The 57,671-nt window shown below is 61.3% G+C and carries 48 protein-coding genes, 1 tRNA gene and 1 pseudogene (2 of these 50 running past the window's edge); 31 read left to right on the top strand and 19 right to left on the bottom strand.

From position 1 onward, the window contains the following. The 3 genes from ahpF to AEQ63_RS08315 form a co-directional block, all read right to left on the bottom strand. Window positions 1–697 carry the beginning of an alkyl hydroperoxide reductase subunit F gene (ahpF, locus tag AEQ63_RS08305; protein WP_064362747.1) on the bottom strand. 866 nt of this gene lie to the left of the window's left edge, so only the first 697 of its 1,563 coding nucleotides appear in the window; the start codon lies at window positions 695–697; its stop codon lies off the left edge, out of view. Between the two features lie 124 nt (window positions 698–821). Continuing rightward, window positions 822–1,385, bottom strand: a complete 564-nt coding sequence (gene ahpC / locus AEQ63_RS08310; RefSeq protein ID WP_016774916.1) for an alkyl hydroperoxide reductase subunit C — start codon at window positions 1,383–1,385, stop codon at window positions 822–824. 138 nt (window positions 1,386–1,523) lie between these two features. Continuing rightward, window positions 1,524–2,462: a site-specific integrase gene (locus AEQ63_RS08315; protein WP_064362749.1), complete on the bottom strand. Its 939-nt coding sequence runs from the start codon at window positions 2,460–2,462 to the stop codon at window positions 1,524–1,526. 177 nt (window positions 2,463–2,639) lie between these two features. Between AEQ63_RS08315 and AEQ63_RS08320 the strand changes: the two genes are divergently transcribed. After that, window positions 2,640–3,656, top strand: coding sequence for a DNA-binding protein (locus tag AEQ63_RS08320; protein ID WP_064362750.1), 1,017 nt, complete (start codon window positions 2,640–2,642; stop codon window positions 3,654–3,656). Here AEQ63_RS08320 and gorA read toward each other — a convergent pair. Both gorA and galU read right to left on the bottom strand, forming a co-directional pair. Next, complete coding sequence (gene gorA / locus AEQ63_RS08325; protein WP_064362753.1) at window positions 3,653–5,011, bottom strand: glutathione-disulfide reductase; 1,359 nt, start codon at window positions 5,009–5,011, stop codon at window positions 3,653–3,655. The genes AEQ63_RS08320 and gorA overlap by 4 nt on opposite strands. A 129-nt stretch (window positions 5,012–5,140) precedes the next feature. Continuing rightward, window positions 5,141–5,980 (bottom strand): UTP--glucose-1-phosphate uridylyltransferase GalU, encoded by an 840-nt coding sequence (gene galU / locus AEQ63_RS08330; RefSeq protein ID WP_024013124.1) that lies wholly within the window; start codon window positions 5,978–5,980, stop codon window positions 5,141–5,143. A gap of 258 nt (window positions 5,981–6,238) precedes the next feature. Here galU and AEQ63_RS08335 point away from each other — a divergent pair, with 258 nt between their 5' ends. Together AEQ63_RS08335 and AEQ63_RS08340 are read left to right on the top strand one after the other, a co-directional pair. Beyond that, window positions 6,239–6,424 (top strand): hypothetical protein, encoded by a 186-nt coding sequence (locus AEQ63_RS08335; protein ID WP_016774922.1) that lies wholly within the window; start codon window positions 6,239–6,241, stop codon window positions 6,422–6,424. A gap of 140 nt (window positions 6,425–6,564) precedes the next feature. Then, on the top strand, window positions 6,565–6,852 hold the full coding sequence (locus AEQ63_RS08340) for a hypothetical protein (RefSeq protein WP_042606852.1): 288 nt from the start codon (window positions 6,565–6,567) through the stop codon (window positions 6,850–6,852). 3 nt (window positions 6,853–6,855) lie between these two features. Here the strand turns inward: AEQ63_RS08340 and AEQ63_RS08345 are convergent, their stop codons facing one another. Beyond that, window positions 6,856–7,086, bottom strand: a complete 231-nt coding sequence (locus AEQ63_RS08345; protein ID WP_042606851.1) for a hypothetical protein — start codon at window positions 7,084–7,086, stop codon at window positions 6,856–6,858. Window positions 7,087–7,158: 72 nt separating this feature from the next. Continuing rightward, window positions 7,159–7,515 carry a hypothetical protein gene (locus AEQ63_RS08350; protein WP_042606850.1) on the bottom strand — a complete coding sequence of 119 codons (357 nt, stop codon included), beginning with the start codon at window positions 7,513–7,515 and terminating at the stop codon, window positions 7,159–7,161. A 211-nt stretch (window positions 7,516–7,726) separates the two neighbouring features. Here AEQ63_RS08350 and AEQ63_RS08355 point away from each other — a divergent pair, with 211 nt between their 5' ends. The 4 genes from AEQ63_RS08355 (at window position 7,727) to ada (ending at window position 10,050) form a co-directional block, all read left to right on the top strand. Continuing rightward, window positions 7,727–8,029 carry a DUF1883 domain-containing protein gene (locus AEQ63_RS08355; protein WP_007912251.1) on the top strand — a complete coding sequence of 101 codons (303 nt, stop codon included), beginning with the start codon at window positions 7,727–7,729 and terminating at the stop codon, window positions 8,027–8,029. 34 nt (window positions 8,030–8,063) lie between these two features. Next, window positions 8,064–8,228, top strand: coding sequence for a hypothetical protein (locus tag AEQ63_RS28750; protein WP_177330591.1), 165 nt, complete (start codon window positions 8,064–8,066; stop codon window positions 8,226–8,228). Between the two features lie 8 nt (window positions 8,229–8,236). After that, window positions 8,237–8,908, top strand: a complete 672-nt coding sequence (gene alkB, locus AEQ63_RS08360; RefSeq protein ID WP_064362755.1) for a DNA oxidative demethylase AlkB — start codon at window positions 8,237–8,239, stop codon at window positions 8,906–8,908. Between the two features lie 80 nt (window positions 8,909–8,988). Then, window positions 8,989–10,050: a bifunctional DNA-binding transcriptional regulator/O6-methylguanine-DNA methyltransferase Ada gene (ada, locus tag AEQ63_RS08365; protein WP_064362757.1), complete on the top strand. Its 1,062-nt coding sequence runs from the start codon at window positions 8,989–8,991 to the stop codon at window positions 10,048–10,050. Here the strand turns inward: ada and acuI are convergent. Continuing rightward, a complete protein-coding gene (gene acuI, locus AEQ63_RS08370; protein WP_064362758.1) occupies window positions 10,040–11,023 on the bottom strand; it encodes an acrylyl-CoA reductase (NADPH) in 984 nt (327 codons plus the stop codon). The genes ada and acuI overlap by 11 nt on opposite strands. Window positions 11,024–11,210: 187 nt before the next feature. On the opposite strand from acuI, the gene AEQ63_RS08375 reads away from it, so the two are divergent. The 11 genes and pseudogenes from AEQ63_RS08375 to AEQ63_RS08425 all read left to right on the top strand — a co-directional run bounded on the left by AEQ63_RS08375 (window position 11,211) and on the right by AEQ63_RS08425 (window position 21,131). Next, on the top strand, window positions 11,211–13,661 hold the full coding sequence (locus AEQ63_RS08375; protein WP_064362829.1) for a hypothetical protein: 2,451 nt from the start codon (window positions 11,211–11,213) through the stop codon (window positions 13,659–13,661). 104 nt (window positions 13,662–13,765) lie between these two features. Continuing rightward, entirely contained in the window at window positions 13,766–14,830 is a 1,065-nt protein-coding gene (locus AEQ63_RS08380) for an NAD(P)H-dependent flavin oxidoreductase (RefSeq protein ID WP_064362760.1), read from the top strand. Window positions 14,831–14,964: 134 nt separating this feature from the next. Further along, entirely contained in the window at window positions 14,965–15,732 is a 768-nt protein-coding gene (gene modA / locus AEQ63_RS08385; protein WP_064362762.1) for a molybdate ABC transporter substrate-binding protein, read from the top strand. Further along, window positions 15,733–16,413 (top strand): molybdate ABC transporter permease subunit, encoded by a 681-nt coding sequence (gene modB, locus AEQ63_RS08390; protein WP_064362763.1) that lies wholly within the window; start codon window positions 15,733–15,735, stop codon window positions 16,411–16,413. A 3-nt stretch (window positions 16,414–16,416) separates the two neighbouring features. Beyond that, window positions 16,417–17,496 carry a molybdenum ABC transporter ATP-binding protein gene (modC, locus tag AEQ63_RS08395; protein WP_064362765.1) on the top strand — a complete coding sequence of 360 codons (1,080 nt, stop codon included), beginning with the start codon at window positions 16,417–16,419 and terminating at the stop codon, window positions 17,494–17,496. A gap of 72 nt (window positions 17,497–17,568) precedes the next feature. After that, window positions 17,569–18,606 carry a DNA topoisomerase IB gene (locus AEQ63_RS08400; RefSeq protein ID WP_064362767.1) on the top strand — a complete coding sequence of 346 codons (1,038 nt, stop codon included), beginning with the start codon at window positions 17,569–17,571 and terminating at the stop codon, window positions 18,604–18,606. A gap of 237 nt (window positions 18,607–18,843) precedes the next feature. Next, window positions 18,844–19,074: a hypothetical protein gene (locus AEQ63_RS08405; RefSeq protein ID WP_016774936.1), complete on the top strand. Its 231-nt coding sequence runs from the start codon at window positions 18,844–18,846 to the stop codon at window positions 19,072–19,074. Between the two features lie 322 nt (window positions 19,075–19,396). Further along, a pseudogene (locus AEQ63_RS08410) lies at window positions 19,397–19,513 on the top strand (general stress protein); the annotation flags it as partial. Between the two features lie 374 nt (window positions 19,514–19,887). Beyond that, window positions 19,888–20,439 (top strand): ATP-dependent Clp protease proteolytic subunit, encoded by a 552-nt coding sequence (locus AEQ63_RS08415; RefSeq protein WP_042606840.1) that lies wholly within the window; start codon window positions 19,888–19,890, stop codon window positions 20,437–20,439. 186 nt (window positions 20,440–20,625) lie between these two features. Further along, window positions 20,626–20,883 carry a DUF6555 family protein gene (locus tag AEQ63_RS08420; protein ID WP_042606839.1) on the top strand — a complete coding sequence of 86 codons (258 nt, stop codon included), beginning with the start codon at window positions 20,626–20,628 and terminating at the stop codon, window positions 20,881–20,883. Continuing rightward, window positions 20,880–21,131, top strand: a complete 252-nt coding sequence (locus AEQ63_RS08425; RefSeq protein WP_064362769.1) for a hypothetical protein — start codon at window positions 20,880–20,882, stop codon at window positions 21,129–21,131. The genes AEQ63_RS08420 and AEQ63_RS08425 overlap by 4 nt, the downstream gene beginning before the upstream one ends. Window positions 21,132–21,143: 12 nt before the next feature. Here AEQ63_RS08425 and AEQ63_RS08430 read toward each other — a convergent pair whose 3' ends face one another. After that, window positions 21,144–21,557, bottom strand: a complete 414-nt coding sequence (locus tag AEQ63_RS08430) for a cupin domain-containing protein (RefSeq protein ID WP_042606837.1) — start codon at window positions 21,555–21,557, stop codon at window positions 21,144–21,146. A gap of 123 nt (window positions 21,558–21,680) precedes the next feature. Beyond that, entirely contained in the window at window positions 21,681–22,574 is an 894-nt protein-coding gene (locus tag AEQ63_RS08435; RefSeq protein WP_152972341.1) for a transcriptional regulator GcvA, read from the bottom strand. Between the two features lie 109 nt (window positions 22,575–22,683). On the opposite strand from AEQ63_RS08435, the gene gstA reads away from it, so the two are divergent. The 3 genes from gstA to AEQ63_RS08450 all read left to right on the top strand — a co-directional run bounded on the left by gstA (window position 22,684) and on the right by AEQ63_RS08450 (window position 26,078). Beyond that, the gene (gstA, locus tag AEQ63_RS08440; RefSeq protein ID WP_064362775.1) at window positions 22,684–23,295 is read left to right on the top strand and encodes a glutathione transferase GstA; all 612 of its coding nucleotides are present in this window, start codon (window positions 22,684–22,686) and stop codon (window positions 23,293–23,295) included. A 72-nt stretch (window positions 23,296–23,367) separates the two neighbouring features. After that, window positions 23,368–23,748: a RidA family protein gene (locus AEQ63_RS08445; protein ID WP_064362777.1), complete on the top strand. Its 381-nt coding sequence runs from the start codon at window positions 23,368–23,370 to the stop codon at window positions 23,746–23,748. 341 nt (window positions 23,749–24,089) lie between these two features. Next, on the top strand, window positions 24,090–26,078 hold the full coding sequence (locus AEQ63_RS08450; RefSeq protein WP_064362779.1) for a peptidase U32 family protein: 1,989 nt from the start codon (window positions 24,090–24,092) through the stop codon (window positions 26,076–26,078). Between the two features lie 117 nt (window positions 26,079–26,195). On the opposite strand, the gene AEQ63_RS08455 is transcribed toward AEQ63_RS08450, so the two are convergent. Continuing rightward, window positions 26,196–26,270, bottom strand: a tRNA-Gln gene (locus AEQ63_RS08455). Window positions 26,271–26,577: 307 nt separating this feature from the next. Between AEQ63_RS08455 and AEQ63_RS08460 the strand changes: the two genes are divergently transcribed. Next, window positions 26,578–27,612 carry an alpha/beta fold hydrolase gene (locus AEQ63_RS08460; protein ID WP_064362781.1) on the top strand — a complete coding sequence of 345 codons (1,035 nt, stop codon included), beginning with the start codon at window positions 26,578–26,580 and terminating at the stop codon, window positions 27,610–27,612. A 368-nt stretch (window positions 27,613–27,980) separates the two neighbouring features. On the opposite strand, the gene AEQ63_RS08465 is transcribed toward AEQ63_RS08460, so the two are convergent. The 3 genes from AEQ63_RS08465 to AEQ63_RS08475 form a co-directional block, all read right to left on the bottom strand. After that, window positions 27,981–29,006 (bottom strand): GlxA family transcriptional regulator, encoded by a 1,026-nt coding sequence (locus AEQ63_RS08465; RefSeq protein ID WP_042606831.1) that lies wholly within the window; start codon window positions 29,004–29,006, stop codon window positions 27,981–27,983. A 93-nt stretch (window positions 29,007–29,099) separates the two neighbouring features. After that, window positions 29,100–30,260: a radical SAM/SPASM domain-containing protein gene (locus AEQ63_RS08470; RefSeq protein ID WP_064362783.1), complete on the bottom strand. Its 1,161-nt coding sequence runs from the start codon at window positions 30,258–30,260 to the stop codon at window positions 29,100–29,102. 124 nt (window positions 30,261–30,384) lie between these two features. Next, window positions 30,385–31,278, bottom strand: coding sequence for a LysR family transcriptional regulator (locus tag AEQ63_RS08475; protein WP_064362784.1), 894 nt, complete (start codon window positions 31,276–31,278; stop codon window positions 30,385–30,387). 113 nt (window positions 31,279–31,391) lie between these two features. Between AEQ63_RS08475 and AEQ63_RS08480 the strand changes: the two genes are divergently transcribed. The 9 genes from AEQ63_RS08480 to AEQ63_RS27115 all read left to right on the top strand — a co-directional run bounded on the left by AEQ63_RS08480 (window position 31,392) and on the right by AEQ63_RS27115 (window position 38,069). Then, window positions 31,392–31,790, top strand: coding sequence for a RidA family protein (locus tag AEQ63_RS08480; RefSeq protein WP_064362786.1), 399 nt, complete (start codon window positions 31,392–31,394; stop codon window positions 31,788–31,790). 157 nt (window positions 31,791–31,947) lie between these two features. Beyond that, on the top strand, window positions 31,948–32,811 hold the full coding sequence (locus AEQ63_RS08485) for a putative selenate ABC transporter substrate-binding protein (RefSeq protein WP_064362788.1): 864 nt from the start codon (window positions 31,948–31,950) through the stop codon (window positions 32,809–32,811). After that, window positions 32,808–33,605 (top strand): phosphonate ABC transporter ATP-binding protein, encoded by a 798-nt coding sequence (locus AEQ63_RS08490; RefSeq protein WP_064362789.1) that lies wholly within the window; start codon window positions 32,808–32,810, stop codon window positions 33,603–33,605. The genes AEQ63_RS08485 and AEQ63_RS08490 overlap by 4 nt, the downstream gene beginning before the upstream one ends. Next, entirely contained in the window at window positions 33,599–34,426 is an 828-nt protein-coding gene (locus tag AEQ63_RS08495; RefSeq protein ID WP_064362790.1) for a PhnE/PtxC family ABC transporter permease, read from the top strand. The genes AEQ63_RS08490 and AEQ63_RS08495 overlap by 7 nt, the downstream gene beginning before the upstream one ends. Further along, a complete protein-coding gene (phnE, locus tag AEQ63_RS08500) occupies window positions 34,423–35,190 on the top strand; it encodes a phosphonate ABC transporter, permease protein PhnE (protein ID WP_064362793.1) in 768 nt (255 codons plus the stop codon). The genes AEQ63_RS08495 and phnE overlap by 4 nt, the downstream gene beginning before the upstream one ends. A gap of 178 nt (window positions 35,191–35,368) precedes the next feature. Then, window positions 35,369–37,048: an MFS transporter gene (locus tag AEQ63_RS08505; RefSeq protein ID WP_064362794.1), complete on the top strand. Its 1,680-nt coding sequence runs from the start codon at window positions 35,369–35,371 to the stop codon at window positions 37,046–37,048. A gap of 108 nt (window positions 37,049–37,156) precedes the next feature. Next, window positions 37,157–37,375 (top strand): hypothetical protein, encoded by a 219-nt coding sequence (locus AEQ63_RS08510; protein WP_042606898.1) that lies wholly within the window; start codon window positions 37,157–37,159, stop codon window positions 37,373–37,375. 231 nt (window positions 37,376–37,606) lie between these two features. Beyond that, window positions 37,607–37,801, top strand: coding sequence for a type II toxin-antitoxin system RelB family antitoxin (relB, locus tag AEQ63_RS08515; protein WP_042606822.1), 195 nt, complete (start codon window positions 37,607–37,609; stop codon window positions 37,799–37,801). A gap of 37 nt (window positions 37,802–37,838) precedes the next feature. After that, window positions 37,839–38,069, top strand: coding sequence for a type II toxin-antitoxin system RelE/ParE family toxin (locus AEQ63_RS27115; protein ID WP_236705248.1), 231 nt, complete (start codon window positions 37,839–37,841; stop codon window positions 38,067–38,069). Between the two features lie 47 nt (window positions 38,070–38,116). Here the strand turns inward: AEQ63_RS27115 and AEQ63_RS08520 are convergent, their stop codons facing one another. The 5 genes from AEQ63_RS08520 to gspD all read right to left on the bottom strand — a co-directional run. Beyond that, a complete protein-coding gene (locus tag AEQ63_RS08520) occupies window positions 38,117–50,602 on the bottom strand; it encodes a filamentous haemagglutinin family protein (protein ID WP_064362796.1) in 12,486 nt (4,161 codons plus the stop codon). Between the two features lie 192 nt (window positions 50,603–50,794). Then, window positions 50,795–51,901, bottom strand: coding sequence for a substrate-binding domain-containing protein (locus AEQ63_RS08525; protein WP_064362798.1), 1,107 nt, complete (start codon window positions 51,899–51,901; stop codon window positions 50,795–50,797). Window positions 51,902–52,339: 438 nt separating this feature from the next. Next, complete coding sequence (gene gspF / locus AEQ63_RS08530; RefSeq protein WP_064362800.1) at window positions 52,340–53,551, bottom strand: type II secretion system inner membrane protein GspF; 1,212 nt, start codon at window positions 53,549–53,551, stop codon at window positions 52,340–52,342. Beyond that, window positions 53,551–54,957 carry a type II secretion system ATPase GspE gene (gene gspE / locus AEQ63_RS08535; protein ID WP_064362802.1) on the bottom strand — a complete coding sequence of 469 codons (1,407 nt, stop codon included), beginning with the start codon at window positions 54,955–54,957 and terminating at the stop codon, window positions 53,551–53,553. The genes gspF and gspE overlap by 1 nt, the downstream gene beginning before the upstream one ends. 478 nt (window positions 54,958–55,435) lie before the next feature. Beyond that, window positions 55,436–57,671 carry the 3' portion of a type II secretion system secretin GspD gene (gspD, locus tag AEQ63_RS08540; protein WP_064362804.1) on the bottom strand. The gene runs 134 nt beyond the window's last position, so 2,236 of the gene's 2,370 nt are visible here — the last part of the coding sequence; its start codon lies beyond the right edge, outside the window; the stop codon is at window positions 55,436–55,438.

The following is a 57,671-nucleotide window of genomic DNA, read 5'->3' on the forward strand; positions in this document are numbered from 1 at the left end:
TGCGTGCGGCATAGATCGCGGCCGAAGCGCCGGCCGGGCCCCCGCCGACGACCAGTACATCAAAGGCTTCCTTGGCGCTGATCTTCTCGGCCTGACGCACGATGGCGCCGGTGTCGAGTTTGGCGAGGATTTCTTCCAGACCCATGCGGCCCTGGCCGAAGTTTTCGCCGTTCAGGTAGATGCTCGGCACAGCCATGATCTTGCGATCGTTGACTTCGTCCTGGAACAACGCGCCGTCGATGGCGACGTGGCGGATGTTCGGGTTGAGCACGGCCATCAGGTTCAACGCCTGGACGACGTCCGGGCAATTCTGGCAAGACAGCGAGAAATACGTCTCGAAGCTGAACTCGCCTTTGAGCGAGCGGATCTGCTCGATCACTTCAACGCTGGCCTTCGACGGGTGGCCGCCGACTTGCAGCAGGGCCAACACCAGGGAAGTGAATTCGTGGCCCATCGGGATACCGGCAAAACGCAGGCTGATGTCGGCTCCGGGGCGGTTGATCGAGAACGATGGCTTGCGCGCGTCGTCACCGCTGTCGATCAAGGTAATCTGGCTCGAAAGACTGGCAACGTCTTTCAGCAGGTCAAGCATTTCACGGGATTTCGCACCGTCGTCGAGGGATGCAACGATCTCGATCGGTTGGGTGACCCGTTCCAGGTACGATTTCAACTGGGCTTTAAGATTGGCGTCCAACATACGGGCGATTTCCTTTGTTTGAGGCGAAAAAAAGCCCGAGCGAATCTCGCCCGGGCATTTTTATTGGGCGGTGCAGCTAACTTAAGAAGGTGCGGCGTACCGCCCTGTGTTGCATGTCACAGACTCAGATCTTGCCAACCAGGTCCAGGGACGGAGCCAGAGTGGCCTCGCCTTCTTTCCACTTGGCCGGGCAAACTTCGCCTGGGTGTGCAGCGACGTACTGAGCAGCCTTGATCTTGCGCAGCAGCTCGGAAGCGTCACGGCCAACGCCGCCATCGTTCAATTCAACGATTTTGATCTGGCCTTCAGGGTTGATCACGAAGGTGCCACGGTCAGCCAGGCCAGCTTCTTCGATCAGCACGTCGAAGTTGCGGGAGATGACGTGAGTCGGGTCGCCGATCATGGTGTATTCGATTTTGCCGATGGCTGGCGAAGTGTTGTGCCAGGCAGCGTGAGCAAAGTGGGTGTCGGTCGAAACACTGTAGATTTCCACTCCCAGCTTCTTGAACTCAGCGTAGTTGTCGGCCAGGTCTTCCAGCTCGGTCGGGCACACGAAGGTGAAGTCGGCTGGGTAGAAGAACACTACGGACCACTTGCCTTTCAAGTCAGCATCCGAGACTTGAACGAAGTCGCCGTTTTTGAACGCGGTAGCTTTGAACGGTTTTACTTGGCTGTTGATGATAGGCATCGATGACTCTCCGTCAGGGGTTATGAAGTTGATGGGTGAATCCTACCCCACTCACTCGACGGAAGGCTCATTGGCAAACCTGATACTGCTGATTTGTTTTCGCTATTAGCTGACTATATTAATAGAAGAAAACGATCTCTATGGTTGATCCGGCTTATCCATAATCCGAGCCATTCCCTGGAATGGGCTGACCTCAACATAGCGCATGGCAGATTTCATGTCCTTCCAGCCGACGTAACTCATCAGCGATTTCAGATCCCAACCGCTTTGATGCGCCCAGGTTGCAAAGCCGCGCCGCAACGAGTGACTGGTATAACCGGCGGCGGCAATCCCGGCGCGCTGCAAGGCCTGGCGCAGCAGAGGAATGATGCTGTTGGCGTGCAGGCCCTCTTCGCTCAGATTGCCCCAGCGATCAATACTGCGGAATACCGCGCCGCGCACCAGTGCTGCCTCTGTGATCCAGTCGATATAAGCCTGCACCGGGCACAGCTTCAACAACGCCGGGGCTTGACAGGTCTGTCCGAGATTTTCCCGATCACCCTTACTGCGCGGCAGATACAACGTGATTCCCTTGCCGGCACTCGCCTGCACATGCTCGACCTGCAAGCGGCACAACTCGTCGCTGCGAAAGCCCCGCCAGAAACCCAACAGAATCAGCGCACGATCACGATGGGCCTTGAGCAATGTCGGGCGGTCCTGCTCTTGCCGGGCGGTCTGCGCTTCGTGCTCCAGCCAATCGATCACTCGCTGCAGATCCTGTAGTTGCAACGGCTCGGCCTGTTTTTCCTGCGCTGGATGCAAGGCGCGAATCCCCTTGAACACCTTGCGCACCACTGGCGCCTTGGTCGGGTCGGCAAACCCTTGGCTGTTGTGCCACTGCGCCAGCGCCGACAGACGCAGTTTCAGCGTATTGATCGACAACACGCCGGCGTGCTCCACCAGATAACGCGCAACGCTGTCGGCGGTGGCCGGCAGGAAACCGCCCCACGACACCTCGAAATGCTCGATGGCCATGCGATAGCTGCGGCGGGTGTTGTCACGGGTGGCGGCTTGCAGATAGCGATCAATGTCAGTCATGGGCAGTTTTCTCGCTGGCGTACTGGATCAGGCATGCAGATGCGCATTTTGCCGCCTGACACTGGGTAATACCAGTATATCCCGCCTGTTTTATTTCAATTATTTACCTACATTTTTAGCGTGGTACACTGCGTACTTTAGTGGCATGTACCACAGTACGTAACCGTAGGAGTTCACATGGCCCGTGGCGGCATTACCAAAGCACTGGTGCAAATCGCTCGCACAGCGATCCTGGCTCGCGGCGAACACCCGAGCATCGATGCAGTACGCATCGAAATGGGCAACACCGGCTCGAAAACCACGATCCATCGCTACCTGAAAGAATTGGACGATGGCGCCCAGCCGACAGAAGCCTCGGCAGAACCGATAGATGATGAGTTGACCACCCTCGTCTCGCGCCTTGCCCAACGCCTGAAAGAACAGGCGCAGGAGCCCATCGAGCAAGCCCGCGAGCAGTTCGAAGAGCAACGCGAAGCACTGGAAGCCGAGCTGAAACAGGCTCGCCAGGCGCTGGAAAAACTCGAACACGACCACGATATTCAGGGCGCCGCGCTGCAACGCGAATCCGAAGCGCTGACCAGCACCCGCTCGATGCTGCAAACCGAACAAACGCGCAACGCCGGCCTAAATCAGGCATTGGCCGACTTTGAATTGCGCTTGCAGGACAAGGACGAGCAGATTCGCTCACTGGAAGAAAAGCATCTGCACGCCCGCGATGCGCTGGAGCATTACCGCAATGCGACCAAGGAACAGCGCGAGCAGGAACAGGCCCGCCATGAAGGGCAAATCCAGCAGATCCAGGCCGAACTGCGCCAGGCTCAGCAGAGCGCGCTGGTGCGTCAGAATGAGATCACTCAGCTGCACCGCGACAACGAACGCCTGCTCACCGAGAACCGTGGCACACAGCGCGAGCTGAACCTGCTGCAGGACCAGCTCAAGCAGAGCAATCAGCGTCAGGATCAATTGCTCGAGCAGGCCACGCGCATGGACAGCGAGCGCACCCTGCTCCAGGAACGTCTACGCGTGGCGACACTGGAAAGCCAGGCGCTCAAACAGAGCGTCGACGAGCAGACGCAGCTCAATCAGTCACTGGAAAAGGAATTGCTCAAGGCTCAGGCAAGCCTGGAAGACAGCCAGCGTCTGGCGGCTGCCGTTGCAGCAGCGCCAGATTCGGCCAAAGCGAAGGATGTTTAAGCGCTGACCGGTGTGCGCATGGTGACGAACTCTTCGGCGGCCGTCGGGTGCACCCCGATGGTGTCGTCGAAGTCGCGCTTGGTCGCGCCGGCCTTCAAGGCAATCGCCAGGCCCTGCACGATCTCGCCAGCGTCCGGGCCGACCATATGGCAGCCAAGCACCTTGTCAGTCCTGGCGTCGACCACCAGTTTCATCAGGGTTTTCTCCTGACAGTCAGTCAGGGTCAGCTTCATCGGCCGGAAGCGGCTTTCGAAAATCACCACCTCATGGCCGCATTCGCGCGCTTCCTCTTCGCTCAGACCGACCGTGCCGATGTTCGGCAGGCTGAACACCGCCGTCGGGATCATCTTGTAATCCACCGGGCGATATTGCTCTGGCTTGAACAAGCGTCGAGCCACGGCCATGCCTTCAGCCAGTGCGACCGGGGTCAATTGCACGCGACCGATGACATCGCCCAGCGCGAGAATTGACGGCTCGGTGGTTTGATACTCGTCGTCGACTTTGATGAAGCCCTTGTCGTCGAGCTGCACATCGGTGTTTTCCAGGCCAAGATTGTCCAGCATCGGACGCCGACCGGTGGCGTAGAACACGCAATCGGCTTCGAGTACGCGACCATCCTTGAGCGTTGCTTTCAAGCTACCGTCGGCCTGCTTGTCAATGCGTGCGATGTCGGCATTGAATTGCAGATCGAGACCGCGCTTGGTCAACTCTTCCTGCAGATGCTTGCGTACCGAGCCGTCGAAACCACGCAGGAACAGATCGCCGCGATACAACAGCGTCGTGTTGGCACCGAGGCCGTGGAAGATTCCGGCGAACTCGACGGCGATATAACCGCCACCCACCACCAGCACACGCTTGGGCAGCTCTTTGAGGAAGAACGCCTCGTTCGAACCGATCGCGTGGTCATGCCCCGGGATCTCAGGGATCTGCGGCCAGCCGCCGGTGGCGATCAGAATGTTTTTCGCGGTGAAGTGCTCACCATTGACCTCGACCTCGTGCGGCCCGACGATTTTGGCGTGCGCTTCGTGCAGGGTCACGCCACTGTTGACCAGAAGATTGCGGTAAATGCCGTTGAGGCGATTGATCTCGCGATCCTTGTTGGCGATCAGCGTGGCCCAGTCGAAGTTCGCTTCGCCCAGGCTCCAGCCAAAACCGGACGCCTGCTCGAAGTCCTCGGCAAAGTGCGCGCCGTAAACCAGCAGCTTTTTCGGCACGCAGCCGACGTTGACGCAGGTCCCGCCCAGATAACGACTCTCGGCCACCGCCACTTTCGCCCCGAAACCGGCAGCAAACCGCGCAGCCCGCACACCGCCGGAACCGGCACCAATCACATAAAGGTCAAAATCGTAGGCCATTTCTATCTCCTCGGCAGGCCATCAGCATACCCGCAGTCATCCATTGGGCAAGCACTGCCGTTTATATAAGGACGGAAAATGAAAAAGCCACCCGAAGGTGGCTTTATCTTGCAGACGGGGCAAAAGCTTTTAGTAGGCCTTGCCAGTCTTGTAGAAGTTTTCGAAGCAGAAGTTGGTCGCGTCGATGTAGCCTTCAGCGCCACCGCAGTCGAAACGCTTGCCCTTGAACTTGTAGGCCATGACGCAGCCGTTCTGGGCCTGCTTCATCAGGGCGTCGGTGATCTGGATTTCACCGCCCTTGCCTGGCTCGGTCTGTTCGATCAGGTCGAAGATGTCCGGGGTCAGGATGTAACGACCGATGATCGCCAGGTTCGACGGCGCGTCTTCCGGCTTCGGCTTCTCGACCATGCTGTGCACGCGATAGATGTCGTCGCGGATCATTTCGCCAGCAATCACACCGTACTTGTTGGTTTCTTGCGGATCGACTTCCTGGATGGCGACGATCGAGCAGCGGAACTGCTTGTACAGCTTGACCATCTGGGTCAGCACGCCGTCGCCGTCAATGTTTACGCACAGGTCGTCCGCCAGGACCACGGCGAAGGGTTCGTCACCGATCAGCGGGCGGCCAGTCAGGATCGCGTGGCCCAGACCCTTCATTTCGGTCTGACGGGTGTAGGAGAACGAGCACTCGTCCAGCAGCTTGCGGATGCCGACCAGGTATTTTTCCTTGTCGGTGCCCTTGATCTGGTTTTCCAGCTCGTAGCTGATGTCGAAGTGGTCTTCCAGAGCACGCTTGCCACGACCGGTAACGATGGAGATTTCAGTCAGGCCCGCGTCCAGTGCTTCTTCAACGCCGTACTGGATCAGTGGCTTGTTTACCACCGGCAGCATTTCTTTAGGCATGGCTTTGGTCGCTGGGAGGAAGCGAGTGCCGTAACCGGCTGCTGGAAACAAGCATTTCTTGATCATATAAGTCCTTGAAAAGGCTGTGTGTACGAGTTTCGAGGCAGTCTAATCAGGCGGCGTGCGCCTTACAATGCCCCGCGCTGGCTAACCGATGCCAACATAGAGAAATATTCGCGCGGATAGTTCCGTCGAGGTTTTTCAGCGGCGAATTCAGCGTAGCCCAGGATCGTGAGCATCGGGGTCACCATACGCTTATCAGCTCCCAATGCGAGCATTTGCCGCTATCATGGCGCCTTTGAACCAGCGAATGAGACAGACTAGATGGCCGCGGTAAAAATCATCAACGGGTATGTGATCGACAAGAAAGACGGCAAGTGGACGCTGACCACCACCAATGGCGAACACATCGCCGGGCCTTTCGACAGTGAACAGATGGCGACGGATGTGGCCTCGGTATTCACCGATACGCCTGCATCATCCAAGCGTCGTGGCAAAGATCAGGACTGATCCCGTTGCCGCACGCCCCAGGCCCTGCCAGCACGCAGGGCTTTTTTGTGCCTTGTTGGCAAACAAGTGGCCAATCGCTATAACCTTTTCATCGCGGCGCTGTCAGAGCCTCCAGTCCCCCACTTGAAGACCACGCAACCATGAACCTGAACAAACTGCAGCCGCTCTTCGCGGCATTGGTACTGAGCGGCTGTGCCACCTCGCAGCCGACCTATCTGAACAATGGCGAACAGGGCCTGAGCATCGATTGCTCCGGCGAAGCCAACTCCTGGGCAATGTGCTACGAGAAAGCCGACGCTTCTTGCGCAGGCACCGGCTATCGCATCGTCGGCACCGACGGCACACCGGCGCCAAAGGAAGATGATAAAACCCTCGGCGTCGACGTCGGCAATTACAAGACCCGCAACGTCGTGGTCGTGTGCAAATAGTCGCTACATGTGGATTTCGGCGAACTTGATCCCGAGGCCACGGACGACCTCGATCAACTCGTCGAGCCGACTGAAAGACTCGACTTCATCATTGTCGTCCACCAGGAAGTAGCTGCGCCCTGCACTCTTCTTGAAAAACACGATCCATTCACCGGGATTCGCCGGGTTCTGGATGATATGGGTGGCAGAGACAAGGCCCTCTGCATGGCGCTCGCGCACGTGCTCTCGCTTCATCGCAACTCCAAAAATGACAATGCCGTCACAGCAGGACTGTGACGGCATCGGATGCTGATGTTCAGTAGTCTATCAGCCGGAAATACAGGCGTTCGCGGCTTTCTGCACATCGTGGGGGCGAACCGGCACATTCGACATTCGCTCATGCAGTTTGATGCTGCTGCCGCCAGCACGATCTTCGATATCAAATACCGCTGCCGGGCCTGAAGACAGTTTGCCCGGGACGATCACCCGAACCCCATCCTTCTGCGGCTGGACCTGCAGCGCGCCACGGCTGTCAGCAAGCTTGTCGGTCAGGCACTGCGCGTACTCCTGAGGCTTTTTGCCGGAGATCACGCTCATGGTTGGCAGCGTTTCATTGATTTCGGAAACATTTGCACAACCGGCCATCGCCAGAATCAACGGCACACACGCCACACCCCACTTCATATAAATCCTCCGTTAAAGACCGTCCGACAGCATGAATGCCGCTTTTCTCCGGGGCCTTGCGCATTTAACCCGCATGCCATTGCGAATATCTGTTCAAAATTTGTCAAAGCATCGCCCGACGGCCAGATAATAACCCGTGCGGGCTGATAAACTGCGTCCATCGACAAGCTATCGTTTTGATTTAGTAGAAAAAGCCCTTCTGGAGGCGCCCATGAAATTCATTCACCAGCGCGAGCACCTCAACGAAGACGACATCGTCGTCATTCAATGCTCGCAGATGTGCAACATCCGTTTGATGAACGACGCCAACTTCCGCAGCTTCAAAAACGGCGGCCGTCATACCTATCACGGCGGCGCGTTCGACACCTTCCCGGCGCGCATCACCGCGCCGAGCACCGGCTTCTGGAACATCACCATCGACACCGTCAATCGCCGCGCAATCAGCGTGACGCGCAAGCCGACGCTGACCCATTCGATCAAGATCATCCGTCGCTCCAGCACCAAACTGAGCTGAGACGCGCAGCCTATTCTGAAAGGAAACCACCACCGTGGCGCAAACAACCAAATATGTGATCAAGTACAAACTGGACGGCGAGCAGCGTTTCGACTTCGCAGAACTCGAAAACGGCACTGACGAGGAAGCGAAAGCGGCGCTGAAAAAAATGCACGCTGATGAAGAGCTCAGTGACATCAAGGTCAGCAAAGCGCTGTAACCGACACCATGCAACCGACCACCTTTGACCTGTTCGCCGACAACGAACCCGTACAGCAACCCCGCGCCGAGCAGATCGGCGAGCAATCGTGGGTGCTGCGCGGGTTCGCCTTGCCTCGGGTCGAGCAACTGCTGACGGCGCTCAAGGTCATTCTTGCTGCCGCGCCGCTCCGCCACATGGTGACGCCGGGTGGGTTCAGCATGTCGGTCGGCACCAGCAGTTGCGGGCAACTGGGCTGGATCACCGATCGCAGCGGTTACCGCTATTCCAGCGTCGATCCACTCAGCGGCTTGCCATGGCCGTCGATGCCGGCGGTGTTTGCCGATCTGGCGCACGAGGCGGCAGCGCAAGCCGGCTTCAAGGATTTCCATGCCGATTCCTGCCTGATCAACCAATATGTGCCCGGCGCCAAGATGTCATTGCATCAGGACAAAGACGAAAAGGGCTTTGCTGCGCCCATCGTTTCATTGTCGCTGGGTCTGCCGGCGATGTTTCTGTTTGGCGGCTTCGAGCGCGGCGATAAAAGCCAGCGCATCCCGCTGCTGCATGGCGACATGGTGGTCTGGGGCGGCGTGGATCGCCTGCGCTATCACGGCGTGCTGCCGATCAAACCCGGCCATCACCCACGCTTGGGCGAACGACGTATCAACATCACCTTCCGCGTCGCCGGGGATCAGTAAAAGTTTGACCGCAAGGCGCGGAGTGTTGCGAGCTACGATGCTGGTTAACCTGAGCCAAACAGGTCAACGGATTACTCGTCATGGAAACGCTTTCGAACACCATCAACATTGAAGACGATCCACGCTGGGCCGCCGTGGTTGCCCGCGACCCGAGTGCTGACGGGCAATTTGTCTACGCGGTAAAGACCACCGGCGTCTATTGCCGTCCGAGCAGCCTTGCGCGCTTGCCCAAACCGCAGAACGTCGAGTTTTTCGATACCCCTGAACTGGCCGAAGCTGCCGGGTATCGTCCAAGCAAACGCGCCAGCAAGGTCCAGAATGACGCGCAGCAAGCAGCGATCATTGCTGCGGCCTGTCGGCAGATCGAGGCGTCCGAGACGTTGCCGGCGCTCGACAACCTAGCGGCCAGCGCCGGGCTCAGCCCTTTTCATTTCCATCGAATATTCAGAGCTGCGACAGGCCTGACGCCCAAGGCTTACGCCACGGCGCAACGCTCGCGCAAGCTGCGTGCACGACTGGCGGACGGCGGTTCGGTGACCGATGCGCTGTATGACGCGGGCTTCAATTCCAACAGCCGTTTCTACGCAGCAGCCGATCAACTGCTGGGCATGAAGCCGACTGACTACCGCGGCGCCGGACAGAACAACGACATTCGCTTTGCCGTCGGCCAATGTTCGCTTGGGGCGATTCTGGTGGCGCAGAGTGAACGGGGGATTTGCGCGATTCTGCTGGGCGACGATCCACATCAGTTGGTCTGCGACCTGCAGGATCAATTTCGCAACGCCAACCTGATCGGTGCCGACCGTGATTTCGAACAGTTGATCGCCAGCGTCGTCGGCTTTGTCGAAGCACCGGCGACGGGCCTGACCTTGCCGCTGGATATACGCGGCACCGCGTTTCAGGAGCGCGTCTGGCAGGCGCTGCGCGAGATCCCCGCAGGCAGCACCGCCAGTTACGCCGAGATCGCGCAACGCATCGGCGCACCGACTTCGATGCGCGCGGTGGCTCAGGCGTGCGGCGCCAACCGCTTGGCGGTGGCGATTCCCTGCCACCGCGTGGTGCGCAGCGACGGCAATCTTTCCGGCTACCGCTGGGGCGTCGAGCGCAAGCGTCAGTTACTGGCGCGTGAACTCAACGATTGACGTCGACCACCACCCTGCCCCGCAGTTGCCCGGCAAGCAGTCTGGGTGCGGCCTCAAGGGCTTCGCGCAAACTGATTTCGTGACTGATCAGCTTCAGCAAGGAGAAATCCAGATCCCTGGCCAGTCGGTCCCAGGCCTCGATACGGCGCGCCTTGGGCTGAGTCACGCTGTTGATCCCCGCCAGCGTCACACCGCGCAGAATGAACGGCGCTACCGAGGCCGGAAAATCCATGCCCTGGGCCAGTCCGCACGCCGCGACCACACCTTCCGAGCGTGTGCTGGCGCAAGCATTCGCCAGCGTGTGACTACCGACCGAATCGACCACCGCCGCCCAGCGCTCCTTGGCCAACGGCTTGCCCGGCTCGGACAAGGTGGCCCGATCGATGATTTCAGCAGCGCCCAGTTGCTGCAGATATTCATGCTCGGACACCCGCCCTGTAGATGCCACCACTCGGTATCCCAACGTGCTGAGCAAGGCGATGGCAAAGCTGCCGACCCCGCCATTGGCGCCAGTGACCAGCACTTCGCCTTGATCCGGTTTAACCCCATGACGCTCCAGCGCCAGAATGCACAGCATCGCCGTATAACCTGCCGTGCCAACGGCCATCGCTTGCGCCGGCGTAAAGGCCTTGGGCAGCGGAATAAGCCAGTCGCCATTGAGGCGGGCTTTCTGCGCCAGTCCGCCCCAGTGGTTTTCACCGACGCCCCAACCGTTGAGCAGCACCTGATCGCCGGCCTTGAAATCCGGGTGCGAACTGGACTCGACCGTTCCTGCCAGATCGATCCCCGGCACCATGGGAAACTTGCGCACCACCGGACTGCTGCCGGTGATGGCCAGCCCATCCTTGAAATTCAGGGTGCTGTACGCCACGTTCACGCTGACGTTGCCTTCGGGTAACTGTTGCTCATCGATTTGCTGCAGGTTGGCGCGATGACCGTTGTCGTCTTTGTCGATCAGAATGGCGTTGAACATGACGGCCTCTCGAAGATGATTTGAAAGAAAGCATGCCTTGAAATAGCACATCGCAACACATTGCCACACTCGACTTTGCGCTAACCGCTCAATCAGCCGGGTGAATCCATGGCGGGCGGCTATGCTCTTTCGACGGTTGTGTTTTTCCGGTTTCGCCTTGCAAACCGGCCTGTCGATGGAGCTGACGATGCTTTTCCTGCGCGCTTTACCCACGTTGCTGATGTTGTGTCTGCTGACGCTTGGCAATGCCTGGGCAGCCGCCCCGGCAGCAAAGCCGGATGCGGCGCCAAGCGAGCCGACCTGGCCGCAAGTGATCAGCAGCGGCAAGAGCAAGCTGACGGTGTATCAGCCGCAGCTCGACAACTGGGACGGCTACACGCTCAATGCCCGCGCGGCCGTCGAAGCCACGGCCGCCGACGGCAAATCCACCTATGGCATCGTCGAGTTCAGCGCTCACACTCTCGTAGACAAGGCCACTCGCTGGGTCGCGCTCGATCAGTACCAGATCCTCAAAGCCGAGTTTCCCGCCGATGCCAAACAGGCCGACACATGGCTCGCCATCCTGAAAAAAGATGCCGAGAGCCGCAAGAAAACCATCTCTCTCGATCAACTGGAAGCGGCAGTCGGCGTGCTGAACGCCGAACGGAAAGCCGACGGCGCACCACTGGAAAACACTCCGCCGACCATCGTCAGCTCCGACAGCCCGGCAATCCTCGTGTATATCGACGGTGAGTCGGCTTATCGGCCAGTGGAAGGTACCGAGCTGCAACGGGTGATCAACACGCGCCCATTGCTGCTCAAGGATGCGCAAGGCAAACACTACCTGCATGTATTCGACGGCTGGATGGTTGCAGATAAATTGAACGGCGATTACACGCGCCTTGCTGCGCCGCCGGCCAATCTGGAAAAAGCCAGACAGGCGGCGATCAACAGTCGCCAGGTGGACCTGCTCACCGGGCAAAGCGATCCGAAGGACAAGGTCCCCAGCCTTGCCAAGCCGCCACAGCCGAAAATCTTCATCGCCACTACGCCAACGGAACTGCTGGTCACCGACGGCGCCGCGCAATGGCAACCGATTCAGGGCACCAGCCTGTTGTACGTGAGCAACACCACCGGGCACATCTTCAAGGAAATCGGGGATCAGAATAGTTACGTGCTGATTTCCGGGCGCTGGTTTCGCGCCAGCGACATGAACGGACCATGGACCTTTGTCCCGGCAGACAAACTGCCCACCGACTTTGCCAATATTCCTGACGACAGCGCGAAAGAGAACGTCAAGGCTTCGGTCGCCGGTACGCCACAGGCTCAGGAGGCTGCGATTGCCGCCACCATCCCGCAGACCTCGGCGATCAGGAAAAGCGCGGTGAAGATGACCACACCGCAATTTGACGGCGAGCCGCAGCTCAAAGCGATCAGCAATACGCCACTGCAATACGTGATCAACAGCGCCACGCCGATCATTCGTGTCGACAACGACAGTTGGTGGGCCGTGGAGAATGGCATCTGGTTCAGCGCCACCTCGGTGGACGGCCCCTGGAGCGTGGCTACTTCAGTCCCAGCGGTGATTTATTCGATCCCGCCCGGTTCACCGATGCATTACCTCACCTACGTGAAGGTCTACGAGTCCAGTGGCGATACCGTGGTCGTCGGCTACACCCCAGGTTATCAAGGCTCGACGCTGGACCCGGCGACCGGCGTCGTGGTGTATGGCACCGGTTATCCGTACACGCCGTGGGTCGGCAGTGTCTGGTACGGGCCGCCGGTGACCTATGGTTTTGGCGTCGCGATCCGCTACACGCCGTGGACCGGCTGGACCTTCGGCTTCGGTTTCGGCTGGAGCTGGGGCGGCAGCACGAACGCAATGGGCTGGGGTTGGGGCGCGTATCCGTGGTGGGGAAATTACGGCTGGGGTTACGCATGGGGTCCGCGTCTGTACCCGGCGCCGCTGGCCTGGGGCGGCGCGGCCTACGGTTATCGCGGCGGTGCCGTGGCATGGGGCCCGGGTGGCTGGGCCGGGACCACCGGCAATCTTTATCATCAGTGGGGCGACCGCGCGACCGTCAGCCGTTATGGCGCCGGCTACAACGCCTGGACCGGCAATCGCTGGGCCGGTGAGGTCGGTGCCTCGTACAACTCGCGCACCGGTATTGCCGCCGCTGGCCAGCGTGGCGCGGTGCACAACGCCTATACCGGCAATTACGCCGGCGGACGCAGCGGCATAGCGGCCGGACCGAACGGCGGCGCGATCGTTGGCGAACGGGTGACGGCCGGCAACGTCCGCACCGGAACTAAAGTCAGCGCCAATCGCGGCGCGGTCTACAACCCCAATACTGGCAACACCACGCAATACGGCGGCATTCACGGCCGCAACGGCGGCGCCGCCCGGGTCGGTGACAACGTTTATGCCGGGCGCGACGGCAACGTTTACAAGAAAACCGACAAAGGCTGGCAGTCCGTGGCCGGCGGCGGTGCCAACCGAACCCAACCCGCGAACAACAATGCGCAGCTACAAAACCTCAATCGCGAATCCGCCGCGCGCAATCTCGGCAACCAGCGCACGCACAACTACAACCGGTCCTCGCAAATGATGAACCGTTCGTTTGGCGGCGCTGGAGGTGGCGGACTGCATCGACGCTGAAAAACTGCACGTGATGTTCAGAATTTCAGACTGGCCCCGCAGCCGGTTTTGCTGCTAAAACCGGTTGCCGTCCCTGCCCGTTTCATCGTTCGGAGAATTGCTATATGAGTCAGTGGCCAGACACCCGCATCCTTGATCTTCTCGGTATCGAACTGCCGATCATCCAGGGCCCGATGGCCGGCGCGACCAACTCTTCGATGGTGATTGCCGTGTGCAACGCTGGCGGCCTCGGTTCAATGCCGGCGGCGATGCTGAGCATCGAGCAACTGCGCGAAGAACTGAAAACCATCCGCCAGCACACCAGCAAGCCGTTCAACGTCAATTTCTTCTGCCATCAACCACCGACGCCCGATGACCAGCGAGCCCGTGACTGGAAAAACCTCCTCGAACCCTACTACCGCGAACTGGGCGCCGATTTCGAGGCCCCGACGCCGGTGTCCAACCGTGCACCTTTCGATGAAGCCGCGTGCGCTGTGCTCGAAGAATTCCGGCCCGAGGTGGTGAGTTTTCATTTCGGTCTGCCGGAGAAAAACCTGCTCGATCGGGTCAAGGCCACCGGGGCGAAAATCCTCTCGTCTGCCACCACGGTCGAAGAAGCAATCTGGCTGGAGCAGCACGGCTGCGACGCGATCATCGCCATGGGTTATGAGGCGGGTGGGCATCGGGGGATGTTCCTCAGCGAGGATCTGAGCACGCAGGTCGGCACTTTCGCGCTGGTGCCGCAGGTGGTCGACGCGGTGAAAGTGCCGGTGGTAGCGGCTGGCGCAATCAGCGATGCCCGGGGCGTTGCAGCAGCGTTCATGCTCGGCGCCTCGGCAGTGCAAGTCGGCACGGCGTACCTGTTTACCCCGGAAGCGAAAGTCAGCGCCTCGCATCACAAGGCTCTGCGGACTGCAAAAGACAGCGAGACCGCCATCACCAATATTTTCACCGGGCGTCCGGCACGGGGCATTGTCAATCGGGCGATGCGCGAACTCGGCCCGATGTCCGCGCAGGCGCCAGCCTTTCCGTTGGCCGGCGGTGCACTCATGCCACTGCGAGCCAAGGATGACGCGGACTTCGCCAATCTTTGGGCCGGTCAGGCGCTCACGCTGGGCAAGGACATCGGCAGCGCTGAATTGACCCGGCAACTCGCCGAAGGCGGATTGGCGAAACTCCACCGTCAATGAATTCATGCGGCGAGCGGATTTAATCCCTCGCCACCTGGCGGCGTCTCGCTATATATTTCTTTATATAGCGATAGCGCCCGTGTATCGGCGTTATCACAAACAGAGCACTAACCGCCGATCACGGAGCTTTCTACATGACCCTGGCTGCCACACGCGTTGCCCCTGCCTGCCTCGCTTCACTCCTCGCACTCTTCAGCATCGGCGCCGCGCAGGCTGACGAAGTGCAAGTGGCAGTTGCCGCCAATTTCACCGCGCCCATCCAGGCCATTGCTGCCGACTTCGAAAAAGACACTGGCCACAAACTGGTTGCTGCTTATGGCGCGACCGGGCAGTTCTACACCCAGATCAAGAACGGCGCGCCCTTCCAGGTGTTCCTCGCCGCTGACGACACGACTCCGGCAAAACTTGAACAGGAAGGCGAAACCGTCAAAGGTTCACGCTTCACCTACGCCATCGGCACGCTGGCGCTGTGGTCGGCGAAGGAAGGTTATGTGGACTCGAAAGGCGAGGTGCTGAAAACCAGCCAATACCAGCACCTGTCCATCGCCAATCCGAAAGCCGCGCCTTACGGCCTGGCCGCCACACAGGTGCTGGAGAAACTCCAACTGACCGACGCTACCAAAGCAAAAATCGTCGAAGGTCAGAACATCACTCAGGCTTATCAGTTCGTCTCCACCGGCAACGCCGAACTGGGCTTTGTCGCCCTGTCGCAAATCTACAAGGACGGCAAAGTCAGCAGCGGTTCGGCGTGGATAGTCCCGGCCGCCCTGCATGATCCGATCAAACAGGACGCGGTGATCTTGAACAAAGGCAAGGACAGCGTCGCCGCCAAGGCCCTGGTGGATTATCTCAAGGGCCCGAAAGCCGCTGCGGTGATCAAGTCCTACGGATATCAACTGTAAATGTCATTGACCAGTGCCGATTTCGCCGCCATCTGGCTGACCCTGAAACTGGCGTCGCTGACCACCGTGATCCTGCTGGTAATTGGCACGCCGATCGCCTTATGGCTGTCGCGCACGTCGTCATGGTTGCGTGGCCCGATTGGCGCCATCGTCGCCCTGCCGCTGGTGCTGCCGCCGACGGTGATCGGCTTTTATCTGTTGCTGGCGCTGGGGCCACACGGTTTTCTCGGTCAATTGACCCAATGGCTGGGGCTGGGCACGCTGACGTTCAGTTTCACCGGGCTGGTGATCGGCTCGGTGATCTACTCCCTGCCGTTCGTGGTGCAGCCGTTGCAGAATGCCTTTTCGGCGATCGGCACTCGCCCGCTGGAAGTGGCCGCAACGTTGCGCGCCAATCCTTGGGACACGTTCTTCAGCGTGATCCTGCCACTGGCGCGTCCCGGCTTCATCACCGCAGCGATTCTCGGCTTCGCCCACACCGTCGGTGAATTCGGTGTGGTGCTGATGATCGGCGGCAACATTCCCGACAAGACCCGCGTGGTCTCGGTGCAGATCTACGACCACGTTGAAGCGCTGGAATATGCTCAGGCGCACTGGCTGTCCGGGGCGATGCTGGTGTTCTCGTTCCTGGTGTTGCTGGCGCTGTATTCCAGCCGCAAGACCCGCGCAGGCTGGAGCTGATCGATGATTGACGTACGTCTGAAACGCGCTTATTCCGGCTTCGAGCTGGATGTCGATCTGCAGGTGCCGGGCCGCGGCGTCACCGCGCTGTTTGGTGATTCCGGCTCCGGCAAGACCACCTGCCTGCGCTGCATTGCCGGGCTGGAACGCGCAGAACAGGGCTTCGTGCAGATCAACGGCGAGGTCTGGCAGGACAGCGCCAAGGGCATTTTCGTAGCGCCGCATAAACGGGCGCTCGGCTACGTGTTTCAGGAAGCCAGCCTGTTTCCGCACCTGTCGGTACTGGCCAATCTGGAGTTTGGCCGCAAACGCATCGCCAGGTCGCAACGCCGGGTCGACATGAACCAGGCCACCGAACTGCTCGGCATCGGCCATTTGCTCGAGCGTCATCCGCAGCATCTGTCCGGTGGCGAGCGGCAACGCGTCGGCATCGCCCGCGCTCTGCTGACCAGCCCGAAACTGCTGCTGATGGACGAACCACTGGCGGCTCTCGACAGCCGGCGCAAAAGCGAAATCCTGCCGTACCTGCAACGCCTGCATGACGAACTGGATATTCCGCTGCTGTACGTCAGCCATGCGCAGGATGAAGTCGCGCGGCTGGCCGATCATCTGGTGTTGCTCAGCGATGGCAAAGCCCTCGCCAGCGGCCCGATCGGCGAAACCCTCGCGCGTCTGGACCTGCCCTTGGCGATGGGCGATGACGCCGGGGTCATCATCGAAGGCCAGGTCAGCGCCTACGATGCCACCTATCAATTGCTCAGCCTGCAATTGCCGGCCACGGAAATGAACATTCGCGTCACCCATGCGCCGATGGCCGTGGGCCAGGCCTTGCGCTGCAAAGTGCACGCCCGCGACATCAGTCTAGCGCTGCAGAACGATGCCGCCAGCAGCATTCTTAATCGTCTGCCGGTGACGGTGGTCAGTGAACAGGCGGCTGACAACAGTGCCCATGTGCTGATCCGACTGGACGCTGGAGGCACGCCGTTGCTGGCGCGGATCACGCGGTTTTCCAAGGATCAATTGAACGTGCATACGGGCCAGCGGCTATGGGCGCAGATCAAGGCGGTGGCGGTGCTCGCGTAAATCATTCGGCACGACGGCCAGCGCCTGCGGTCAATCCTGTTACAGACTGCCGTATGACCGAAGGAAACCGCCATGCCCGATACCGTGCTGACAGATGCCCTGCCCGCCGATCTGCATTACGTCGATGACACTCAGCCTGGTATCACCCGGAAAAAACTGCGCGGCAAGTTCGTCTATTTCGAACCGTCGGGGCAGCGCATCACCGACCCGGACGAAATCAAACGCATCAACGCCCTCGCGGTGCCGCCGGCGTATACCGATGTGTGGATCTGCGCCGATCCCTGCGGGCATTTGCAAGCCACCGGCCGCGATGCGCGCGGGCGCAAGCAGTACCGTTACCACGCACGCTGGCGCGAAGTACGCGACGCCGACAAATACTCGCGTCTGCGCGACTTCGGCCTGGCCCTGCCCAAACTGCGGCGCCAGCTTGAGGCGCTGCTCGATGCGCCGGGCTTCAGCCGTGACAAGGTCATGGCAACAGTGATCACCTTGCTCGACGCCACGCTGATCCGCGTCGGCAATACCCAATATGCGCGGGACAATCGCTCCTATGGCCTGACCACGTTGCGCAGCCGCCACGTCGAGGTCAACGGCAGCGCGATCCTATTCCAGTTCCGAGGCAAGAGCGGCATCGAGCACCAGATCACGGTCAAGGACCGTCGCCTGGCGCGAATCATCAAGCGCTGTCTGGAAATTCCCGGGCAGAACCTTTTTCAGTACCTCGATGAACACGGCGAACGGCATACCGTTACCTCGTCCGACGTCAACGCCTATCTGCAGAAACTGACCGGCGCTGCGTTCACCGCCAAGGATTACCGCACCTGGGCGGGCAGCGCCCTGGCCTTGTCGGTGTTGCGCGAGTTGCAGCATGAGTCGGAAACCGAAGCCAAGCGCCATGTGGTTGAAGCCGTGAAGAACGTCGCCAAACAGTTGGGCAACACCCCCGCGGTGTGCCGCAAGTGCTACATCCACCCCGCCGTGGTCGAGCATTTCATGCTCGGCGCCCTTGCCGAACTGCCCCGCCCACGGGTACGCAAAGGCTTGCGCGCCGAGGAAGTGGCTTTGGCGATGTTTCTCGAACGCATGTGCGAAGTAACCGAGGCGTCCTGAGTCGCACGTACCCCCTTGTAGGAGTGAGCCTGCTCGCGATAGCGGTCTGTCAGCTGATGAAGATGTCGACTGACACACCGCTATCGCGAGCAGGCTCACTCCTACAAGAGCTTCGCCGTCGAGCTGAGCCGGGTATTTTTTGCACGATCGCGCAGGTCTTCTATAGTTGATCTGAAGGTTTGCGACACGCGGGATTTTGTGTTGCAACTCAGCCGTTTCAGCGAACGGAGGTGTTCCATGTCCGAGAAAGAGTCCATCACCACCCTCCTCACCCTGCTCGACGCCCGCCAGGCGCGCCTCGCAGCCGCCTGCAAAGAGATTGCCGACTGGGTTGATCATCAAGGCGGGCATCCGACGGCCCTGCGCATCCGCGATCGACTGCACGATATTGAAAAGGATGCGCCGCTGATCCGCGACACGCTGTCGACACTGAAGCCGATCGACCGGCCGTTGCCGCGGTTCAGGTAGTTTCTGTTCAAGCAACTTCAATCAACTGCTTAACCAACTGCGCGGCATCGGTGTAATTACAATTCTTTATTATTTATTGCGATTGAGCATAGCTGCTTTAGTTATATCTCGATAAATGACTAGATCAAGTTCATGGAGCGAAATGCCGCTCATCGGATCAGTTAAAAATAATCAAAACACCGTGAACCGATACGTAATCGAAGTAAGTGTCCATCGCGACAACGGACATCACTAGCGAAACGTTAAGATATATCGGAGAGCTATCATGACCACCGGAAATAAAAATACAGGCAAGGCCGGCAACGATCGTGACAAGACGCAAGAGTCCGGGAAAAAAGGCGGGCAGTCTGGCGGTAACTTCGCCAACGATCGTGAAAAAGCATCCGAGGCTGGTCGCAAAGGCGGACAATCCAGCCACAGTGGAGGTCGCAAGTCGTAAATGAGCGGTACAAGGGCAGCTTTGCTGCCCTTTGTAATATTCGATGGAGCGCAATGATGACGACTGCCACTGATAGTGTTCCAGGCGAGTTACACCGACACGAAGGCGCTGAAGGCGTTCCAGAGGCAACGCGCAGTTCCTCCGAGAAACTACCGGCCCCGTCGGTGTCACCGTGCATTGAAAGAAAACCTGGCCACCCGCAGCACGGCGATCGTGCCCAACATGCGTGTTACGAGCGCAGGCAGTTGATCGTTAACGCTGAAAACTCTCGAGAAACGGAAACGGCGCCAACCTATGAACGCTGCTCCTGACTGAGCTTACGAGTCCTGCGCAAGGAGCCCGTTCGCAGCAGCCGGCCCGTCGAGGAAATCGCCATGCCTGTCCACGTCATCAACTTTACCGGTCCGATCAATGCATCAACCTGTGGTCAACTGATTGACAAAGCCTCGTTGGCGGTAAAGGAAGATGCTCCCAGATTGATTCTGAACATCGCCACCATGGGTGGCGAATGCAGTTACGGCTTCACGATGTACAACTTTCTGATAGCGCTGCCCGTCCCGGTACACACCCATAACCTGGGCACGGTCGAGTCGATGGGCAATATCGTTTTCCTTGCTGGCCAACGCCGAACCGCCTGTACTCATAGCAAGTTTCTGTTTCACCCTTTTCATTGGCACCTGCAGGGAGCGGTCGATCATTCACGCATGTCGGAATATGCCATGAGCCTGGATTATGACTTGCACCTGTACGCGCAAATTGTCGCCGAGCGCACAAGTAACGGAAAAAACGCGCTGGAGACGGAGAAGTATCTGACGGCAGCGCCGCGCATCATCAATCCTGAAGAAGCCTTGCATGCAGGTCTGATTACGGCAGTTGAAGACACCGAGGTTCATGCGGACTTCGTCTGTTCGTGTATTTATTCATAAGTTTGCAACTTACTAACGCGCCGTGGCAGTCGCTTTTGCCTTGCCCTGCAAGACGAATTTGTACTCCGCACACTCGCCATACAAACTCCAATCCCAACTAACAACCGATCGTCCCGGCAGCGTGCATTTTCTCTGAATTATTCATTTCGTCAGATATCCCTGTTCATAAGCATGGGGAGGAAATGTATGAGCGGAGCAGATCTGTACGTGATCGATTACCTGCTGCACGGAAAGCCCAGGTCATTCGTCATTCGCACAAAAAACATGAACAATGCCGAAGCCTGGCAGTGGGCAAGTTGTGACGCGGGTATCGCGCCCATTCCCCGCCCCGGTCGGCCGCCGTTGAAACGTTTTTCCAAACCGATGGCGGAACGCTTTGGCGTGACCGAAGTGCAATGGCGAGAATCGGTGCCTCTGGTCTGGGAGGAGGATCATGTGAAATGACCGAACACACATTGAAATTCGATTTCGGCCGCTCCTGGGACGACGAGATGGCCGACAATGCCGCGATGTTCCGTGAGGCCGATCTGCTGGAAGAAGCGGCCTACAGAATCATCGAGCATGACACCGATAGCCCTGAGGCCTGGGCTCGCTTCAGCGAAGCAAAGACCTTGGCCGACGCCCAGCGAACGGCGGCCTATCAGGACTGGATGCGCATCAAGCGCGCGATGAGCAAGCCGCGCTCGAAATAGCGGACTTGCTCATCATGGTTTGAGGATCAGCAAAGGTTCGCCTTTCGGGACGACGTAAGTGGCCAGTTCTACGCCTTTCTCATTGCCAATATTCTTCGCTACATGCGCGACACCTGCCGGAATGAACAACGAATCGCCTGCCTTGAGAGTCACCGGCGCCTGTCCTTCGAGCTGATATTCAAAGGTGCCACTGATGACGTAGGCGACCTCGACCCCGGGGTGCGCATGCCGAGGCGCGCTGACGCCGGCATCGAAATCGATTCGCGCCTGAATCACTTCGCGATTGTCAGCGCCGAGATCCTGGCGAACCAGATCGGTGCGGCTCAAACCTTTCTGCCAGCTCGTCGCCGGCGCATCCGCCGCATGAGCGAAACCGGTAAGGGAGGCGAAGACAACGGCAGAAGCCAGAAACAGTGGACGGTACATGGTGGTGCCCTCTCAAACGTAGTGTTGGTGTGAGGGCTACTTTGGGCTCGGCATGTAAGGCGGATGTGTCTCGAAAGCCCGGTTTGGTGTTGTCGTGTGTATCCGCTGAGGGTTGATACACGCTTATACAAACGTGTCGCGGGCCACTGCCACAAGCCACTGTCTGAACGCGCTGATCTTTGTCGAGTCAGCGGTTTCATGGGGTGTGACCAGATAGAAGCCGAGGTCATCCTGCAGGCGCAGCTCGAACGGTGCGACCAGTCGCCCCGCACGCAGATCGTCGTTCACGTAAGTCGAACGCCCGATGCACACGCCCTGCCCGTCAATTGCCGCCTGCACCGCCATCATCGCCAGATCGAAGGTCAGCTTCGCGCCATCGGCCAAGTGCGCAGGCTGGCCTGCGGCGCTGAGCCATGCCTGCCAGTCTTTAGCGGTGACACCACTGACTTGTACAAGGGTGTGGCTGGCCAGATCTTGCGGTGTGTGCAATGTCGTCGCCACTGCTGGACGGCACACAGGAAATACCTTATCCGCCATGAGAAAGTCCGCGCGCAGACCTTTCCATTCGCCCCGCCCGTAGCGAATCGCCGCATCGATACCTCCTCGGCGGAAATCCACCAGGTCGGTTGTGGCGCTGATGCGCACATCGATGTCCGGGAACGCCTGCTGGAATGCCGGCAGGCGCGGCAATAGCCATTTCGACGCGACCGAGACCAGCGTGCTGATGGTCAGCACGCTGGTCCCCCGCGATTCGAGCAACTGTTGCGTCGAATGGCGCAACGCTTGAAAGGCCGAACGCACGCCCGGCAGGTAGGCGTGGCCGTCTTCGCTGAGCGCCAGGCCATCCTTGAGACGCAGGAACAATGCGACGCCCAACTCGGCTTCGAGGCGTCTGATCTGGTGACTGATTGCTGTCTGCGTGACATTCAACTCAGTGGCGGCCAAGGTAAAACTCATATGCCGCGCGGCCGCTTCGAATGCACGCAAACCATTGAGGGAAGGAAGTCTGGAGGTCATAAGATCAGAAGAGCGCATGAGAATTTGTCATACGCTAGCACCGCAAATGACCTTTGCGGAAGTTTTGCCCGCAGGGGATCGTGGCGCCTCAACTTTCCGGGGACATGCCATGAAACTGTACTTTGCGCCGATGACCTGTTCGCTCTCACCGCACATCGTTCTGCGAGAACTTGGCTTGCCGTTCGAGCTGATCCGCGTCAACAACCAGACCAAGCGCACGGCTGACGGCCGTGACTTTCGCGATATCAACCCGAAAGGCTACGTGGCCGCGCTGCAACTGGATAACGGCGAAGTGCTGACCGAAGGCCCGGCGATCCTGCAATTTCTCGCCGACGAGGTCCCGGGAAACACCTTGGCGCCCGCGGTCGGTACATGGGAGCGCATACGACTGCAGGAGCATCTGAATTTCATCGGCTCGGAGATCCACGGCGCCAGCGCACCATTGTTCAGCGCCGAAATCCCGGAAGCCGTCAAAGCGATTTTTCGGCAGAAACTGTTCAAGCGGCTGGATTACCTTGAGCGCATTCTGGCGGATCGGAACTATCTGATGGCTAGCTTTGGCGTTGCCGATGCCTACCTGTTCACGGTGCTGACCTGGTTTCCGACGTTCAACATCGCTATCGCCGAATGGCCAGCGCTGGCCAGCTACATGAAACGCATCGGCGCGCGACCCAGTGTGCTTGCGGCCATCGCGGCGGAAGCGGCCACGCAGCCAGTCTGAACACGCGCGGGCCATCGCCGGAGGGAATCTGTAAACTGGCGCGACTTTCATTCACTCGAACAAGAGATGCCCATGGCCAATCAAGACATCATCTTCACGCCCGATCCGGACACCGATTCGATTTCGTCCGACGTCGCCACCTTCGGCGGGATCATGGTCTCGACGCAGATCCCCACCCGCGCCGATGGCAGTCTGGAACTGGGCGGCATCACCGAGCAAAGCGAGTGCACGCTGCAAGCGCTGAAAGTCGCACTGGAACGTGCCGGCAGTTCAATGGACCGCGTAATGCACCTGACCATCTACCTCACCGACATGGCTGATCGCGCGGCGTTCAACGAAGTCTATAAACGCTTTTTCGCCAAGCCATGGCCAGTGCGGGCAGCGGTTGGCGTTGCGTCGCTGGCGGTTGAAGGGATGCGTGTGGAAGTGACGGCGATGGCGGCCAAGGGCTGATTGAAATTGCACAGCGTCATTTCAATTATTCTGGAATGACACAACCCCCTGTAGGAGTGAGCCTGCTCGCGATAGCGGTGTGTCAGACAAGATGATTTGACTGACCCGACGCTATCGCGAGCAGGCTCACTCCTACAATGGTTTGTGTGTAGCCGCGGTTCCGAGTACACCGCGAAACCCTGTGGGAGCGGGCTTGCCCGCGAAGAGGCCGGAACATTCAACACAACAGTCAACCGAACTGACCCGATCGCCAGCCACCATCGGGCAGCACACACGTGCCCGCCGCGCGTTTCACGGGTAGAATGCGCCCCTTGCCCGTGACCGCCTGACTAAAAAAAACTATGTCCTTGCCCAAGCATCACCTGGAATTGCTCAGCCCTGCTCGCGATGTCGCCATTGCCCGCGAGGCCATCCTGCATGGCGCCGACGCCGTGTACATCGGCGGCCCGAGCTTCGGTGCGCGCCACAATGCGTGCAACGAAGTCAGCGAAATCGCCGAACTGGTGGAATTCGCCCGCCGTTACCACGCGCGCATCTTCACCACCATCAACACCATCCTGCACGACAATGAACTGGAGCCGGCCCGCAAGCTGATCCATCAGTTGTACGACGCCGGTGTCGATGCGCTGATCGTCCAGGACCTGGGCGTGATGGAGCTGGACATTCCGCCGATCGAGCTGCACGCCTCGACCCAGACCGACATCCGCACCCTGGAGCGAGCGAAGTTCCTCGATCAGGCCGGTTTCTCGCAATTGGTGCTGGCCCGCGAGCTGAACCTGCAAGAAATCCGCGCCATCGCCAATGAAACCGATGCGGCCATCGAGTTTTTCATCCACGGCGCGCTGTGCGTGGCCTTCTCCGGCCAGTGCAATATCTCCCACGCGCAAACCGGCCGCAGCGCCAACCGTGGCGACTGCTCCCAGGCGTGCCGCTTGCCGTACACCCTCAAAGACGAAAAGGGTGGCGTTATCGCTTACGAAAAGCACCTGCTGTCGATGAAAGACAACAACCAGAGCGCCAACATCCGCGCGCTGGTCGAGGCCGGCGTGCGTTCGTTCAAGATCGAAGGTCGCTACAAGGACATGGGCTATGTGAAGAACATCACTGCCTATTACCGCCAGCGTCTGGACGACGTGCTGGAAGACCGCCCGGACCTGGCCCGCGCCTCCAGCGGCCGCACCGTGCATTTCTTCCTGCCCGATCCGGAAAAGACCTTCCACCGTGGCAGCACCGATTATTTCGTCACCGATCGCAAGATCGACATCGGCGCCTTCGATTCGCCGACCTTCACCGGCCTGCCGGTCGGTACCGTGGAAAAAGTCGGCAAGCGTGACATGCAGGTTGTCACTCACGAGCCGCTGTCCAACGGCGACGGCCTGAACGTGCTGGTCAAACGCGAAGTGGTCGGTTTCCGCGCCAACATCGCCGAAGCAAAAGGTGAGTTCGAAGAAGACGGCGAGAAGCGCTATCGCTACCGCGTCGAGCCGAACGAAATGCCTGAAGGTCTGTTCAAGCTGCGTCCAAGCCACCCGTTGAATCGCAACCTCGATCACAACTGGCAGCAGGCGTTGCAGAAAACCTCTTCGGAACGTCGCGTGGCCCTGAGCTGGTTCGCCCGTCTGCGCGAAGAACAGCTGGAAGTGACCGCGACCAGCGAAGAAGGCATCAACGCCAGCGTCACACTTAACGGTCCGTTCGGTGTGGCCAACAAGCCGGAACAGGCGCTGGAGCAATTGCGCGACCTGCTCGGCCAGCTCGGCACCACCCAGTACCACGCCACCGACATCAAACTGGATGCGCCACAGGCGTTCTTCATCCCGAATTCGCAGCTCAAGTCGCTGCGCCGCGAAGTCATTGAAGCCCTTACTGCGGCGCGTGTCGCTGCGCATCCGCGTGGCGGCCGTAAAGCCGAAACCACGCCACCGCCGGTGTACCCGGATTCGCACCTGACTTTCCTCGCCAACGTCTACAACCAGAAGGCCCGCGACTTCTACCACCGTCACGGCGTCAAGCTGATCGACGCGGCGTACGAAGCCCACGAAGAGCCGGGCGAAGTGCCGGTGATGATCACCAAGCACTGCCTGCGCTTCTCCTTCAACCTGTGCCCGAAACAGGCCAAAGGCGTGACCGGCGTGCGCACCAAGGTCGCGCCGATGCAGTTGATTCACGGCGATGAAGTATTGACGCTGAAATTCGATTGCAAGCCGTGCGAGATGCACATCATCGGCAAGATGAAAGGCCACATCCTCAATCTGCCACAGCCGGGCAGCGTGGTTGGCCACATCAGCCCTGAAGACCTGATGAAAACCATCCCGCGCGCTCCACACTGAGTGGGCGGCGTGCGCGGTGCTCCGGCATCGCGCACGCCTGGCTGACTGGCTCTGGCGCGGCAAATCGCAGGCAAAAAAAAACGCCAACTTCTTGCGAAGTTGGCGTTTTTTCGTAGATGGCAGGGGCGGCTGGATTCGAACCAACGCATGGCAGGATCAAAACCTGCTGCCTTACCGCTTGGCGACGCCCCTGTAGCTCTGGTCAGCGGCTCCGTGAGGATCGCTGTGAGAACGGGGCGCAATTTATCAACATTCGTTTCGTTTGGGAAGCCCGAGACGAAATATTTTTTGTTTTAAAACAGCCACTTATTATTTTCCCGCGAAAACACTCGGTTTCGTTGCCGTGTATCACAGTGTGTACGCGTCCTGCTGCCATACACGCCCTTGCAAAAACCTCCTTTGCCGACACAGAGCGGATACCTCGACACGCTCCAATGCACCCAGGGTTTCAAGGGTTCATCCAGCCCCTTGGCCACAGGCTCGCAAAGGAGACGTCAGCATGAAACAGGCTCTGCACACCTCTAAAATCACCCACGCGCTCGGCTTGTCAGTCCTGGCGCTGTCACTGTTCGGCGCCGTCGGCGGCGCTCAGGCGCAAACCACAGAACCCGCCGCCGTCAGCTATTCAGCGCCCTCGCCTTTCGGCGCGCTGAAGCACATCAAGGCTGGCGTACTCGACGTGGCCTACGCCGAAACTGGTCCTGCCGATGGTCCGGTGGTGATTCTGCTGCACGGTTGGCCTTACGACATTCACAGCTATGACGAAGTCGCGCCCCTGCTCGCGGCCAAGGGTTATCGCGTGCTGATGCCGTACGCAAGGGGTTATGGCGATACGCAGTTCCTGTCCAAAGACACCCTGCGCAACGGCCAGCCAGCGGCGCTGGCCAGCGACGTGATCGACTTCATGGACGCGCTGAAAATCAAACAAGCGGTGCTGGGTGGTTATGACTGGGGCGCACGCTCGGCGGACATCGTCGCGGCATTGTGGCCTGAGCGCGTAAAGGCCCTGGTGGCCGTCAGCGGCTATCTGATCGGCAACCAGGCCGCCGGCCAGAATCCACTGCCGCCCAAAGCCGAATTGCAGTGGTGGTACCAGTTCTACTTCGCCACCGAGCGCGGCCGCGCCGGCTATGCCAAGAACACCCACGACTTCGCCAAACTGATCTGGCAACTCGCCTCACCGCAGTGGAAGTTTGATGACGCGACTTTTGATCGCAGTGCCAAGGCGTTGCAGAATCCCGATCACGTCGAGATCACTGTGTTCAACTACCGCTGGCGTCTGGGCCTGGTACAGGGCGAAGAGAAATATGCCGCGCAGGAACAGAAACTTGCGACTGCACCGTCGATCAGCGTGCCGACGATTACTTTAGAGGGCGATGCCAACGGCGCACCGCACCCGGCACCGGAGGATTATGCCAAGCGCTTTACCGGGAAATATCAATTCCGGCTGATCGAGGGTGGGGTCGGACATAATTTGCCGCAAGAGGCTCCGAAGGCGTTTGCGCAGGCTGTGATGGATGCAGATCGTCTCTGACAGACCCGACCTCAAAAGCCCCTCACCCTAGCCCTCTCCCGGAGGGAGAGGGAACTGATTGGGGAATGCTCAAGATTTACGCCGACCTGAAAGCGCTGCATTGAATCCATAATCGACATCCATCTTTCAGGTCGATGTACAGCGCAAGATGACAGCCCCGCCCTCAAAAGCCCCTCACGCTAGCCCTCTCCCGGAGGGAGAGGGAACTGATTGGGGGATGCTCAAGATTTACGGCGACCTGAAAGCGCTGTATTGAATCCATAATCGACATCCATCTTTCAGGTCGATGTACAGCGCAAGATACCTCGGCTCCCTCTCCCTCTGGGAGAGGGCTGGGGTGAGGGTTTTTGGGGATTGCACCGGTCGATCTATTTAACCAGCCGCTTCTCCTTCGAAGGCCGATAACCGAAGTACGAGCTGTAGCACTTGCTGAAATGGCTCGGTGAGACAAAACCGCAAGCCACCAGCACTTCCACCTGCGACAGTTCGGTGTGTTGCAGCAGGCGTCGTGCTTCGGTGATGCGCAGTTCCAGGTAATAGCGTTGCGGCGTGGTGCCCAGTTGTTCCTTGAACAAGCGCTCCAACTGACGCCGTGAGCGGCCGGCGTATACGGCCAGCTGTTCAAGTTCCAACGGTTCTTCGAGGTTGGCGTCCATCAGCTTGATCACTTCACGCAGCGGCGCGCTGACGCAGATGTTTTCATCGGGTTTGATGCGCCGGTAGCGCGACTCTTCGAAGGCGAGAATGTCTTCGATGCCCTCGACCAACGCCTTGCCGTGCAAGCCCTTGATCCAGTCCAGCGCCATGTGGAAGGCCCCGGACGGGCTCGACGCGGTGAGCCGATCACGATCGATCACGTAAGGCTCGCTGCTGACATGGGTGCTCTTGGCGATCTCGGTGAGTGCCGGGCGATGTTCCGGGTGAATCGCGCAGCGATAGCCATCGAGCAAACCGGCGCGGCCGAGAAACCATGAGCCATTCCACAACCCGGCAAGACTCACGCCCCGCTCCGCCGCAGCCCTGAGCAAGCCGATGAATTCGTCGCTGGCGCGCAATTCAGTGCGATAGCCACCGCATATCACCAGCAAGTCCAACTCCTGAAGTGCAGCAGAATCGAGGCGCGCATCGGGGCGGATGACCAGGCCCAGATCGCTGATCACCTCGCCATCGCCAAGGCCGAAAGTGCGCGACGAGAACAGTCCCGGGCGCAACAGGTTGGTGGTGACTACCGTGTCCAGCGCCTGAGTGAAGGCCGGCAGCGAAAAGTGTTCGAGCAACAAGAAACCGGTGCGGGTCACGCCGGTGTTATCGGGGTTCTGCTCATTCAGATAGCGAAGGTTCTTGCCCTTCATGCCACCGCTGAATTGACGTCGTTCAATCAAGGTCGGGTCCATCGGTCGTTGTTATGCGAGCGATAGTTGGCTTGATCAGACAAAGAGTCAACTACGCCTGCGCAGCGCGTGGTTGACTGCCACCCCAATGCCGCTTCAGATCACCGAAAACGCACCGGCACCGAGTCGTCCTTCCAGACGCCCACACAGCAGGTAGTGCTGGTAGCCACTGCTGAAAGCACCTTGGGACACCGCCACCCTTACATCGTCATTGAGTCGAAGATACTGGGCTTCATCGAAATTCTCGGCGCTGACTTCGCCGGCGCGCCCCAGTTGCTGGCTGTCCACCGCAAGTCCCTCGCTGGCAAGCCGTTCGAAGTCGAGAATGCGGTTTACCGCGTGCCGTTCCAGGACTCCCTGATTGGGGTATGTCGAGTAGATGTGCAGCCCTTTCGATGCGCAACGGTCGCACATGTCGACGCAGTTTTTCTGCGTGGATTTGCGCCGTGTCAGTTCCTCGAGCGGCATGTCGAGATATTTGCCAACCTGATATTCGGTCTGGTTGAAAATCGTGCAGCACAAGACTGTATTGCCGTTGCAGTCGATCACCAGCCAGTCATCTTTGAGTGTGCAAGCCTGCTTGGGGTAATGCTGCAGGACATTGATCAGATCATCGTAAGGCGGGAGCGCCAGACGTGTGAGCGTTTCGTGGTCAGTGGCTGAAACAGACGGATCGCGCTCGACGATCGCCAGCGCTTTCTCCAGCGGCATCATCACCGAATAACCGGTGGTGAACACAAAGCCGAGACGCTCACTGAACTCGCGCATCAGCGCCTCTTCTTCAATGTTGTCCAGGTAGCGGTGGTAATAAACATCTACTCGCGTCTTCAAGCCGAGGCGTTGCTTGATTTCATGCAGCGCAATCATGTTCTGCTTTACGACTTCAACATCACCGCCGACGTGGCCCTTTTGGTAAGTTTCCTGATGAAAGCCTGATAACGAAATCCGGAAATAACCTGGCTCGGCCAACAGCGCCTTTTCCATATTCTTCGCCAGGTTGAGGTTGGTGCTGATACCGCTCATCATGCCGGCGGCATTGATGATGTCGATAAACTCGCCGATCTTCGGATGCACCAGAGGCTCGGTCCAGTTGTAGAGGAAGATCGTGCGAACGCCCTCGGTTTTAGCCTTTTCAACGATCTGCCTGAACATGTCCAGCTGCATGGATTTCTTGAAATTGAGATTTTCCGAATTGCCCATCGGGCACGAAGGGCAGCTCAGATTGCAGGCGCCAACAATATCGATATACATGTTCATTGCAGGTGGAGCTCCTTGAAGGGAACGCCATGCATCTCATCATTGCATGGGTTTCGGTCGCCGCTTGTGTTGGTATTTTGACGGCTGTGCGACACCCGCAAGCAATAACTGCACCATCGGCACGCTACGCCATCAACTGCACCACCCAGTCGATAAAGACGCGCAATTTCAGGCTGACATGCCGGTTCGGTGGATAGGCCAGATAAAGCGGCATCGACTCAAGCTGCCAACCCGCAAACAACTGCACCAACTCGCCCCGTGCCACATGCGCATCAGACATATACGTCGGCAGCCACAGCACACCCATGCCGGCCAGGCCCGCCGCCAGATAGGCATTGCCATCATCCACCGCAAGCACATGCCGGCCCTTGATCTGCAGGCGCTCGGTGCCGTTGTGCAAGGTGTACGGAAGAGGTTTACCGGTGCGAGCCCAAAGAAACGCGACCACCCGGTGATGGGAGTCTTCCAGTTCGCGCGGATGGTCAGGCGTACCTTCGCGAGCCAGGTAAGCCGGTGCGGCAAACACGCCCAATGGCAGATCGGCGATCTTGCGCGCCATCAATGATTGATCGAGCAACTCACCACCGCGCACTACGCAGTCGACGTTCTCATCGATGATGTCGACGATGCGGTCGCTGACGCCCATGTCGATCTGGATGTCCGGGTAGCGCGCGTGAAAATCCGGCAAGGCCGGCACCAGAATGTGCCGCGCGAACGGACTCGGCACGTCGATGCGCAAGCGCCCGCGTGGCCGTGCGGCGGCGCCGGGCAGGCTGGTTTCGGCGTCGTCCATGTCGGCGAGCAGCTTGATCACCCGTTCGTAATACGCCGCGCCATCGGCGGTGACGTTGACCTTGCGCGTGGTACGGTTGAGCAGCTTGACCCGTAGCCGCGCCTCCAGTTGCTGCACCAGTTGCGTCACCGTGGTCTTGCTCATGTGCAGGGTTTCGGCAGCTTTGGTGAAACTACCCGCCTCGACCACCCGGGCAAAGGCCTGCATCGCATCGAACCGGTCCATACCCGCCCCTCGATTGTTTGGGTTTTGCAAACAGTGAACGCCAAGCTTGCGCGTTTATCGCGGCTCTGCAAATACCTAAAGTCAGCCCATCAACCACTGATGGAGTCAGCCCCATGTCCAAGCGCGATGTAGTTTTTCCACCCGCCCGCCACGCCCTGTACGAGCGTCACCGTTACTCGCCGGCGATTCGCTCCAACGGTTTCCTGTTTGTCTCAGGACAAGTCGGCAGTCGCGAGGACGGTTCGCCCGAAGCGGATCTGCGCGATCAGGTGCGCACGGCTTTCAACAACCTCAACGCGATCCTCGCTGCGGCCGGTTGCAGCTTCGATGATGCGGTGGATGTCACCGTGTTCATGGTCGACCCGCATTCGACGTTCGAAACCATCTGGAGCGTGGTGCCGGAGTTCTGGGGCGAAGCGCCGTTTCCGACGGTGACGGCTGTCGGCGTGACCTGGCTCGCGGGTTTCGATTTCGAGATCACGGTGATTGCCAAACTGCCGGAAGCGGCTTGACCGGTACAGCACACAGACAGACACAACGCGCCGGCAGGGAGGCTGGCCAATCTCCTCGCGAATGCGTATAACCTCGCCGTTTCGTCTACCCTGACGTGGCGCGCCGCTCTGTAGCGGCAGCCCTTCGAATGTTGACGCTTACGAAACGGAGAATTCTATGTTCAAGCGTACCCTCGCCCTCACCGCCGGCCTGGCCCTGTCCTTTTCTGCCCTGATGACGCAAGCCGCTGATGTCCTGCGCGTCAGCGCGATTCCCGACGAAGCGCCGACCGAACTGCTGCGCAAGTTCGAACCGCTGGGCGCCTATCTTGAACAGCAGTTGGGCATGAAGGTGCAGTTCGTCCCGGTCGCCGACTACCCGGCGGTGGTTGAAGCCCTGGCCACCGATCGCCTCGACATGGCCTGGCTCGGCGGTTTCACTTTCGTGCAGGCCCGCTTGAAGACCGACGCCACCACCCCAGTGATCCCGCTGGTGCAGCGTGAACAGGATGCGCAGTTCACCAGCAAATTCATCACCGCCGACCCGAACGTAAAAAGCCTCGCCGACCTCAAGGGCAAGACCTTCGCCTTCGGTTCGGTGTCGTCCACCTCGGGCAGCCTGATGCCGCGTTACTTCATGTTGAAGAACGACGGCATCAAACCTGAAGCCTATTTCAGTCGTGTCGCCTACTCCGGCGCGCATGACGCCACCGTTGCCTGGGTGCAGGCCGGCAAGGTCGATGCCGGTGTGTTGAACGCCAGCGTCTGGCAGAAACTGGTCGATGCCGGCAAGGTCGACACCACCAAGGTCAAGGTCTTCGCCACCACCCCGACCTACTTCGATTACAACTGGACCGTGCGCGGCACCCTCGACAAGGCACTGGCAGCGAAGATCAAGAAAGCCTTCCTCGATCTGGACCCGGCCAATCCTGAGCAGAAGAAGATCCTTGATCTGCAAGCCGCCAGTCGCTTCATCGACACCAAGCCCGAGAACTACAAGGGCATCGAGGAAGCCGCCCGCGCCGCCGAACTGCTGAAATGACCCTACGCCTCACCCAGGGCAGCCTGCGCCATGCCAATGGCGTCGATGCCCTTCGCAATATTGATGTGCAGATTGGTGTCGGCGAACAGGTCGCGATCATCGGCCCGTCCGGCGCCGGCAAATCGAGCCTGCTCAATTTGTTGGCGACGGCGCTAAAACCCAGCAGCGGTGACATCGAAGTGCTCGGCGAACGCGCCTGGCACTTGTCGGCGCGCCAGCGTCAGCGCCTGCGTGCGCGCATCGGCCTGGTGCATCAGGCGCCGCCGATTCCGCCGCGTCAGCGGGTGATCACGGCGGTGCTGGCCGGCAAGCTTGGCCAGTGGAGTCTGGGTAAAAGTCTATTGAATCTGCTGCATCCGCTGGATGTCGCAGGCGCCCGCGCGGCGTTGGCGCGGCTGGATCTGGGCGACAAACTGTTCGCCCATTGCCAGCAGTTGTCCGGCGGGCAGTTGCAGCGCGTCGGCATTGCGCGAGTGCTGTATCAAGCGCCAGAAATATTGCTTGCCGACGAGCCGGTGTCAGCGATGGACCCGGTGCTCGCCGGCCACACGTTGTCGATCCTGTCGCGCCACGCCCGTGAGCACAACGTCACGCTGGTGGCGAGCCTGCACGCGGTGGATCTGGCATTGGCGCACTTTCCACGGATCATCGGCTTGCGCGACGGGCAGATTCTGTTCGATTGCCCTTCTGATCAGGTCAGCCGCGACAAGCTCGATGCGCTGTACGCCAATGAACAACTGCAATCGCCAGCACCGGCGGTCGCGCCTTTGATTGTGCAGATTCCGCGATGCTGAAAGCTGACTCACCGGACCCGGCGGCGTGGCCGCGATTGTTGCTGACGCTGCTGGCGCTGGCCCTGTTGTGGCCGGGCATTCAGCTCCGTGAGCTGGACCTGGGCGTGTTGTTTCAGGCCGATAGTCAGCACGAAATGGGCCGTTTCGTTTCGGCGTTCTGGCCGCCGGCGCACGATCAAGCGTTCCTGCAATTACTTTTCAAAGCGACCCTGCAAACCCTGGCAATTGCCACGGCGGGCATGGCCCTGGCCCTGCTGCTGGCGGTGCCGGCAAGCCTGATCGCCAGCCGCGCGCTGTCCCTCTCGGCGGCGTCACGGGGCGGCGTGCCGAGCCTGCCCGGGCGCTTGCTGCGCTGGCCGGTTCGCGGCTTGCTGATTTTTCTGCGCAGCGTGCCGGAAATCGTCTGGGCGCTGTTGTTTGTGCGCGCGGTCGGCCTCGGCCCGGCGGCAGGCGTGCTGGCCATCGCCATCACTTACAGCGGCATGCTCGGCAAGGTCTACGCGGAGATTTTCGAATCCACCGACCAGCGCCCGGCGCACGCGTTGTTGCAGGCCGGCAGCGGGCGATTGGCGGCGTTTGCCTACGGCACGCTGCCGAATGTCGCCGCCGACCTGCTCTCGTACACGGTGTATCGCTGGGAGTGCGCGATCCGTGCCTCGGTGGTGATGGGCTTTGTCGGTGCCGGTGGGCTGGGGCAACAGATCGACCTGTCGATCCGCATGTTTGCCGGCGGTGAAGTCGCCAGCATGTTGCTGACGTTCCTGCTGCTGGTGCTGTGCGCCGACCAACTCAGCCGCTTACTGCGCTGGAGGCTGACATGAGGCGCGTGATCAATCTGCTGCTGATCGTCGCCATCGCGCTCTCGGTAGTCGCATCTTTCGCTTATCTGGAACTGGACCTCGCCGAACTGGGCAGCGCCAACAGCCTCAAGCAAATGGGGAGTTATGTGCAGCGCTTTCTCAGCCCTGACTTAAGCGCCGGCTACCTGAAAGCCATCGCCCACGGCTCACTGGAAACCCTGGCCATGTCCGCGCTGGGCACCTTGCTCGCGGCATTGTTCGGCATCGTCCTCGCGCTGCCCGCTGCAGGGCGTTTCGGGTGGCCGCTGCAAAGTGCGGCGCGTCTGCTGCTCAACGGCTTGCGGGCGATTCCGGAGCTGGTCTGGGCGGCGCTGATGGTGCTCGCGGCCGGGCTCGGCCCCAACGCCGGCACTCTCGCCCTCGCCTTGCACACCACCGGCGTGCTCGGTCGGCTGTTCGCCGAAGCCTTGGAAAACACTCCGCCACAACCCGCCGAGGCGATTCGCTTGCAGGGCGGCAATCCGATTCTGGCGTTCTGCTACGGCACCTTGCCGAACCTCGCCCCGCAACTGCTCGCCTACTGCCTGTATCGCTGGGAAAACAACATCCGCATGGCCAGCGTGCTGGGTTTCGTCGGTGCTGGCGGCCTGGGCCAGATGCTGTATGTCAGCCTGAGCCTGTTCCAGGAAGCGCAGGCCAGCACGGTGATTCTGGCGATGCTGTTGCTGGTGTTTCTGGTCGACTGGCTGAGTGCCTGGAGCCGGCAGCGTTGGGTCAAAGCGTAGGCCCAGTGGATATTCGCCAAAAGCTGATTATGCTTCAGGAAACCTTGCAGCCCTGCGAGGCGGTCAGACTGTGCAAGCTTCACGCTAGAGCAACGGCGGCAGATGCCAACGGGCCAGAGTGCGACAGGCAGTAACGGGGGACTCCGGCCTACAACAATAAGCACGACGGAGAACACCCATGGCCACAATCGACACAGCATCCACCGGCACACCGCCCCGCAGCGGCGGCATCACCAGGGAGGAGCGCAAGGTCATCTTCGCTTCCTCGCTGGGCACGGTTTTCGAGTGGTACGACTTTTACCTCTACGGCTCACTGGCGGCGATCATCGCCAAGCACTTCTTCGCCGGTGTCAACGAAACCACTGCATTCATCTTTGCCCTGCTGGCGTTCGCCGCCGGGTTCGCAGTGCGGCCGTTCGGCGCGATCGTCTTCGGGCGACTCGGCGACATGATCGGGCGCAAGCACACATTCTTGATCACCATCGTGATCATGGGGGTGTCGACGGCGATTGTCGGTCTGCTGCCCGGCTATGCGACCATCGGCGTTGCCGCACCGGTCATCCTGATCACCCTGCGTCTGCTGCAAGGTCTGGCGCTGGGCGGGGAATACGGCGGGGCCGCGACCTACGTGGCCGAGCATGCACCACGCAACCGGCGCGGCTTTTTCACTTCGTGGATTCAAACCACCGCCACCCTCGGTCTGTTCATGTCGCTGCTGGTGATTCTCGCCTGCCGCACGGCGCTGGGCACCGAAGCGTTCGAGGCGTGGGGCTGGCGGATTCCGTTTCTGCTGTCGATCATTCTGCTGGCCGTGTCGGTGTACATCCGCCTGCAACTGAGCGAGTCACCGGTGTTCCAGAAAATGAAGGACGAAGGCAAGGCCTCGAAGGCGCCGCTGACCGAATCCTTTGCGCGCTGGGACAACCTCAAAGTGGTGATCATGTCGCTGCTTGGCGGTACCGCCGGGCAAGCGGTGGTCTGGTACACCGGGCAGTTCTATGCGCTGTTCTTCTTGCTGCAAACCCTGAAGATCGACGCGCAGACCGCCAACCTGCTGATCGCCGGCTCGCTGTTGATCGGCACACCGTTCTTCGTGATTTTCGGCAGCCTGTCCGATCGCATCGGGCGCAAGCCGATCATCATGGCCGGATGCCTACTGGCGGCACTGACCTACTTTCCTATCTTTCATGCGCTGACCCAGTACGGCAACCCGGACGTGTTCGTCGCCCAGGAAAAAAATCCGGTCAAGGTCATCGCCAGTCCCGAGCAGTGCTCGTTCCAGTTCGATCCGGTGGGCAAGGCCAAATTCACCAGTTCCTGCGACCTGGCGAAAACCCTGTTGGCGAAACGCGCAATCCCGTACGAGAACGTCGCCGCCGAACCGAACACGGTCGCGCAGGTGCGCATCGGTGACCGCGTCGTCGAGAGCTTCGAAGGCAGCGCCCTCCCCGCCGCCGACTTCAAGACCCGCAACGACGCCTTCACCGCCAACCTCGCCGCGGCGCTGAAAGATGCCGGTTACCCGGAAAAAGCCGACCCGGCGAAAATCAACTACCCGATGATGCTCCTCCTGCTGACCGTGCTGGTGATCTACGTGACCATGGTGTATGGCCCGATCGCCGCGTGGCTGGTCGAACTGTTCCCGACGCGCATCCGCTACACCTCGATGTCGCTGCCCTACCACATCGGCAACGGCTGGTTCGGTGGCTTCCTGCCGACCGTGGCGTTCGCCATGGTCGCGGCCACCGGCGATATCTACTACGGGCTGTGGTACCCGATCGTGATTGCAGTCGCGACGGCGATACTCGGCACGTTCTTCCTCCCGGAAACCAAGGACCGAGACATTCTCAAGGACTGAAAATCGCCGCTGTGCCCTCTCCTGCGGGAGAGGGCCGTGGCCCTGAAAAAATTCGAACGTCTGGCGCCGCGCTGTCTCCAATGTGAACACCCACAGGAGGCCAGCGCCATGAACCCCAACGACGACAAAACCCCCAACGCCCCGCCCACCGATGCCAGCGGCAAACCGGTGAACGTGGTCGAACGCGACCTGCAGGACCGCGACGGCAAAACCGAAGGCGTGGACAAGGTCATCACGCCTTCCTCCACTCGGGTCAAAGAACAGGAGGCCGAAGAATTGCAGCGTAAGGTCGACGAGATCGAGCGCAAGGTGGCGGACGGCAACTGAGTGCAGCGTGGCTGTGGCCGCTGCTTTGAGCGGCGGCTGTCAGTCCAATGACCGAAAGCTGATTTCCTACAGAATCGAACTACACCCCTGATCGACTTCACGTGCATCACAAGCGAAGCGTCTGACAGATTTGAATCGTCTGTTTGGAGATGATGAGTCCCTCGTCTTGCCAGTGACGACAACGAGCCCACATCCCCTTTAGACTGCTTCACATTGATCATGGAGGTCATGATGAGCGCTGAACTTTCACTTATCGTTTCAGACTTCGAAACCGAAGAAGAGGCTGCGAGCTATGACCGTTGGTATCGGGCCAAGGTACAAGCCGCACTTGATGATCCACGCCCGCCTGTTCCGCACGACGAGGCAATGGTGCTGCTAGGCCAGATGCTGGAAGAGAGGCGCAAGAATCGACGCGCTGCCGGTTAACTGGAGCAAACCGGCTCTTGGAGATCTGGCTGACATCATCGAATACGTTGAACAACGCAACACTGTCGCTTCAGTTGCACTGCACCAAAAGCTCAGCGCGGCAGCGCGAAGGCTTTCCTGGATACCGCATGGTTTCCGCTCCGGCCGAATACCGGGCACTCGCGAAATGGTCATTAACTCGAATTATTTACTGGTCTATCGGGTGACAGACCAGATCAATATTCTGACCGTATTGCACGCCCGTAAAAAATATCCATACCACTCATAAAAAAAGGCGGCCAACCGGCCGCCCAAACGTACTACACGAGAGTCCTTTTACAACGTCAGCTGACCACGCTCCTCCTCGGTCAGCTGCTGCTTCGCCTGTTCATCCAGCGCCCCGGCGCCGAGTACCTGCACCGGGCTGTCCGGGTTGTAGCCCGTCGTCGGCGCTCGGCTGGCACCATCGCGCGTTGGTGCCAGTTGCTCATTGCCGAAGCTGAGCACCTGCACAGTGAACACCGAGGCCTGGTTCTGCCGCGCCGCCGCCTGTTGCTGACGGGCGACGTCTTCCGCAGCTTGGGTCGCCGAGGTAGCTGCCGAACTGGCCGAGGTGATTGCGCCGGTGTTGACCGCCGACACCACTGACACGCCGGTCGCCTTGCCTTGCACGGAAATGTTCGCGGCGTTGACCACCGTCAGCGCGGCGATGTTGACGTTGCCGGAGACGCGAATCCCCGCCTCGCCGGCATCGATGGTACCCAGTGGCGCGATCAGGTCGATGTTGCCCGGTGCCACCTCGGCGATCGGGTTGAGCGTGGCGATACCGGCGCCAGTGCTCGGCACCGACGGCGACAGCGTGACGTTGCCCCAAGTGTCGTACACACGTTTTGGCGGTGTGTAGACCACGGTGGTTTTCGAGCCGCGACCGGCGTTGATGTCGCCCTCGGCGGACCAGCCGAGAATCGAGCCGCCGAAGGTGGTCATGATCCGGCTCTGACCGAGCAGAATGCTGCCCTGCGAGTACAACTGAATGTCGCCCGAGCCCTGGGTGATGATCCCCGCTGTCGACGGCGGCGCCGCGCCTTCGATGCCAAACACCTGGCCACCGCCCGGCGTGAGCATCTGAATGTCGCCGCCAAACAGCGTCTTGACCCCGGCGCCGCCGTACAGGGTGATATCGCCGTCGTAGCGAATCGGATTGCCGGCCACATCGGTGGTCGGGAACAGCGCCGCAATGGCGTTGCGACCGCGCAGGTAACTGCCGGTGCGCGGGCCATCGGCATCGGTGTATTCCAGGCCGCCGGCGCGCAGTTCGGCGAAGTACACCTGGCGGGCGAAGATCGCCTGCTCGGTACTCGGCAGTGTGGCGTAGAAGGCTTGCGCCTGTTCGTCGCTACCCTTGAAGCCATAACCCAGGCTCAGCCAGCTCTGCAGTTCTTCGACGTAGGTCTTGACCACTTTGCCCGGTTGCGCGCTGAGGGCCACAGCGGAGTCCGCGACGTTTTGCGGGTTCAGGTACCGCGCGATGAAGCGTGAATACTCCGGCCCCTGCACGCCCGCGCCTGCTTGCAGCACAACACTGGCGCCCGGTCGGTTATCGCCTGCGGCAATCGGCCCGAGGCTAGTCACACTGGCGCGGTCCTCCATGAGAATGTTGCGCCCGGCATTGATGTCCAGCAGGCCGGGACCGGCGATGTCAAAGCTGCTGTAAAGAATGTCGCGCCCCGCTGAGACCCGTGACACATCCCGGGGATCGTTATGGATGAACAGATTACCGGTAGACGTCGCCGCATTGGCGCCGCTGCCAATGTCATCGGCCACGGTCGATGGCTGGCCGAGGAAAGTGCCGGAGGCGACAATGTCGCGCCCTGCCAGCATCCACACCGGGCCGGCGGCTTCGTACCAGGTCTGGTTCGACGGTGAAAAGCTCAGCGTCTCGCCACTGCGAACACCGACCAGATCACCACTCAACGCATAGAAACGCGCCGGCGCCTGCACTGCGCTGGAGGAGGAATACGTGTCTGCACCGAAGGCAAACAGCGAGTAACGCAGATTTTTATTGGCCTGCGTGCCATCGCTGCTGTAGTTGCTCACAAGTGGCCTGCCGGAGGTACTGCTGGCAAAACCGTTGAAGGCTGGAGCAAACGGTGTAGCAATGGCCGACAACTTCGCCCCGGACTGATTGATGGCATAACCGCCGGCATAGATCGAGTCACCGGCCAGCAGCTCCAACTGCCCTCGGTTGGACGGCGCCAACAGCAGCGAATATGCGAGCAATGGATAGGCGCTCGCCTGATTGTAGGCGGCGGACGGGCCGGCATAGATCGAACCCTGTGCCGCGACTGCGCGCAGGATCGACGGATAGACAAAGCGGCCATCCGTCGGCGCCGTGTTGCTGCCGGTGACCAATTGGCCGTTGTAGAACTCGGCCATCTGGGTGCTCGGCGCGAGATTGCCGCCAGCGGAAAACAGCTCGATGGCGGTGTGATCGGTCCACAGCGAAAAACTGCTCAAGCCGCCGCCGGCATGCTCGACGCCGTCACGATCGGTGAACGGCGCGGAGTTCTGCAAGCGCACCCGACCTGGATCCGCCGCGCCGCCCAGCACCAGATCGCCGCGTGTGCTCAAACGCATCCCCGAGTCGCCAGGGATCAGCGCCAGGCCTCCGCCGGCATTGCCAACCGTTGCCGTGAACGGATCGTAGGCACGTACTTCGCGCGGGTCCTGCAGGGCGGCTGACGCGCCGTACTGCAAGTTGATGCCGCCCAGCGCGGCACTGTTCATCTCGGCCGCACCGCGCAGATTGATCAATGCGCCTTGCAGGTCATGGCGCGGTACCGAAATGCCGTTCTGCCCTGCCCGAGCCTGCAACGATGGGTTGAGCGTACCGCCGATGCGAATGTCCATGTCGCCGCCGCCGGTCAGTTGCAGGCTGCCGTCGCTGGCGACTCGCCCGGTACTGCCCACCGCCACGATCAAGCCCTGACTGCGCGGATTGAACTGCGTGTCGCCGAGCGTCTTGAGCATGCCGGCATCGCCACCGGCGCGCAGGCTGATATTGCCGCCACCCAGCGTGCCAAATCCGGTGAAGCCCACCAGATAAGGCCCGGTGTCGACACTTTGATCCGGCAGCGGTTGGGTCGCATAGCTGCCGAAATTGATCCACCACGCAGTGGGCACGTCAGCGTTGCCACTGCCCTGGCGCCACAGCCAGTTGCCCACCGAGACACTGGCGACCTGTTCGCGAAGGTCGGCTTGCGAGTTGACGGCGCGACGGCCAACCGTATCGCCGGAAAGCGACCCGCCGGCATGGACAGTGAGATTGCCGCCAAGCGTCGGATACCAGGCCTGGTAGAGACTGTCGGCACCGCCATCCACCCACTTTTCATAGTCGGCGCCGCCGCTGCCCAATACGCTGCCGTTGTCGGTCAGGCGGCCGCGCGGCTGATTGAAACGCGGATCGACATCGCTGGCCTGGGTGCCGGCGGTGTACACACCGAACGGCGAGTCCATGCTCAGATTGCCGGCCGCCAGCAGGTCGAGATCGCCAGTGCCGGTGCGCAGCACGCTGAACATCTGCGTGGGCGGAGAAACCGTGAGGCCGCCCTTGTTGGGGGTGCAGGACGCAGGGTCGGCGTCGCACCAGAACATCTCGTCATCGGGGACGGGCGTCCCGGCCGGCATGCCGGCGATGTTGTCCGGGGCCCAGAGGAACTTGGCCGGTGCGATGCAGGCGCCCGGCAGGATATCGCACAGGTACAGGTCGTCGGCGCTGGCCACATCGCCCGCCGGGTAACCCATAGGGTTGCCCTCAGCCCAGACAGTATCGAGTTGTTTCTCGACCACTTTCAAACCGTAATGGGTGTCGGCCAGACGCAGATCACCGTCGCTGGTCAACGGTTTCACCGCGCGGGTATCGGCCGCCGCCAGATCGGCGCCGGCCACCACGCGCATCGACCACGAGGCACTGCCCGATGGCAACAGGCTCGCCACCGCCCAGTTGCTGCCCTGCTGGGTGGCGTTACTGTAACCACGCAGCTCGATAAACGCAGTGCCGTCGGCCAGGACCACGTCGGTCATCGACGGAATCAGCGACCCGCGCAACAGCGCCAGGGCGCCGCTCAACTTGACGCCGACGGTGGTGTTGTCGGCACCCAGCGCGCCGGGCAGTGGCACACCTTTGGGCCAGAGCATCGCTTGCAGCGCCGTGGCGTTGCTCAAGCGAGTGCCGGCGCCCAGGCGGCTGCCGGCAGGCAGACTGACGCTGTCGCGCAGCAAGGTGCCGGCGGCGTACAACAAATTGCCCAACGCATCGTGGATCGCACCCGCCAGCACGGTTCCGGCGCTGATTGTGTAAGCCTCGGCCAGCGTCCCGTCAGTGGGCAGCACTGTGCCGCTGGCTAACGTGCTGGCCTGAATCGGCAGGTCGTAGTTCAGTGTCGTGCCCGAGGGAAATTGCGTACCTTCGGCCAGAGTCACGCCGCTGCCGGGCACGATCAGGTCGCCGCCAAACGGCTGTACCCCCGGCAGCAGTTTCCAGCCGGCGTCATCGACCGTTTCCGGCGGCGGCGCGAAACCGTCGTTGAGACTGCCGGGGATCTCGAGATTGCCACCGGCGCGCATGACCAGGCGGCCGGATTCGCCGGAGCCGTAAGCCGCGGTCTTCTGCGTGTGCGGATTGAGGCTCGCATAGCGATAACGTGACAGGTCGATATCACCCTCAACCAGCAGGTCGCCATCGCTGCGGTTGCTGACGATCTCGACCCCCGGACGCAGATGGAACGCATCGGCATAGGTGGAATTGTTCAGGCCGGCGAGTTTGCGTTGCAGCAGATCCGAGTTGGCCAGCGCGGCATCAATGAAGTAGGTGCTGTCGACATCGATGCGATCGAACAGCGCCTGATCGATCACTTGATATGGCCGGCCACTGGCGGCCGGATCAACGCCGTCGCGGGCATCGCTGTAGCGGCGCACACCGTTGAGACCGATGGAGCGTGCGCCTTGCACGGTCAGCGTACCGCTGGCGTCGATGGCGATGTCGTTGCTGCCCAGACGCGGCGCATTGAGTTCAAGCGTGCCGCGCGGCAGACCATCGTTCTGTCCTCGCAGATTGCCGACCGGCGCATCGGTGCCGTGGCGCAGATCGATACGGGCACCGGAGGCGAGAGTCAGCATGCCTTCCCCGGCGTTGAGTTCGACCATGGCGCGGTTCGGTGCGTCGATGATCTTGCCGTAGCTGTCGACCCGCAGCACCCGGCCGTGAGCATCGAGCAGCGCATTGCCGGCGACTGTCAGACCGTTTTTCGCCGACAGACGAATGTTGCCGACCCGCTCGCCACTGGCGTCAATCACGCCGGCCACGGTGAGGCTGCCATTGTCCACTGAGACATTGACCTCACCGGCCCTGAGTCCATCGCCAATCAGCAGATCACCTTGCTTGAGCTGGAAGCTACGGCTGCCGAACACTTTGCCGGCATTCAAGCGCTGGTTGAGCGCGGCGAATTGCTCGCTCAGCTCGCCGCCCAGGTTTTGCGCCCGGATATCCACGCCGCCGGCCTTGTACGGCACCAGCGTGCCGCCGGCGTCGTAATAACCGCCGCTGGCGCCAAGGATCTCGCCTTGCAGGTCGACTACCCCGGCGTCGGCCGCCAGCGCCACTGCGCTGAGGCTGCCCGCCTGATGGTTCTGCGCCGACAGATCGATTCGCGAGCCAGCGGCCTGGCGGATATTGCCGTTGTGGCTGAACAACGCCACATCACCGCCCCAGCTGTATTTGTTGACATCGTTGAAGACCAACGTGCGACCGGCCAGATCCAGCCCTGCGTTGCTGGTCAGCGTCAGGTCGTCCTCTGCCTTGACTGTCAATTTGCCGCTGGCCAAAGCGATGCGCCCATCGATCACGACATTGCGCGCCGCGAGCGTCAGCTCGGCGCCCAGCGCATCGGCCGATGCCTGGCCGCCGCTACCGGTCAGGAGCAGATCGTTGCCGGCCTTGAAAGCGTTGACCGAAGCCGCTTCGCCCGTGAGCAAAGGCGTGCGCAGGGTCAGATTGCCGCCGCTGTAGGCGTAGCCGTTGACCGGGTCGTACGCGCCCTGTTGCTGATACACCGCGAGGCTGCCCTTATGGTTGGCGGTGATGCGCTCGCTGGCGCTCAGGTTGACGTTGGCAAACCCCAGCGCAAGGCGATCGTTCTGATCAAGGCCGCTGGCTTGCGGGTTCGGGCCGTAACCGAATTCGATGCGCTGCGCCTGAATGTCCAGTGTGCCTGCCCCGGTGCCAGCCCCCAGGCTGACGACACTGCCGGGACGCTGCGGGGCGCCGTTCCAGGTGAGCCGGGCAGTACGGAGGGTGGCCACGTCAGTAGCCTCGCCCTGACCGTAAATGGCCGGCGTGGTCAGAATCAGATTCTGCAATCGGCTCTGGCCGGTCTGCCGGTCCAGCGTATCGAGGGACAGACTGCCGAAGAAATTGAAAGCGTCGCGGGCGGTCAGGCTCAGGGTTTCCAGTGCGGGAGCGCCGTACTGCGTGTCGCCCTGCAGCAGCCGGTCGAGCACGTTCTGACTGAGGGTCAGCCCCGCCGGCACGCGCTCGCCCGCTGCGGCCAGCGCCTGGGCACTGCCGGCATTCACATTGCCCACGGCCAGGGTCAGGTGGCGGGTGCCGAAGCGTACCGACTCGCCGAGTTCGAACTGTTTGTCAGTGGCGGCGGTGATACTACCGGCCGAATACAGCAGCGCCGGCGCCTTGCACACCTGCGCCAGGCAAGTGCCGATGCGAATGGTCCCGGCCGCCGTGCTGTCGTTCACTTCCGGCGCAAGGACATTGGTCCAGCCGTTGGACGCGAGCAACAGGCTCGCCGCGCCCGGCTGATAGATATAGCCGGCCGAAGAGTCGTACGACACCTCACCACGGCCGAGCGTGTTGATCCCGGCGCCGGCTTCCACCGTGATGCCACCGCGCGCTGTGTTGGTCCGCAAGACCACCTCGGGGGCCGACAGAATCGCCCCTTCGCGCAAGGTGATCGCCGACATCGCGCCCTCGAACGAGATGATATTGCCAGCCGTGGCGTACTGCACGGTTGGCTGTGCACCGAGGGTCAAGCGCCCGGCATTGAGTCTGTTCAGGGTCTCGGCATACAACGACACGCCGCTGAAACCGGCGCTGCGCTGGTGTCCGGCACCGAGCACTTCAATCTCGTCGGCGCCGCCGCGAACCACCGCGCCACCGGTCATCCCGCCTGCGGTCGGCTTGAACAGGACCTGGCCATTGAAATCCACGGCACTGTCGCGCTCGCCGCCCTGAAGCAATAGCAGGTTGAGGGTTTTGCCGTCCATCGGCGCCAGCGCTCGCGGCACGCCACGCCGCGCGGCGTCACTGCGCACGAAGTCGGTGAAGCTGGTTTCGTTGTACTGCGAATAACGGCGCAGTACGTCGGCCGAAGTGATGATGAGCTGGCTGGCGATACTGTCGCGCACGCCGGTGTTGGCAATCGACATCTGCCCGGCACTGCTCCATGAGCCGTTGCGCATTTGCTGCGCGGCGCCCGTGAGACTTTGCGCAACCTGACCATTGACCTCGACCCGAAACGCGCCGGGCAACAAGGCAAAGGTCGAGGGCAGCAGCGTGTAAGTACCAGCCGCCAGGCCCGGCACGCCGACGCCAATCGTCACCTGCTGGCCAATACGCGGATCGACCGCACCAGCCTCACCCAGCATCGGCGCGTAGGCGCTCTGGTTGCCCGGCACGATCGCATAGACCGGGTTGCTGGCCAGCCCCGGCAGACTGAAAGTGCCGTCGGCGGCATTGCGCACCAGTGGGTTGAAACGGGCATCGGTGGAACCGCCGCGTCCCGAGACAAACCCGGCGCCGCGCAGATCACCACCACCGGACAGATCGATAACCGCGCCGCTCTGCACATCGACATATTGCGATTTCAGCGTGACGCCTGCGGGCCCACCGGCGATGCCCTGCAACACCACCGACGCGCCGTCATAGCGATAGTCGATGCCATCGGTGGTGCCGCCATAAGGCATGAGCAGACCGGCGCCGCTGACCGATGTGACACTGCCCGGCAGCAGGTTCAGCTCGCGGGTCTTGGTGAAAATATCATCGCCCAGGCTGATCGCGCCAAGTGGTGCGCGTAGCGTGCCGCCCTGCTCTATGTGGCCGGCGATCAGCGACAGGCTGCCAAACACCGAGTAAGGCAGCGCGACCGGTGCCGGCCCGTTCTGAGCGACGCGCAGGGTGTGCACCGGGTCGTCAGTGCCGTCCTGATAGCCGACGCGCACTTCGGCGGTAACGCCGCTGGCGGGATAGATCTGCGCTGCCGTGAGATTCAAGTCGCCCGCCGTCCACAACTGCGTTTTGCTTTTGTCGGCCGGCGCGAGGAAACGCAGGTCGCCACGGCTGTCCAGCGCCACCTGTTCGAAGCCGCGTCGGCTGACCTCGCTGGCCGGCGCATTCAATTGCGCGATCGAGCCCTTGGCGCCGAAAGACAGGCTGTTGGCCACATCGAGCAAATCCGCCGACGCTGTGAATTGCGCGGACGACAACGCCGGGGTCGGGCTGTTGAGCACTTGCGGACGAATCGAACCGGGGATGGAAAAATACGTGCCGATGCCGGAGAGGCGAATGTACGGCGCCGTCAGATTGATACGCGAGGCGTCCGGCGAATTCTCTGCCAGCGACAACGCGCCGGCATACACATTCAGGCTCTGCTTCATGTGTAGATCGACATCGCCATCGAATGACAACAGGCCGTTGCTGAACAGACTCAGATTGTCGAAACCGCCGGACATCAAGCGGTCGGCGCTCAGACGTGCCTGGCCATAGTGCAAGCCGTCATCGGCAGCGCCTGGCTGCAAATCATTCGGCAACAACGCGGCCTGCGCTTGCTGACCGATGACGATTTCACGCGGACGGCGCACCGTGTTCTGCGCTGCCGACAGCAGGTACAGCGGCGTATCCAGCGCAATCTCCAACTGCCCGCCTGCAGCCGTTGCACCACCCGCCGCAGCCTGAAGCTGCCCATCGATGTACAGACCGTTGTAGGAACTCAGACTGATCCGGCCACCGTCGCTGGCGACTCGGGTCTGACCTTGCCCCACGACATCGATCACAGCCTCGGTGCCGCTCGCCTCCAGCCGCGCGCCCTCGCGCACGATGATGTAGGCATCCGCCGCCGTCGCCGTGGCCTGTTGCGCATTGATCTCGCCGCCAATGACGATGCTGCCGCCCTTGTCGACCTTGCCGTAGGTACGCCCCAGCACATCGCTGGCCGTAGCCGATCGACCGGCAACATCGAGCACTGCCTGTTCACCGATCCAGATCGAGCGATCATGAGCCTGCGGGCCAAGGTTGTCGCCGAAGGTTGCCGGGTTGATCGCGGCAAACTGCTGCTGGCGAATGTCGATGGAACCGCCCCAGGCATTCAGTTCGCCGTTGACGGTGATTTGCCCGCCGCCGCGCAGGTCGATGCGCTGGCCGGGGTCGACAGTGATCCGCGAGCGCTGGCCCAGCGTCAGGGTGCTGGTAGTCGGGTCGATCAACCCGATCCGGCTGGCGCCGGCCTGCAAGGCAAGACTGGCGCCCGCGCGCTGGGTCAGCACGCCCTCGAGCGGATCCTGCTGGTACAAGTCCGGGGTCCACAATTGCAGTGCCGAGCGCGGATCGGCACCGCTGGCCTGGCTGGCAGCCGCCTGGGCAAAGCGGTACACCGGCATCGTTACATCGATCGCCGCACCGTCGGCAAGGTCCAGCCCCTTCAGGCCGATGACGCTGTAAGCGGCGAAACCTTTATTGAACAGATTCGAATTCAATTGCAGCGTGTCATCGGCCAGCGCCTGGTCGGTCTGGCCGATCAGCACTTTGCCGGCCTGAATCGTCAAGGTGCCACCGCCCGTCACGCCATAACCACGAATGTCGCCGTCGAGACGCAGATGCGTGGCGCCCGGCGCGGTAATGGCGTTGGACTCCAGCGTCACATCCCCGCCCTTGCCGCCGCGTGTCTTGCCGTTGACCAACACCGCACCGCCGGAAGACGCGTCGAGCAGGCTGCCGCTGCCGATCTCGATATCACCACTGCTGCGAATCGCGACGCGGCCAGCGTTCACATAGGCCAGGCTGGCGCTGTCATCCGGGTTGGTGCGCAGGTTGCTCCACAGCCCGCGGGTGTCGAGGCGCACGCCGTCGCCGAGCGAAACTCGCGTCGGCTTGCCCGCTTGCGCGGTGATCAGCGTGTCGGTGCGGGTGGTCGACAACAGTTGATTGAGCACGTTGCCCAGTTGCAGGCTGCCGCCGCGCGCGGTCAGGTCGGCGTTGACCTGCACATCCGGCGCGTACAGGGTGATGTCGCCACCGGCATCCACGCTGAGTGCATCGTTGACCTCGATGCGGTCTCTCGCAGCAATTTTCACTGCCCCCGGACGCCAGCTGTCGAGCTGCGCGGTGTCGAGATACAACCTGCCCTGGCGCGCCTCGGCAACCGCCCCGGCAAGTCCGGTATCACCGGCATCGACCGGGCGCTCGCCGCCGAGCTGCACCTGATCGAGCAACGGGTTGAGGCTGTACAACAAGCCCCCGGCCGACGCGATATACGCCGGGTCATAACTGCCGACGATCAATTGCCCACGCCGGGCCAGCGCGGTCTGGCTCTGCGCGTAGCCATCGATGACCGCACGCGGTGCCTGGGTCTGGCGCTCGCCCTGATAGACCTCACCGAGCATCTGCCCCTCAAGCACGGCATTACCGGTGGCAATCACCAACTGACCGGCATCGCGGCCCACGGTGTAGCCGGATTCCCGACGACTGCCCGGCGCAATCAACGGGCTGTAGTAATAGTGGCTTTGGCCCCAGCGTGCGCTGCTGTCCTCGTAGCCTTTGTACAACCCGGTGTAGAGCAGGTCTCCCGGTGCGCCGGACACCTCGTACAACTTGCCATCCGCGCCGCGCAGCCAGCTCTGGCGAATCTCGCCGCTTTGCACATCGAGCGTGCCGCCCGACAGATTGATCAGCGAACCTTTCTCGGTGACCACATCATTGCCAGCGAAGCTCAGCGTACCGCCCTGCGCCATCCACTCGCCGATGCCATGACCCTGGGTGCCAAGGTAGCCGCCCACTTCGAGCAATCCGCCCGCCGTGTACCAGCGATCCGTGGCATAACCATTGGTGCCGGCCGGCACATGCACCAGTTCACGCACGTCGACCCAGATATCGTTGCTGTTGAGCGCACCTTTTTCCCGATTGACCGACGCATCACGCTGCTCGTTGCCTTGCACGTTGATCTTGATGCTGTTGTTTTCCATCGCGACTTTCACGCCAATGGCCCCCGACACATCGATCATCGCGCCGTCGCGCACCACGCTGCGACGCCCCGCCGTCACCGCGACCTGACCACCGGTCGCGAGGGTGATCGAACCCTGCTGGAACTCGACGCTGCCGCCACTCTGAATGTCGATGCGCGACTGATCGCTGCGGATTCTGTTGTTGGCGTTGACCCCGGTCAGCGCCGCCTGATGCTGGCTGTCGAGCGCCGTCAGGTCGCTGCTGTCGAGCAGAATGGCCGTGGCACTGCCCTGCCCCAGCGTGACACTGCCGGTGCTGTCACTTGCCGGGTTGAGCCAATGCACGGTGCCGCGCGTGGCCACCGAAGTGCTGGCCAGCGCCACGCCGTTTTGCTGCACGTCATGCCCGGTCAGGGTGATGTCGCCGGTTGCTGCCTGAATCAAGCCCTGGTTACTGACTTTGCCGGCGGCGGAATCGGCGTTGAAGCCGGGAACCACCTCGTTACCGAACGTCGTGGAAAAACCGTTGCCCTCGGTACCCGAGCCTTTGCGGATATAAAAACGATCGCCCGCGCCAAGCACGGTCTGGCCTTTGGCGGTGCTGATGCTGCCGTCGTTCTGCACTTCGTTGCCGAGCAGCAAGGCATAGCCGCCGGCATCGGTGGACTTGCCGGGCTTGTGGGTTGCAATCGTGGCGCCGCGCTCCACCAGTACCTTGCCAGCGGCGTCGGTGAAGGTCGGTTGACTGGCGCTGCTGTCGACATACAGCCCACGCTCGCTAAATTGAATGTCGGTGATATTGGCAGCGGCGGCGACCAGATTGCGTACGTTGACCTGGCTGCTGCCGCTGAAAACGATGCCGTTGCGGTTGATCAGCATCACCGTGCCGTCGCCCTTGATCTGGCCCTGAATCTGACTCGCCCGCGCCGTCGGATCGTTGACCCGGTTCAGAACCGCCCAATTCGCCTGCTGGGCAAATTCGACGGTGGTGTTACGGCCGACGTTGAAGGTTTCCCAATTGAGAATCGCCTTGTCCGCCGTCTGCTCGATACGCACTTGGGTCTTGCCATCAGCCTGGGTCTGCTGCGGGCCTTTGGCGTTCTGCCAACCCTGCGTCAGGCTGTTGTCGACCTTCAGACCGCCGTCGCCGAGACCGTCCGGGACGAACTGCACCGAACCCAACGCAGTCGCCCGACCGGCCGCCTGCGCAGCCTGTTGTGCGGCGATCGCGGCCACCGTGTTGTTCAACGTCTGAATCGAGCGTTGCAACTGCTGAGTGGCTTTCTGCTGCTGTGCCAGCGGCGGCGCCATGCCCGGCAACCCGCCCGCATTCGGTCGCGCCGCTGCGCTTTGCTGGGCGGCACCCTTGGCGGCAAACCAGCCCGAGCTGAATGCCGTTTGTGCGTGCGCGCTGCCAGCCACCAGACACAACGCCACAGCCTGCGCCAGCGGCTTGAGCAGCCACAGCGCCGGGTCAGCGGTTTCTCGTTGGGACGAGGGGGCGTTGTTACGACGACGGGACGGGCGAGCAAGCATCACGACAAGATCCTTTTCTGATAAGCCGCAGATCGGCAACAACCTGCTGTCAGGACGTAGGCGGTTGTCGCCGGCCACGACCGAACAGATGTCACACAAACTTCATGAATGAGGAGTAACGGCGCCCCACGGCAAAAAAAATGGCAGCCCGAAAACGGGCTGCCATTCGTGTTGCCGGGTGAAACCGCAGGCTTATGGGCGGCCGATGGCGTTGCACACGCTGGCGTTGTTGATGTCCAGCTTGTTGCCCGAAGTGTTGCTGACGAAGTTGGCGGTAATCGCGTTCTTCCAGTTAGTTGGCACGATGCTGAAGCCGTGCGCGAGGGTTGCGGCGGCGTTGCCCGGCACGCTGTAGTGAGTGGTCAGGAACGCTTTGACGTCAGCGGCCACAGTCGCATCCTTGTAGCACTGACCCAGGATCAGGTTGGTGTAGGCGGAGATCGGGTAACCGCTGGCCGGGTTGGCGACCACCGGAGCCCACTGCTCAGGTTTGGTCGGATCAGTCGGCAGAGCGGCGGTCGACAGCGCCGCCGTTACGTTGGCCTGAGTTGGCTGTACGCCGTTGACGCGAGCGACCACCGCGTTGTTGGCGGCGGCAACACCGTCCGGACCGACATAACCGAGCGAACCGTCAACCAGGTTTACGGTTGGCGCTACGTTGGCGGTATCGGCAACGCCTACCCAGTTCGAAGGCAATGCAGAACCGGCTGGCAGGCGCGCATTGGTGAACGTCGAGTTGGTGGCGAACTTGGTTGGGCAGATCGACGCCAGGTGACGGCTGAAGATTTCCGTGGTGCCGCTGGAAGTGCTGCGGTAAACGATGCGGATCGGCGTGGTGTCAGCGGTGCCGAGCAATTGACCCCAAGTGGTCTTGGTGCCGGAGAACGCGTCGCACAGTTGCGCGCTGGTCAGGTTCAAAGCGGTCTGACCGGACTTTTTGTATGGCACGGCAACCGAAGTGGCTACCGATGGCAGCTGGATCAGCGGGCCGTACGCAGTGCCGAAGTTGGTGGTGTAAGTGGTCAGCTCAGCGGTGCTCAGTACCGAATCGCTACCGGCGAAGTGCACGGTGCCGGTGGTGTTGAACAGTGCCGAGTTGTTGGTCAGGAAAGCGCTCTTGCCAGTGCCGCTACCGGTGCCCAGGTAGCTGAAGTTGGCTGGCAGGATGCTGTTGGCAGAACCTTTGTACAGCGCGGCAGGCAGCGTCGCGCCACCACCGGTAACGTTGGCGGCCATGGCCTGGGCGGAAGCCAGAGCGGCGACGGTCAGTGAGGCGGCGATCAGAGTGCGCTTGAACATGAAGAATCTCCTTTTCAACTTGGTTTGGAACACAGGTTTCGGAAGGCTTGCATGACACCGGGAGGTTCCACCGTGGTGGAGCCGCAGGGAGAAATTCGCAGCTTCCGGTGACAGATAAAGGAAAAAACCTCGGGAGCTGCGCGGGGATTTTTGTGCGGATTTCTCGGGTGTTTGCGGGGTATCGCAGGGCGTCTGGATCGCGGGTTTGGCTGAATCGGGCTGGAGCCGTTGGCGGGTGGTTGCAGATGACAGAATGGAGAACCCGAGGATGGTCGGATTGGCGCTCGGGTGGTGCTGAGGCTGGTGAAAAATATTTGAGTTTTTTCGTGTCGGGACTGGCGCTTTCGCGAGCAGGCTCGCTCCTACAGGGGAACGCTTTCCAAATTGTAGGAGTGAGCCTGCTCGCGATAGGGCCAGTCCAGCCACAACCGATTCTGCCTATTGCACAAGTTGGTTGATCTCAATAATCGGCAACAACACCGCCATCACAATCACCAGCACCACCCCGCCCATCACCACGATCATCAGCGGCTCGAGCAACGCGGTCATGCCCATCGCCCGTCGTTCGATATCCCGCGATAGGGTCTGCGCCGCGCGCTCGAGCATCGGCGGCAGCGTGCCAGTTTTCTCGCCGCTGGCGATCAGGTGAATCAGCACCGGCGGGAAAACATTCTCCACCCGCAACGCGGCGGCGAGGTTGACGCCTTCGCGCACTTTCGCCGTGGCCTCGCTGACGCTCAGGCTCAAGCGGTCGTTAGACAGGGTCTGCCGCGCCGCTTCCAGTGCGCGCAACAGCGGCACCCCCGCGCCGCCGAGAATTGCCAGCGTCGAGGCGAATCGCGCGGTGTTCAGGCCGAGAATGAAACGCCCGAACAGCGGCAATTTCAGCACCCGGTGATGCCAGCTCAAGCGCGCCGCCGGATTGCGCAAATACAGCCGCCAGCTCCAGAACGCCCCGGCCATCAGCGCCGCACACAACCAGCCCCAGGCGCGAATGAAATCACTGGCGGTCAGCATCGCCAGCGTCAGCCCCGGCAAATCCTGCCGCGCCTGGGAAAACGCGCTTACGACCTGCGGCACCACATAGCTGAGCAGGAAAATCACAATGCCGATCGACACCAGCCCGACCACGCCGGGATAGATGAACGCGGTAAGAATCTTGCCGCGCAGGTTGTTGCGTTCCTCGATGTAATCGGCCAGGCGTTCCATCACCTGGGCCAGATCGCCGGACTCTTCGCCGGCGGCAATCAGCGCGCGGTAGATCTCGGGGAAATCCCGTGGCCGCGACGCCAGCGATTCAGCCAGACGCATGCCGCTGCGCACATCGGCACGCACGGCGCTGAGGGTCTGGGCTATGTGTTTCTTCTCGGCCTGTTCGACCGTGGCACTCAGCGCGGCTTCCAGCGGCAGACTGGCGCCGAGCAGGCTCGCCAGTTGCCGCGTGGCCCAGGCGAGGTCGTTGTCGGAGAGTTTGGCGCTGAACAAACCACCCCCGCCCTGTCGGGCAACGTTGCTTTCTTCGTGCACCGACAATGCCGTCAAACCGCGCCCGCGCAAGGCACTGAACGCAGCACTCTGGCTGTCCGCCTCAAGGTGCCCGGACTCGATTTTTCCCGTGGCATCCGCCGCTTCAAAACGATAGCGATTCATCAGGCGTCCCGTGTCACACGAAGGATTTCTTCCGGCGCGGTGGCACCGCTGCGAATCCAGCGTTCACCGTCCTCGCGCAGGCTGAACATCCCCGCTTTCGACGCCGCCGCGCGCAAGGCCTGCTCCCCTGCCCCTTGGTGAATCAGCGTGCGGATGTCATCGTCGATGCAGAACAATTCGTGGATGCCGGTGCGGCCGCTGTAACCGGTGTGATTGCACGCTGCGCAGCCGACCGGACGCCAGGTGCCGGGCGTCGCCGGGTCTTCCTGTTTGCACTGATTGCACAGGCGTCGCACCAGGCGCTGCGCAAGCACGCCGAGCATCGATGACGCGAGCAAGAACGGCTCTACACCCATATCGATCAGGCGATTGACCGCCGACACCGCGTCGTTGGTGTGCAGCGTCGCCAGCACCAGATGCCCGGTGAGCGAGGCCTGCACGGCGATTTGTGCGGTTTCGAGGTCGCGGATCTCGCCGATCATGATGATGTCCGGGTCCTGGCGCAGAATCGCCCGCAGCGCGAGGGCAAAGGTCATGTCGATCTTGGCGTTGACCTGAATCTGGCTGATCCCCGGCAGGTCGTATTCCACCGGATCTTCTACGGTGAGGATGTTGCTGGTGCTCGCATCCAGACGCGCCAGCGCCGCGTAGAGGCTGGTGGTCTTGCCGCTGCCGGTCGGCCCGGTCACCAGCACGATGCCGTGGGGCTGGCGGATCAGGTGGTCGAGTCTGGCCAGCACCTGTGCGTCCATGCCGAGGGTTTCCAGCTGCAGGCGCCCGGCCTGTTTGTCGAGCAAGCGCATCACCACACGTTCGCCATGGCCGGTCGGCACTGTCGAGACGCGGATATCGATCGGCCGCCCCGCTACGCGCAACGCGATCCGCCCGTCCTGCGGCAGGCGTTTTTCGGCGATGTCGAGCTGGGCCATGATCTTGATCCGCGACACCAGCGCACCGTGCAACGCCTTGCGCGGCGAGACCACGTCACGCAGGGTGCCGTCGACGCGGTAGCGCACCACCGAATGGGTTTCGAACGGCTCGATATGAATGTCGCTGGCCTCGTCGCGCGCGGCCTGGGTGAGCAAGGCGTTGATCATGCGAATTACCGGCGCGCCGTCCTGGGTGTCGAGCAGGTCGGTGATTTCCGGCATGTCCTGCATCAGCCGATCGAGATCGACCTCGTTCTCGGCCGCGCCGACCACCGCCGCCGCACTGCCGGTGTCGGCGTAAGCGCTGGCGAGCAAACCGTCGAGCTCATCATCGCGCACCTGCTCGACCTGCGTCGCACCGAACTGCCGGCGCACTTCACTGATCGACCAACCGGGCGTCGACGGGCACACCGTCAGCACATCGTCACGCAGCAGAATCCGCTGCGCCTTGGCCCAGGCATAAGGCAATTTACTCACGAAACACTTCTCCCAAGGACCCACGGCTGCACCTCATCCGTGTGGCTAGGGAGCCCGAGCACTGAATTGCTAAGACCGAAGCAGAGCCCACCCCTCCCAAATGCCCACACCCCCCCTGTGGCGAGGGAGCTTGCTCCCGCTGGGCTGCGCAGCAGACCCAAACCCGGCAAACCGGTTTTTTCAGATACACCGAGCGCAGTGGACTTGCGGCGGCTTCGCCCCCGAGTGGGAGCAAGCCCCCTCGCCACAGTCAGCATTCGGCTCAGGGGCCCGAGCACTGAATTGCTAAGATCGAAGCAGAGCCCACCACTCCCAAACTCCAACACACCCCCTGTGGCGAGGGAGCTTGCTCCCGCTGGGCTGCGCAGCAGACCCAAACCCGGCAAACCGGTTTTTTCAGGTACACCGAGTGCAGCGAATTCGCGGCGGCTCCGCCCCCGAGCGGGAGCAAGCTCCCTCGCCACAGTCATCATTGGGCTCATAGTCGTGGGCCTGCTTCAATTGGCACCGCTTTGATCGTGGCGCGAGGACCTGAAGGTGGGACGCCCTCGGCCGCCGCGGGCAATTGCGGCGCTTGCATGTCCGGCATCGCCCAGCTGCGTTCCGGTTGCAAGCCGCCCTGGGCGCGGCGCATGAAGTCGTAGCGGTTGAGGGTGATGCTGCGCCCCGCTTCGCTGTCGCGGATGATGTACGGGCGCAGGAATACCATCAGGTTGGTCTTGGTGATGGCCCGGCGTTCGTTGCGAAACAGCGCGCCGAGTCCCGGAATCGTCGACAGCCACGGCACCGCGTCATTGCTCTGGCTGTAACCGTCCTGCAGCAACCCGCCGAGAACCATGATCTGCCCATCGTCGAGCAGAATGCTGGTGTCGATCGCACGTTTGTTGGTGACGATGCCCGCCGAGGTCACGCTGTTGGACGCGCGCTCATCAATGCTGCTGACCTCCTGGTAGATATCCAGCTTGACCGTGCCGCCCTCGGAAATCTGCGGGCGTACGTTGAGCTTGAGGCCGACCTCTTCGCGGGTCACGGTCTGGAACGGGTTGTTGCTGGTGCCCCCGCCGCCGGTGACGTAGCTGCCGCTGACAAACGGGATGGTCTGGCCGACAAATATGCTCGCCGCTTCGTTGTCCAGGGTCAGCAGGTTCGGCGTCGACAGCACGTTGGTGCCGCCCTTGCTCTTCAGCGCCCGGGCCAGCACTTTCAGGTCGAGAATCTTGCCGATGCCGGGAATGTCGACGGTGCCGTTGACGTAGCCGAGGTTCAAGCCCTGCGGCAGTACGTCGATGCTGTTCTTGGCACTCGTGTTGAGACCCGCGCCGCCGAGATTGGCGCCACCGATCACGCCTTTGCCGCCCAGATTGCCGGTCTGCCATTGCACACCGAATTCACTGGCATCGTCCTCGCCAACCTCAACGATCAAACTCTCGATCACCACTTGCGCACGGCGCTGGTCGAGCAAATCGATGACCTCGCGCAAGTTGCGATACAGCGGCTCCGGTGCGGAAATCAGCAGCGTGTTGGTGGTGGCATCCGCCTGAATCGTCACGCCACCAGCGCTGAAAGCCACGTTCTGTTCGCTACTCTGCGTCCCGCCATTGCTCGCCCCTCCGCCACTACCCTGCGCATAGCTGCCGCCAGTTCCGCCGCTGCCAGTCGTCGTTGAAGTGCCCGTGCTCGGCGTGCTGCTCTGGCCGTTCTGCCCGGCATTGCCGCCGGTGCTGCTGCCCATCGCGCTGAGCACCGATCGGGCCGCGTCGCTGCTGCCGCTGTCGCTCTCGCCGGTGAGCAAACCGCGCAACGCCTGCGCCAGTTTCGCCGCTTGCGCGTTGCGCAGATAAACCACATGCAGATTGCTCGGATTGCTCTGGGCGTTGTCGAGTTTGTAGATCAGGTTGCGCGCCAGCTCGGTGCGCTCGGGGCTGCCGGCGCGGATGATGATGGTGTTCGAGCGCGGGTCGCCAATCACCGCGATTTTCTGCGTCGGATCGTTACCCGGTGCGTCGAGCAAGTCAGCCACCATCGGCGCGATGTCGGCGGCAATGCCGTTCTGGATCTGCACCACATCGGTGTCGATCGCGCTTGGCGTGTCGATGCTCTCGATCAGTTGCGCAACGCGAGTAAGGTTCTCGGCGTAGTCGGTGATCACCACGGTGTTGTTGCCCGGATAGGCATTGATCGGATTGTTCGGCGAAACGATCGGGCGCAGCACCGGGATCAGGTTTACCGCGTTCTCGTATTGCAGGCGAAACGTGCGCGTGAGCATGCCGTTGCCGGCCGGTTTGTCGGCGCTATAGATCGGCCCGCCGAGCAGTTTCGCATCGGCCTCGGGAACCACCTGCGCAACGCCGCCGACATCGACCACGCTGAAGCCTTGCATACGCAACGCCGCGAGCAGCATGTCGTAAGCCTGCCGCGCCGGCACCTGACCTTCCGAGACCAGGGTCAGATTACCCTTGACCCGAGGATCAACGAGAAACTGCTGCCCGGTGGCACGCGACAGCGCACGCACCACCGCCTGAATATCCGCCTCGACGAAGTTCAGCGTCACCGGCTGCTCGCCCAACGGATTACGCGCGACCGAGCTGCTCGGCGCGCCACCGCTACTGCGCCCGCGCTGACTGATGTTGTGCAATTGCTTCGGCACCGGCCTCGCCTGGGCCTGCGCGCGCTCGCGATCAGCCACCGCATCGCCACTGCGCTGGGTGTTGGCC

The sequence above is a fragment of the Pseudomonas sp. RIT-PI-o genome, assembly GCF_001297215.1.
Lineage (GTDB): Bacteria > Pseudomonadota > Gammaproteobacteria > Pseudomonadales > Pseudomonadaceae > Aquipseudomonas > Aquipseudomonas moraviensis_A.

Coding starts and splice junctions, on each gene's coding strand:
- ahpC (WP_016774916.1), bottom strand. CDS start 1,385: ATGCCTATCATCAACAGCCAAGTAAAACCGTTCAAAGCTACCGCGTTC.
- AEQ63_RS08315 (WP_064362749.1), bottom strand. CDS start 2,462: ATGACTGACATTGATCGCTATCTGCAAGCCGCCACCCGTGACAACACC.
- AEQ63_RS08320 (WP_064362750.1), top strand. CDS start 2,640: ATGGCCCGTGGCGGCATTACCAAAGCACTGGTGCAAATCGCTCGCACA.
- gorA (WP_064362753.1), bottom strand. CDS start 5,011: ATGGCCTACGATTTTGACCTTTATGTGATTGGTGCCGGTTCCGGCGGT.
- galU (WP_024013124.1), bottom strand. CDS start 5,980: ATGATCAAGAAATGCTTGTTTCCAGCAGCCGGTTACGGCACTCGCTTC.
- AEQ63_RS08335 (WP_016774922.1), top strand. CDS start 6,239: ATGGCCGCGGTAAAAATCATCAACGGGTATGTGATCGACAAGAAAGAC.
- AEQ63_RS08340 (WP_042606852.1), top strand. CDS start 6,565: ATGAACCTGAACAAACTGCAGCCGCTCTTCGCGGCATTGGTACTGAGC.
- AEQ63_RS08345 (WP_042606851.1), bottom strand. CDS start 7,086: ATGAAGCGAGAGCACGTGCGCGAGCGCCATGCAGAGGGCCTTGTCTCT.
- AEQ63_RS08350 (WP_042606850.1), bottom strand. CDS start 7,515: ATGAAGTGGGGTGTGGCGTGTGTGCCGTTGATTCTGGCGATGGCCGGT.
- AEQ63_RS08355 (WP_007912251.1), top strand. CDS start 7,727: ATGAAATTCATTCACCAGCGCGAGCACCTCAACGAAGACGACATCGTC.
- alkB (WP_064362755.1), top strand. CDS start 8,237: ATGCAACCGACCACCTTTGACCTGTTCGCCGACAACGAACCCGTACAG.
- ada (WP_064362757.1), top strand. CDS start 8,989: ATGGAAACGCTTTCGAACACCATCAACATTGAAGACGATCCACGCTGG.
- acuI (WP_064362758.1), bottom strand. CDS start 11,023: ATGTTCAACGCCATTCTGATCGACAAAGACGACAACGGTCATCGCGCC.
- AEQ63_RS08375 (WP_064362829.1), top strand. CDS start 11,211: ATGCTTTTCCTGCGCGCTTTACCCACGTTGCTGATGTTGTGTCTGCTG.
- AEQ63_RS08380 (WP_064362760.1), top strand. CDS start 13,766: ATGAGTCAGTGGCCAGACACCCGCATCCTTGATCTTCTCGGTATCGAA.
- modA (WP_064362762.1), top strand. CDS start 14,965: ATGACCCTGGCTGCCACACGCGTTGCCCCTGCCTGCCTCGCTTCACTC.
- modB (WP_064362763.1), top strand. CDS start 15,733: ATGTCATTGACCAGTGCCGATTTCGCCGCCATCTGGCTGACCCTGAAA.
- modC (WP_064362765.1), top strand. CDS start 16,417: ATGATTGACGTACGTCTGAAACGCGCTTATTCCGGCTTCGAGCTGGAT.
- AEQ63_RS08400 (WP_064362767.1), top strand. CDS start 17,569: ATGCCCGATACCGTGCTGACAGATGCCCTGCCCGCCGATCTGCATTAC.
- AEQ63_RS08405 (WP_016774936.1), top strand. CDS start 18,844: ATGTCCGAGAAAGAGTCCATCACCACCCTCCTCACCCTGCTCGACGCC.
- AEQ63_RS08415 (WP_042606840.1), top strand. CDS start 19,888: ATGCCTGTCCACGTCATCAACTTTACCGGTCCGATCAATGCATCAACC.
- AEQ63_RS08420 (WP_042606839.1), top strand. CDS start 20,626: ATGAGCGGAGCAGATCTGTACGTGATCGATTACCTGCTGCACGGAAAG.
- AEQ63_RS08425 (WP_064362769.1), top strand. CDS start 20,880: ATGACCGAACACACATTGAAATTCGATTTCGGCCGCTCCTGGGACGAC.
- AEQ63_RS08430 (WP_042606837.1), bottom strand. CDS start 21,557: ATGTACCGTCCACTGTTTCTGGCTTCTGCCGTTGTCTTCGCCTCCCTT.
- AEQ63_RS08435 (WP_152972341.1), bottom strand. CDS start 22,574: ATGACCTCCAGACTTCCTTCCCTCAATGGTTTGCGTGCATTCGAAGCG.
- gstA (WP_064362775.1), top strand. CDS start 22,684: ATGAAACTGTACTTTGCGCCGATGACCTGTTCGCTCTCACCGCACATC.
- AEQ63_RS08445 (WP_064362777.1), top strand. CDS start 23,368: ATGGCCAATCAAGACATCATCTTCACGCCCGATCCGGACACCGATTCG.
- AEQ63_RS08450 (WP_064362779.1), top strand. CDS start 24,090: ATGTCCTTGCCCAAGCATCACCTGGAATTGCTCAGCCCTGCTCGCGAT.
- AEQ63_RS08460 (WP_064362781.1), top strand. CDS start 26,578: ATGAAACAGGCTCTGCACACCTCTAAAATCACCCACGCGCTCGGCTTG.
- AEQ63_RS08465 (WP_042606831.1), bottom strand. CDS start 29,006: ATGGACCCGACCTTGATTGAACGACGTCAATTCAGCGGTGGCATGAAG.
- AEQ63_RS08470 (WP_064362783.1), bottom strand. CDS start 30,260: ATGAACATGTATATCGATATTGTTGGCGCCTGCAATCTGAGCTGCCCT.
- AEQ63_RS08475 (WP_064362784.1), bottom strand. CDS start 31,278: ATGGACCGGTTCGATGCGATGCAGGCCTTTGCCCGGGTGGTCGAGGCG.
- AEQ63_RS08480 (WP_064362786.1), top strand. CDS start 31,392: ATGTCCAAGCGCGATGTAGTTTTTCCACCCGCCCGCCACGCCCTGTAC.
- AEQ63_RS08485 (WP_064362788.1), top strand. CDS start 31,948: ATGTTCAAGCGTACCCTCGCCCTCACCGCCGGCCTGGCCCTGTCCTTT.
- AEQ63_RS08490 (WP_064362789.1), top strand. CDS start 32,808: ATGACCCTACGCCTCACCCAGGGCAGCCTGCGCCATGCCAATGGCGTC.
- AEQ63_RS08495 (WP_064362790.1), top strand. CDS start 33,599: ATGCTGAAAGCTGACTCACCGGACCCGGCGGCGTGGCCGCGATTGTTG.
- phnE (WP_064362793.1), top strand. CDS start 34,423: ATGAGGCGCGTGATCAATCTGCTGCTGATCGTCGCCATCGCGCTCTCG.
- AEQ63_RS08505 (WP_064362794.1), top strand. CDS start 35,369: ATGGCCACAATCGACACAGCATCCACCGGCACACCGCCCCGCAGCGGC.
- AEQ63_RS08510 (WP_042606898.1), top strand. CDS start 37,157: ATGAACCCCAACGACGACAAAACCCCCAACGCCCCGCCCACCGATGCC.
- relB (WP_042606822.1), top strand. CDS start 37,607: ATGAGCGCTGAACTTTCACTTATCGTTTCAGACTTCGAAACCGAAGAA.
- AEQ63_RS08520 (WP_064362796.1), bottom strand. CDS start 50,602: ATGCTTGCTCGCCCGTCCCGTCGTCGTAACAACGCCCCCTCGTCCCAA.
- AEQ63_RS08525 (WP_064362798.1), bottom strand. CDS start 51,901: ATGTTCAAGCGCACTCTGATCGCCGCCTCACTGACCGTCGCCGCTCTG.
- gspF (WP_064362800.1), bottom strand. CDS start 53,551: ATGAATCGCTATCGTTTTGAAGCGGCGGATGCCACGGGAAAAATCGAG.